Origin of the sequence: Rahnella sp. ATs2, from assembly GCF_051851855.1 — a bacterium.
Lineage (GTDB): Bacteria > Pseudomonadota > Gammaproteobacteria > Enterobacterales > Enterobacteriaceae > Rahnella > Rahnella variigena.
Genome location: NZ_JBLYPL010000008.1, coordinates 230,051 through 270,737 on the forward strand (window position 1 = coordinate 230,051; position 40,687 = coordinate 270,737).

Annotated in this window: 30 protein-coding genes, 1 tRNA gene and 2 pseudogenes (1 of these 33 only partly in view); 13 read left to right on the plus strand and 20 right to left on the minus strand. The window is 53.2% G+C overall.

All coding sequences use genetic code 11. From position 1 onward, the window contains the following. Nucleotides 1-233: the 3' portion of a flavodoxin-dependent (E)-4-hydroxy-3-methylbut-2-enyl-diphosphate synthase gene (ispG, locus tag ACJY2G_RS10790; protein ID WP_439291705.1), read on the plus strand. It extends 889 nt beyond the left edge of the window; 233 of the gene's 1,122 nt are visible here — the last part of the coding sequence; its start codon lies off the left edge, out of view; it ends in the stop codon at nt 231-233. A gap of 172 nt (nt 234-405) precedes the next feature. On the opposite strand, the gene ACJY2G_RS10795 is transcribed toward ispG, so the two are convergent. Next, complete coding sequence (locus tag ACJY2G_RS10795; protein ID WP_439291706.1) at nt 406-1,593, minus strand: M20 peptidase aminoacylase family protein; 1,188 nt, start codon at nt 1,591-1,593, stop codon at nt 406-408. A gap of 229 nt (nt 1,594-1,822) precedes the next feature. On the opposite strand from ACJY2G_RS10795, the gene ACJY2G_RS10800 reads away from it, so the two are divergent. The 4 genes from ACJY2G_RS10800 to ACJY2G_RS10815 all read left to right on the plus strand — a co-directional run bounded on the left by ACJY2G_RS10800 (nt 1,823) and on the right by ACJY2G_RS10815 (nt 6,475). Further along, entirely contained in the window at nt 1,823-2,809 is a 987-nt protein-coding gene (locus tag ACJY2G_RS10800; RefSeq protein ID WP_439291707.1) for an MsnO8 family LLM class oxidoreductase, read from the plus strand. Nucleotides 2,810-2,818: 9 nt separating this feature from the next. After that, a complete protein-coding gene (locus ACJY2G_RS10805) occupies nt 2,819-4,174 on the plus strand; it encodes an LLM class flavin-dependent oxidoreductase (protein WP_439291708.1) in 1,356 nt (451 codons plus the stop codon). Between the two features lie 154 nt (nt 4,175-4,328). Then, complete coding sequence (gene acuI, locus ACJY2G_RS10810; protein ID WP_430319681.1) at nt 4,329-5,306, plus strand: acrylyl-CoA reductase (NADPH); 978 nt, start codon at nt 4,329-4,331, stop codon at nt 5,304-5,306. A 197-nt stretch (nt 5,307-5,503) separates the two neighbouring features. Further along, on the plus strand, nt 5,504-6,475 hold the full coding sequence (locus ACJY2G_RS10815; RefSeq protein ID WP_120163458.1) for a chemotaxis protein: 972 nt from the start codon (nt 5,504-5,506) through the stop codon (nt 6,473-6,475). A gap of 62 nt (nt 6,476-6,537) precedes the next feature. On the opposite strand, the gene ACJY2G_RS10820 is transcribed toward ACJY2G_RS10815, so the two are convergent. The 10 genes from ACJY2G_RS10820 to ACJY2G_RS10865 form a co-directional block, all read right to left on the minus strand. Continuing rightward, nucleotides 6,538-6,951 (minus strand): hypothetical protein, encoded by a 414-nt coding sequence (locus ACJY2G_RS10820; protein WP_120163457.1) that lies wholly within the window; start codon nt 6,949-6,951, stop codon nt 6,538-6,540. Nucleotides 6,952-7,192: 241 nt separating this feature from the next. Further along, nucleotides 7,193-8,614 (minus strand): hypothetical protein, encoded by a 1,422-nt coding sequence (locus tag ACJY2G_RS10825; RefSeq protein WP_439291709.1) that lies wholly within the window; start codon nt 8,612-8,614, stop codon nt 7,193-7,195. Beyond that, nucleotides 8,598-10,520: a hypothetical protein gene (locus tag ACJY2G_RS10830; protein WP_439291710.1), complete on the minus strand. Its 1,923-nt coding sequence runs from the start codon at nt 10,518-10,520 to the stop codon at nt 8,598-8,600. The genes ACJY2G_RS10825 and ACJY2G_RS10830 overlap by 17 nt, the downstream gene beginning before the upstream one ends. 10 nt (nt 10,521-10,530) lie before the next feature. After that, nucleotides 10,531-12,192, minus strand: coding sequence for a hypothetical protein (locus ACJY2G_RS10835; protein ID WP_439291711.1), 1,662 nt, complete (start codon nt 12,190-12,192; stop codon nt 10,531-10,533). A 9-nt stretch (nt 12,193-12,201) separates the two neighbouring features. Beyond that, entirely contained in the window at nt 12,202-14,037 is a 1,836-nt protein-coding gene (locus ACJY2G_RS10840) for a hypothetical protein (RefSeq protein WP_439291712.1), read from the minus strand. Nucleotides 14,038-14,104: 67 nt separating this feature from the next. Continuing rightward, a complete protein-coding gene (locus ACJY2G_RS10845; protein ID WP_439291713.1) occupies nt 14,105-16,255 on the minus strand; it encodes a hypothetical protein in 2,151 nt (716 codons plus the stop codon). A gap of 21 nt (nt 16,256-16,276) precedes the next feature. Continuing rightward, entirely contained in the window at nt 16,277-17,716 is a 1,440-nt protein-coding gene (locus tag ACJY2G_RS10850) for a hypothetical protein (protein ID WP_430319676.1), read from the minus strand. Next, complete coding sequence (locus ACJY2G_RS10855) at nt 17,713-19,506, minus strand: hypothetical protein (RefSeq protein ID WP_439291714.1); 1,794 nt, start codon at nt 19,504-19,506, stop codon at nt 17,713-17,715. Before ACJY2G_RS10855 ends, ACJY2G_RS10850 begins: the two co-directional genes overlap by 4 nt. Further along, on the minus strand, nt 19,466-20,938 hold the full coding sequence (locus tag ACJY2G_RS10860) for a hypothetical protein (protein ID WP_439291715.1): 1,473 nt from the start codon (nt 20,936-20,938) through the stop codon (nt 19,466-19,468). Before ACJY2G_RS10860 ends, ACJY2G_RS10855 begins: the two co-directional genes overlap by 41 nt. 996 nt (nt 20,939-21,934) lie before the next feature. After that, nucleotides 21,935-22,432, minus strand: a complete 498-nt coding sequence (locus tag ACJY2G_RS10865) for a hypothetical protein (RefSeq protein WP_439291716.1) — start codon at nt 22,430-22,432, stop codon at nt 21,935-21,937. A gap of 210 nt (nt 22,433-22,642) precedes the next feature. Between ACJY2G_RS10865 and ACJY2G_RS10870 the strand changes: the two genes are divergently transcribed. After that, the gene (locus ACJY2G_RS10870; RefSeq protein WP_430319673.1) at nt 22,643-23,176 is read left to right on the plus strand and encodes a hypothetical protein; all 534 of its coding nucleotides are present in this window, start codon (nt 22,643-22,645) and stop codon (nt 23,174-23,176) included. A 297-nt stretch (nt 23,177-23,473) separates the two neighbouring features. On the opposite strand, the gene ACJY2G_RS10875 is transcribed toward ACJY2G_RS10870, so the two are convergent. Beyond that, nucleotides 23,474-23,549 (minus strand) — tRNA-Asn (locus ACJY2G_RS10875). A gap of 264 nt (nt 23,550-23,813) precedes the next feature. Between ACJY2G_RS10875 and ACJY2G_RS10880 the strand changes: the two genes are divergently transcribed. Together ACJY2G_RS10880 and katG are read left to right on the plus strand one after the other, a co-directional pair. Continuing rightward, entirely contained in the window at nt 23,814-24,839 is a 1,026-nt protein-coding gene (locus ACJY2G_RS10880; protein ID WP_132963940.1) for an LLM class flavin-dependent oxidoreductase, read from the plus strand. Between the two features lie 263 nt (nt 24,840-25,102). Next, nucleotides 25,103-27,313: a catalase/peroxidase HPI gene (gene katG, locus ACJY2G_RS10885; RefSeq protein ID WP_439291717.1), complete on the plus strand. Its 2,211-nt coding sequence runs from the start codon at nt 25,103-25,105 to the stop codon at nt 27,311-27,313. A 70-nt stretch (nt 27,314-27,383) separates the two neighbouring features. Here the strand turns inward: katG and ACJY2G_RS10890 are convergent, their stop codons facing one another. The 8 genes and pseudogenes from ACJY2G_RS10890 to ACJY2G_RS10925 form a co-directional block, all read right to left on the minus strand. Further along, nucleotides 27,384-28,796 (minus strand): FAD-binding oxidoreductase, encoded by a 1,413-nt coding sequence (locus ACJY2G_RS10890; protein ID WP_430319671.1) that lies wholly within the window; start codon nt 28,794-28,796, stop codon nt 27,384-27,386. A 26-nt stretch (nt 28,797-28,822) separates the two neighbouring features. Beyond that, a complete protein-coding gene (locus tag ACJY2G_RS10895; RefSeq protein WP_120163446.1) occupies nt 28,823-29,638 on the minus strand; it encodes an ABC transporter permease in 816 nt (271 codons plus the stop codon). Nucleotides 29,639-29,642: 4 nt separating this feature from the next. Continuing rightward, nucleotides 29,643-30,470: an ABC transporter ATP-binding protein gene (locus ACJY2G_RS10900; RefSeq protein WP_120163445.1), complete on the minus strand. Its 828-nt coding sequence runs from the start codon at nt 30,468-30,470 to the stop codon at nt 29,643-29,645. After that, on the minus strand, nt 30,467-31,381 hold the full coding sequence (locus tag ACJY2G_RS10905; protein WP_369964407.1) for an ABC transporter substrate-binding protein: 915 nt from the start codon (nt 31,379-31,381) through the stop codon (nt 30,467-30,469). Before ACJY2G_RS10905 ends, ACJY2G_RS10900 begins: the two co-directional genes overlap by 4 nt. Before the next feature lie 82 nt (nt 31,382-31,463). Then, nucleotides 31,464-32,345, minus strand: coding sequence for a creatininase family protein (locus ACJY2G_RS10910; RefSeq protein ID WP_430319670.1), 882 nt, complete (start codon nt 32,343-32,345; stop codon nt 31,464-31,466). Between the two features lie 21 nt (nt 32,346-32,366). Next, nucleotides 32,367-32,837 carry a RidA family protein gene (locus tag ACJY2G_RS10915; protein ID WP_112289235.1) on the minus strand — a complete coding sequence of 157 codons (471 nt, stop codon included), beginning with the start codon at nt 32,835-32,837 and terminating at the stop codon, nt 32,367-32,369. Then, nucleotides 32,827-34,107 (minus strand): annotated as a pseudogene (locus tag ACJY2G_RS10920) (cytosine deaminase). The gene ACJY2G_RS10915 and the pseudogene ACJY2G_RS10920 overlap by 11 nt, the downstream one beginning before the upstream one ends. 20 nt (nt 34,108-34,127) lie before the next feature. Beyond that, a pseudogene (locus ACJY2G_RS10925) lies at nt 34,128-35,102 on the minus strand (PDR/VanB family oxidoreductase). Nucleotides 35,103-35,315: 213 nt separating this feature from the next. On the opposite strand from ACJY2G_RS10925, the gene ACJY2G_RS10930 reads away from it, so the two are divergent. The 5 genes from ACJY2G_RS10930 (at nt 35,316) to ACJY2G_RS10950 (ending at nt 40,670) form a co-directional block, all read left to right on the plus strand. After that, a complete protein-coding gene (locus ACJY2G_RS10930; protein WP_120163440.1) occupies nt 35,316-36,239 on the plus strand; it encodes a LysR family transcriptional regulator in 924 nt (307 codons plus the stop codon). Between the two features lie 261 nt (nt 36,240-36,500). Continuing rightward, complete coding sequence (locus tag ACJY2G_RS10935) at nt 36,501-37,490, plus strand: ABC transporter substrate-binding protein (protein ID WP_430319666.1); 990 nt, start codon at nt 36,501-36,503, stop codon at nt 37,488-37,490. Nucleotides 37,491-37,501: 11 nt separating this feature from the next. Then, nucleotides 37,502-38,929, plus strand: a complete 1,428-nt coding sequence (locus ACJY2G_RS10940; RefSeq protein WP_439291718.1) for an amidohydrolase family protein — start codon at nt 37,502-37,504, stop codon at nt 38,927-38,929. Nucleotides 38,930-38,956: 27 nt separating this feature from the next. Continuing rightward, nucleotides 38,957-39,961 (plus strand): isopenicillin N synthase family dioxygenase, encoded by a 1,005-nt coding sequence (locus ACJY2G_RS10945; RefSeq protein WP_430319664.1) that lies wholly within the window; start codon nt 38,957-38,959, stop codon nt 39,959-39,961. 169 nt (nt 39,962-40,130) lie between these two features. After that, the gene (locus ACJY2G_RS10950; RefSeq protein ID WP_112289242.1) at nt 40,131-40,670 is read left to right on the plus strand and encodes a DUF2058 domain-containing protein; all 540 of its coding nucleotides are present in this window, start codon (nt 40,131-40,133) and stop codon (nt 40,668-40,670) included. Nucleotides 40,671-40,687 lie beyond the last annotated feature (17 nt).

Below are 40,687 nucleotides of genomic sequence, written 5' to 3' on the forward strand. Positions count from 1 at the left end.
CCCTGCCGATGGATGTGTCAATTATTGGGTGTGTCGTGAATGGTCCGGGTGAAGCATTGGTATCAACCTTAGGCGTTGCCGGAGGTCATAATAAAAGCAGTTTTTATGAAGCAGGCGTACGTCAGAAAGAACGTTTTGACAACGATAAAATAATTGACCAGCTTGAAAGTAAAATACGTGCCAAAGTCGCGATGATGAATCATAAAAATAATATTGATATGGTGAATGGATAATCCCAATAAAATTCGCAATGTTAATATTTAGATAACAATTATTTTACCGACGGGCAGTCCTGTTACTGACAAATTTATAAATATTACAGATTTCATTTAAGCCTTTCTCTTAAGTCAAAGAGGTAAACGCCCGGAATAGGCGGGCGTATCTTCGCCAATATACGAACAGACTTTATTTTTCCCTGGTTAATTCATCCAGTGCTTTTTCAGCCAGTTGCTGGAAATATTCTGCCGCCGGATAAATAGCCGATTCGTCGGGATTAAATTGCGGATGATGCAAACCGAAATCACTGGCCGAGCCGATGCTGACAAACGCACCCGGTACGTGATGCAGGTAAAACGCAAAATCCTCACCGCCCATTTGTGCCTGCGCGACTTCGGTTTTATAGCCAAATTCATCCGCTGCTTTCAGGCTGAACTCGGCCCAGCGCGGCGTATTGACTACTGCCGGTGGCCCGCCAAACCAGTGCAATTCGGCTTTTGCGCCCAGCGCGTCTGCGACACCCGCGATGACTTTGCGGATGCGCTGCGGAATTTGCTCACGGATTTCGCTGTTGTGCGTGCGAACCGTGCCTTCGAGTTCTACGGTTTGTGGTAACACGTTCCAGGTATTGCCGCCTTCAATGCGGGTGACGCTGACCACTGCGGCTTCCTGCGCGCTGACATTGCGGCTGACCACCGTTTGCAATGCGGTCACGATGTGGCTGGCGGTGACGATACTGTCGACGCCTTCTTCCGGATGCGCGGCGTGCGCGCCTTTGCCGGTCACGGTTATCTGGAAGCGGTCAACATTGGCGTAGAACGCGCCGCCCTTGGTGGAGAAGGTGCCGACCGGCAATTCCGGCGCATTGTGCAGACCGAAAATAGCATCCACATTTTCCAGCGCACCGGCTTTAATCAGCTGCGACGCGCCGCCGAACCGTTCTTCCGCTGGCTGGAAAAACAACCGCACGCGGCCCGGCAGCTGGTCTTCACGTGCTTTAAGCAGATGGGCAGCACCCAGAATAACCGAGGTATGGAAATCGTGTCCGCAGGCGTGCATCACGCCGGGTTGTTGCGAACTGAACGGCACGCCGGACGTTTCTTCAATCGGCAGGGCATCAATGTCACCGCGAAGCGCCACCACCGGACCGTGTTCAGGTCCAATTTCCGCCACCACGCCGGTTTTCAACCCGAGGGATAAAATGCGGATCCCGGCTGCATTCAGCCATTGGGTGATTTTTTGCGTGGTAACAAACTCCTGATTGGATAATTCCGGATGCTGATGTAATTCACGGCGCCAGGCGATGAGTTGTTCTTCTAATCCTGATGGATTGTCTGCTGCGATGTTTTTCGTGTCTTCGGCAAGTGAAATGCTCATGGCGAAATAACCTTATTGTCTGAAAATGATTGTTACCCAAATGTAGCGGTTCATTTCATGCTAGCCAGAGCGAGGGAAATAACTAAATACTCAGTCGCTATAATTTATAGTCATTTTGCACACACGATTGCATAGCAAATTACTGACTATAGAAACGTGTTTTTATTATTTAGCTTTGGTCGTATTTCATGGAACTCTTTTTGTCACAATGAATAAAAGGGATGCCCAGGTGAATTACCGACTGAGTTTATTAGATCAAAGCCCGATCAACGACGGGCAGACAGCGGCGCAGGCACTGGAAGCGACGCTCACTTTCGCGCAAAAAGCCGAAGCGCTGGGTTATCACCGCCTGTGGGTTTCTGAGCATCACGACACCGAAAGGCTGGCAGGCAGCTCGCCGGAAGTGCTGATTGCCTGGCTGCTGGCGCGTACATCCCGGCTGCGGATCGGTTCAGGCGGCGTGATGCTGCAACATTACAGCCCGTATAAAGTGGCCGAGAATTTCCATTTGCTGGCCTCGCTGGCGCCGGATCGCGTAGATATCGGCATCGGCAAAGCGCCCGGCGGATTGCCGCTTTCTACCAAAGCCCTGCGCGGTCATACACCGGCAGATTCCGCGCCCGGATTTCCCGCGCAGTTACAGCAACTGACGCATTATCTGACTCATCTTGATGACCATCTGGCTGGCACGGAAGCCCGTGCGTTGCCGCGTCCGCCCGTCAGTCCGCAGCGATTTCTGCTGGGTGCCAGCCCGGAAAGCGCGCGGCTGGCCGCATCGCTCGGCTGGAATTTTGTGTTCGCCGGTTTTATCAATACCTCGGAACAGGTGATGACGGAATCCGTGCTGGCCTTTCACGAATATTCTGCCGGACAAGGGCAGGCGCTGGTCAGTCTGGCGGTGCTGGCAGCAGAAACCCGCGAACGGGCGGAAGCGCTGGTGGCTGAGCAACATAATTTTCGGGTCACGGTGGGCGACCGGCACGTCACGGTGGGCACCCGCGAACAGGCGGAGGCCTTTGTGCAACAGGCGGGCGCAACGCACTACCAGATTGAGCAACAGAAGCTCAGCGTGTTGCACGGCACGCCCGGCGATATCCATCAGCAACTGCGCGATATTCAGCGCCGTCTTTGCGTGAATGAATTTGTGATCCACACCCCACTGACAGATGCCGCGGTGCGTCTGAAGTCCATCGAATTGCTGGCGGGCCAGCATTAAGGAGTTTTCATGAGCCATTCAAGTCATTCAGGCAATTCAAAAAGTATAAAGCTGGGTCTGATGCTGCACGGTGCGGGCGGACATATGAATTCGTGGCGACATGAAAAAGCGCCTGCCGATGCCAGTGTGAATTTTCCGTACTTCCGTGATTTAGCCTTGCGCGCTGAAGCCGCCGGATTTGATTTTCTGTTTGTCGCCGACGGTCTGCACATCAACGAAAAATCGCTGCCGCACTTTCTGAACCGTTTCGAGCCGGTGGCACTGCTTTCTGCACTGGCATCAGCCACGCACAGCATTGGTCTGGCAGGCACCATTTCAACGTCTTACAGCGACCCGTTCACCGTGGCGCGTCAGCTGGCGTCCATCGACAATATCAGTCAGGGACGTGCGGGCTGGAATGTGGTGACATCACCGCTGGCCGGTTCCGCAAAAAATTTCGGCAAAGATCATCCTGAACACGCGCTGCGTTATCAGATTGCGGAAGAATATATCAATGTGGTGCAGGGGTTGTGGGATTCGTGGGAAGACGGCGCGTTTGTGCGTGACCGTGAAAGCGGCGTGTTTTTTGATGCGGCGAAGCTGCACAAACTGAATCATCAGGGACAGTTCTTCTCGGTGGAAGGGCCGCTGAATATTCAGCGCTCGCCACAGGGACAGCCTTTGATTTTCCAGGCCGGTGCGTCTGATGCCGGTATCGCGCTGGCAGGCAAATCTGCCGATGCGGTATTCACTAACGCCCGCACGCTGGAAGAAGCGCAGGAATACGCCGCGAAATTGCAGGTGCAGGTCGCGAAAAATGGTCGTCATCCGGTCGGGATTTTCCCCGGCATCAGCCCGATAGTCGGTAAAACCGAAGAAGAGGCCGAGGCAAAATATCAGTATCTGCTTTCCCTGCTTTCGCTCGATGACGCGCTGGCGTATCTCGGGCGCTTCTTCGACCATCATGATTTCAGCCAGTATCCGCCGGACGGTCCGTTCCCGGAACTGGGTGATTTAGGACAAAACACCTTCCGTTCGACCACTGACAGCATCAAGAAACTGGCGCGGGAAGAGAACCTCACGCTGCGTGAAATCGCCTATCAGACCACGCTGCCGCGCGGTGAATTCTTCGGTACGCCGGAACAGGTGGCTGACCGCCTGATCCGCTGGGTGGAAGAGGGCGGTGCCAGCGGCTTTATCATCAGCGGACCGGTGCTGACGGAAGCGCTGGACGATATCACCCGGCTGGTTCTGCCGGTGCTGGCGGCGCGGGGTTACTGGCATCCGTCAGAGGCGCAAACCCTGCGCGAGCGGCTGGACATTCCGTTTAAAATCAACCGTTACAGCGTGCAGGAAACCCGCCGCGAGACAGTGAACGAAAAATAGTTACAACATACTAATGCTTTTATGTGAGCCCGCTCCGGTAGCCCCGAGCGGGCTTTTTGCTTTGCAGGGGATCGGCGGGGGTTGTCTCACAGAAAAAAGGGGCGTAGGTTTCGACAAAACCATAAGAAATCTTTGAACTGATAAAGGAAATGAAATGAAAGCATTGGTTCTCGAACAACAAGACAAAGCCACTCTGGCCGAAGTGAAAGACATCGCTCTGCCGGAAATGGCCGCGGGCGACGTGCTGGTGGATATCAGCTGGTCAGGGCTCAATTACAAAGATGCGCTGGCGATCACCGGCAAAGGCAAAATCATCCGCCAGTTCCCGATGGTGCCGGGCATTGATTTCACCGGCCATGTAAAACGCAGTAACGATCCACGATATTCGGCGGGACAAGCGGTGATCCTCACCGGCTGGGGCGTGGGCGAAAACCACTGGGGCGGACTGGCAGAACAGGCCTGCGTCAAAGGTGACTGGCTGGTCGCACTGCCGGAAACGCTGCCTGCACGCAATGCAATGATCATCGGCACCGCCGGTTTCACCGCCATGTTATGCGTGATGGCGCTTGAAGACGCAGGCGTGACGCCGGAAAGCGGCACCGTGCTGGTGACCGGTGCCAGCGGTGGCGTCGGCAGTACCGCCGTGGCACTGCTGCATACCCTCGGTTACACTGTCACGGCCGTGACCGGACGTGGATCCACGCATGATTACCTGCGCAAACTGGGTGCCAGCGAAATTCTGTCCCGCGATGATTTCGCCGAAACCCGTCCGCTGGAAAAACAGCTGTGGGCCGGTGCCATCGATACTGTAGGTGACAAAGTGCTGGCTAAAGTGCTGGCACAAACCAATTACGGCGGCTGCGTGGCGGCCTGCGGTCTGGCGGGGGGCTTTGGTCTTCCAACCACTGTGATGCCGTTTATTCTGCGTAACGTGCGTTTACAGGGCGTGGATTCCGTTTCTGTGCCCGCTGAACACCGTGCGGCAGTGTGGGAACGTCTGGCGAGTACGCTGCCGGAAAGCTTCTATCAGCAGGCCGCGACGGAGATTACGCTGGAGCAGGCACCGGCGTATGCCGAAGATTTTCTGAATAATAAAATTCAGGGCAGAACGCTGGTGAAAATCGGCGGTTAACCCTGTTCAGCCCCGGCATTTTCACGATGCCGGGGTGTTTTCCCCGCTCAATTTTCCCGCCGCGCTAAAGAATTTCCTCAAACCAGCCGATAAATACAACGTCCCTTGAGACAAAAAGAGAACGGAATTCCTTATTTTCCGAACGACGCACAGCGCAAACACCGATAAAAACGAATAACGACAGGCATGGGGAAAGTATGGATAATTTTCAGAAAGAAATTGATGAGAGAACTAATCTCACTTCATCAAACCGGTTTGAGCTTTTGCTGTTCCGTCTTGGAACCTCGCCGGAAGACGAACAATCTGAACTCTTTGGTATCAACGTCTTTAAATTGCGCGAAATCGTGCCGATGCCGGCATTGACCAAAGCCGCAGGCATGTCATCGCCGATGATGGGCATGGCGAATATTCGCGGTGAAATTATCCCGGTGATTGATTTGCCCGCGGTGGTCGGCTGCGTGCCGAAAACCGGGCTGAACATTTTGCTGGTCACGGAATATGCCCGCAGCACGCAGGCGTTTGCTGTGGAATCCGTGGACGATATCGTGCGTCTCGAATGGAGTCAGGTGCTGGCTGCCGAATCCGGCGTCAAGAGCCGCAACATCACCAGTATCGCGCGTCTGGATAGCGATAAATCCAGCACCCGTCTGGCGCTGGTACTCGACGTTGAGCAGATCCTGCATGACATCATTCCGAACAGCAATATCGACATGGACAAGAAGAAAACCAGCGCGTTCAAACTGAAACCGGGCACGGTGGCGATTGTCGCGGAAGACTCGAAAGTCGCACGTCAGATGCTGGAAAAAGGCCTGAACATGATGGAGATCCCGGCACAGATGCACGTGACCGGTCTCGAGGCCTGGAATAAAATCCGCAAACTGGCGGAAGAATGCAAAGCAGAAGGGCTGCCAATCGCCGATAAAATTTCCTTCGTTCTTACCGATCTGGAAATGCCGGAAATGGACGGTTTTACGCTGACGCTCAATATCAAGCGTGACGAGTTCCTGAAAAATATTCCGGTGATCATCCACTCCTCATTATCCGGCAGCGCCAACGAAGATCACGTGCGCAAAGTCGGTGCCGACGGCTACGTGGCTAAATTCGAAATTAACGAGCTGGAAGCGGCGATCCATAAAGCGCTGGATGCGAAGAAGATTGCGCACGTTTGATTTTATGAAAAATTGATTTATAAAAACCCCGCCTTTTTTTGTGCGGGGTTTTTATTATTGACTTAATTCAGCGCAAACATTTGCCATGCACCTTTAATATTCTTCAGTTCAATATTACTGATCAGACAGTGGTTAGGGCTATTTGGCAGCGGATCGGTGGAGACGGTGGCATTTTTATTCACCAGTGTGGATGCGTTTGTTCCACCAGCCTGTTTCAGGCCGACCGGATGACCGGGATCTGTGGCAATTAAGGCTTCGACTTTGGCCTTATCAACGCCGGAAACGGTTTTCGTACAGAGTGCTGAAACGTTTTGTAATCTACCCGGATAACCATCCTGAGTGGCGTAATTCGCATCCGTATTGGCGGCACCGTAACGGACAACCAGCGCGCCTTTTGGCACATCATTCACTTTCGCAAAACCTTGTGCGGATACCAACATACCTGCGGCAATAACGAACATATATTTGTGTTTCATCAGAACCTCGATAACAGAGTGTTTTTGTGATGACGATGCAGAATGTCTGCATTGTCATTTCTCATAAAATGGATACAGACAGATTACAAAACTGAATATTCTCTGAACGTTAAACGTTAGGTAACAGGGTTACCGTCGTGAGTTTTACGTCAGCTTTTTCGCATAGGCATGACTCCTGAGCAGGTTGTTATTAACCGGATTTTTGAATGTCTTTATTTACCGGCGTTTATATCGGATAAATTCACGGAACATAAATAATCTCAAAAGTTGAGGTTTGGTTATTAAGGTCCGTTTTACTGCCGTCGACGTAGCGGATTTGCAAATCGTATTTATAAACCGTCTTTTTATCCGGATGAAGAATGAGGTCAATAACCGGGACTTTCACCGTGACGTCATGGTCCGGACTGGCTTCATTTAACTCAAAGGTCTGGTTGCTGATATTGACCAGCATACGGGCGATAGGTCGGGGTCCGGATGAACTGTAAGCTTTCGGATCACTTTTAAAGGTCAGCGTATTGGAGATATCTACCGGTGCCGACTGGGTAATAAAATCGAGCGGTTTATCTTTGTATTTGTCGTCTAACGCAATTTTCATCGGCAGTTTGTCAGGATTAAATCCCGTGAACTGAACCTCTACTTCCCCTTTGAGTAACAGGCTTTGCTGAGATTTAGAAAACAACGCGTCCCAGATCGTCACAAACTGACTGACGGGCAGGGTGAATGAATCGGCAATCCCGCTTTGCAGGTTGATCAGCGCATTTTTCTCCTCCGTCTTGCCTGCGGGCAGTTCAAGCTGCAACGCCAGTGTATCGGCGTTGGCAAACGGCACCAGTTTGCCGTCTGACTGTTTTTGCAAAAACTGGTCCCTGGCATTGGCGATGCGATCCTGATTAACCTTCGGCAGTAAAAAATAATCCAGCGACACGGTAACCTGATCCAGGCTGGTGGCGTTTTCCGGTGCTGAGAAAGAAAACGACAGCATGGGTTTAAGGTCAGTGCCAAGCCCCACCTCGAAGGTATCGGGCAGATAGTACAGGTAACTTTTCAGGACATAATCCTGATAATAGTTGTACGCCACGTTGTGATAAACCAGCGGCAGGAGCGTCAGTTGCAAGCGCGCGGGCGGCGGCAGAATACCCTGATAAATATACGGATAGTAGTTTTGTGCAAAGTAGAAAACTTTAGGGTCGGTAATGGTATTGATAATGCTGTGATCGGTGGTGATGGCAATCACCAGCGTGGTCTGCGCATCAAAATCCGACAGGGCGCGCAACAGGGCATCACGTTGTGATAACTCATTCAGCTCCAGTTCTGCCTCATAGGTATTGTCCGTTCCGGCCTTAAGCACTTTATCGAAGATCATCTCTTCGGGATTACCGAAGGTGCTGTAGCTCAGCACAACGTAGGGGATTTGAGGTACCTGGCGACTCAGCGTGAAATTCAGCATCATCTTCCAGCTTGTGCCGTCGGTGCTGGTGGCAATCTCGTAGCGTGTTTCTCCTGAAACGACTTCTGTGCAGACTTTGGCGGCCAGATCGTCTGCCTGCACGGCCTGTACCGCCCGGTAGCGTAAGTGCTTTTCGCTGATATCCGGAAATTGTTCGCGGGCGTTTTGCAGGATAATTTGGTTCAGCGTCACCAGGTTATTAAGAAATATATTCATCTTTTTCCTCAGCATATTCGGTTTGAGCCAGCGATCTGAAGTGGTTCAGATTGGGTGACGTCCACAGGTATCGCCCGTCGTGCCGGCGGTAAAGCGGGCTTTCCGGCTGACCGGCAGGTAATTGCCAGCGGGCCAGTGCATTGATCACCGGCGTGAGCTGCGGAACGCCGGCTTGTCTGGCGTAGATCAAGGTGGCGTGCCATTCGCCGGGATGGGCGTAATAAGGCGTCAGCAAACTGAGCCTGTCGAAGTCATCACCGCTCCATTGCACCGCCTGACGCAGCATGTTGACAATGCGCGTGCAGGCAGGCGGCATGACACCGCCGTCGTCCGCCAACGTATGCAGCAAAATCAGCGCATTAGTGTTAACGCAGCAATCAAGCTGCCTGATGTCGTTGTCATCCTGCATCCAGGTATAAAAACTCTGACACTCCGCCCACTGGTGCTGTCCGGCCCTCAGACGGGGATCAACCTGTCGCACCTGATAACCGTTCATCTGCGCCAGCGTTTGCCTGACCTGCATCCGCGAGATTCGACCAAACTTATAAAGCAGCTCGGTGATGATGGCCGTGTCATCAATATCGGCGCATATTTTCTGGTTCTTCATCCATTGGGGATGAGCGTCCGGCGGCCAGAAACTGAAGTGAGACGGACGGATTTCGCAGGCAGTTAAAAAATCGAGCGCCTTTTCGATACACGCTGCCGTCTGCGGGGTGTATGCCAGCGTGCGTAATACCTGCGCCGTGACAAACGCATTTTCGTCCTGATGCCAGCGCCCGTCGGGGGTTCTGACATGTGACGCAAAGGCACCGCTGGCGCACTGTTGCGCCAGCAGCGTCTTCAGACCGGGACTGCCGGGTTGCGCGGTGGAAGAGGTCGGTTTTAACGGCAGGACGTTAAAACGCGAATTCTGCGGGCTGAAGGTGCAACTGAGTCCGCTGCGGTGTTGCCTGTCCACCGAAAAACCCACTACGTTGAACTGCACGGGAATTTCTCCGGTCATCACCTGCTGCAATAAAGGCAGGGTGTGATCGTTTTGCCGCAGCAACGCCTGTACGCCGGGAAATACCCGCGAGTTGTCACCAAAGAAACTCGCGGCCATCACAAACAGCGTCACGCTTTCCGGCGCGCCATCCTGACCGCAGGACAGACTAAAACCGTAGGTGGTTGGCGGAAAAGTCTGTCCGTTCAGGGTTTGTGCCAGTGCCTTTTCCAGTAAGGACGTCAGCGCCGGTAACAGGGATCCGCATTCGAAAAAACGCATCACGGAGGCAATATCCGCGTGGGTGATGCGCGCGCTGTGCCACTGAAAATAATACTCACGCGGCGCATCAGCCTGCTGGGGGTAATAGCCGACCATCAGTAATGACAAACCTGCCCGCCGGCAGGCAGCGGCAGAAACCTTTTCCACCGCGCCGGGCAAGCTGACTTGATCCAATGCGTCGCCATGCACTTCCGAATACACCTTGGTTTTCACACCGTCAGGAGAATATTTTCGCCCCAGCCAGGAGCCAAACCGCAACGGCTGCGTGCTGCGGCTTTGTATTTCCTCCATCGCGGCAAAACAGGCTTCAACGTTATCCTGCGGCGAACCGGCAACGATATGCTGCACATGCCGGGAGAAAGCCGCCATCCGGCGGTTTTCGGTAAAGCGCGGCAGAAAAGGATCCAGCGTACAGGCCAGCGCCTGCGGTTTTGAGGTCGCGACCGTGAATTCCAGCGGGCAGCCGTTATAGGCCAGCAGGCTGGTATTGAATGCCGCAGACAAGCCACCGGAGGTCAGCCGCGCCTGACTAAAACGGGCGATCTCCGGTGCCAGCGTTGCCCGCAAATGAGGCGCCGCCCTGCAAAGCGCATCCACCAGGGCGTTCCATGCCACCGGGAGTACGGTATTGAGTTCGGTCATCGTCAGCCGCCTACGCCACAGCCGGAATAACGATGCCAGCCGGGTTCTCACTGCCTTCGAGCGTCGAGGTTTTACCGCCGACCAGGAAGTACGTAATCTTGTAATTAACCAGCCAGGGCTTCTCGGTCAGGCAGCGGTATCTGAAGGTCTGCGGGTCTTTTTTATCCTCGCTGAAGGTGTACTTTTTGCTTTTTTTGCTCTGCTTGTCGTCGAGATAGGTCAGTTCGACGATCACCTGATTACAGTTTTCCCACGAGAACTTCTTGTCGAGTAAAATGGAGATTTCGTTGAATGTCAGCACGGCGGCAGGATCGAGGTTCAGCAAGGTTGAAGCCGATTGCGATTTTGGCTGGTAACTGCTGCTTCCTTCCCAGCCGGAGGTGGCGGCGGATTTGAAGACAAACTCACTCTGGATATCAAACAATTCGTTGACGTTGCTGCTGCGGGAAATGTGTTCGTTCCAGGTGCCGTCATCGGCGGTGAACGCCGGAGCGGTGTAAACCTGTTTGTTGTAGCCGATTTTGAAGGTTGCTGCTTTAATGCCGTATTCATCAAAGCCGTCCGGTCCCAGCACGGTGAAATCAATTTTCTGGAAGAACGGATCGTTGACGTTGACTTCAATAAAGTAGGGCGCCTCTTTTTTGGCGTGCAGGATATCGCTGCCAATAAAATTTTGGGGCACGGCTGACTGGCTGATGGCTTTCGATGAGATGTAGTTAAAGTTCAGTGCTTTGGTTTCTTCGATGCGCACCATTTTTATCTCCAGCGAGCCGCTGGGGAACAGGCCACCTTTACCGCCTTCTTCTCCGTCTTCTTTCTTATCGCTGGCGATCAGAGAATCCAGAATGGAAGAACTGGCGGATTTTGCCTGGGTATTGCTGTCATCGTTAAGGCTGAGCGAGGCAGTGAAGAAGCTTTTGAGGATCTCTTCTTTGACGAACTGTAGCGCCCATTCCTTTTCCTTTTCCGCCTGATCACCCGGCATACTTTCGGTGATTTTGATCACCAGTTTCTGATCCTGCTGCAACTTCTTGATGACGCTGTCAAAACCGAGCCAGAAACTGGCAGGCGTTTCTACCGGGATCGGAATGTTAGCGCCAAATTTAAGATCGAATTCTTTGTAAAGGCTTTCAAATTTGGCTTCCACTTCCACCTTTAAAGCAGGCGTGATGCCGGTAAAACTCAGGTTGTAGGCTACCGCCGCCGGTGCCTGCGCCTGATTAAAGGCGGCTTCCAGAATGACTGCCTGTTCCGGTGTCAGTTTGGCGCTGAAGATGGCGCTGTTCTTGCCAAACAGGCTGGGACTTTGGGCGCTGATCAGCTCGCCATTGGTGCCTTCTGCGCCCAGAACAAAGAAATTCACCGTGCCTTTATCGAAAGGAACCTGAGCCTTGCGGGGGTTCACCGGCTTAACCTTGAGCTTGCTGAGATACTCTTTAAATGCGCTGTCGAGCACATCTTCTTCAATGGACGTATCCACTTCAAAATTGATGTATCCGCCTTGCTGACCGCTGCCGTCACCGGTGTACTTGATCAATGAAAAGACCGGCTTTTTATCATTCTGCGCGATGTGAATGTCACCGGGTAAATACCAGAACTGTGAGTCATCAGAATCATCGGCAAAGAAGGTAATGTTATTGATGGTTTGGGTTCTTTCTCTGAGTAATAACATGGCGTTTCCTTAATTGAGGTTGGCGATATCGATACTGTCTTGAACGGTGGTGGTCTGGATGTGCTCGGGTTTGTCTTTACCTTGTCCCGGCTGGTAAATGAACCAGATATCGAGATCGACGCTGAGTCGTGCAGGGTCGGGCTGATCTGCGCTAAAACACTGAGCGGCGGCGTCGGATTCGGTAAATTTAAAAACTTGTTGCAGGGTGGCGTTGCTGTCAGTTGCCGACCAGGCATAACTGGCCGAGACGATCACTTCCCCGACCTCCTGCCAGTCGAGGGTGGCGGAAAGCATTAACACCCGCTGGTGATACAGGCTGGAGAACAGGGAAACAGTCTGGCTGGTCGGCTCATTCATCTCCGCCGGTATGTGAGGAGAATTGACGGCGCTGCTGTAATCCTTGATGACCTCAAACAGATACAAATCGGGATTGGGCAGCGTGACCGGATAATGCACCGGCGGCGAACCGGCGGTTATCTGAAAACTTTTCGAGACGACGGAGGCAGGCAGCAGCATATGACGACAGCGCAGGGTCACCAGCACGGACTGATACCAGTTCCAGTCAAACTGGCTGGCTGCCGCGATGAGAAAATCATAGCGGGCATAGACTGAATCCAGGTCGAGGTAAATATCGTCCAGTTCGGTGTACAGATTGCCGGAGCTGACTGAATTCACACCGCCGAATGGCTGATTAAAATAGACGGTAAAATCGTACCCGACCGGCCAGAGCATTTTCCCGGTTTTGGGGTCGAGAATGCTCGGTGCCTTGAAATGCTTTGGCTGCACATCGCAGCTGCGAAAAGTAAATTGCTGAATATTTTCGCCATAACGCAGGCGCGCCATTACCAGCTGAACATTGCTGTCCAGTTCGGGCGTCAGTAAGCTGATTTGCACCTTACGGCTGGCAAAGAAATCATCCTGCAGATCACTCTGGCTGATCACCCGACCAGGCTGATAGTCGGTGCCTTTGACCAGTTCACCGAACAACGCCTGCGGATAAAGTGAGCGTTGCACTACTGTGGTTTCGCTCAGCTTGCCGCTTAAACGACGTTGCTCAATGTCTTTAACCGACACCCGTTGCAGGTAAAAACCCGCGCGGGGCTGGGTTTGCGCAGGCACATCGGCAAACACCGGGGTGAAAAATTCACTCAGCAGGATCTGCGTCAGTTCAGCACCCGCCTGGGCGATATGCCCGTCGGGATCGGTTTCCCTGACTTTGATGGTCACCACTTTTTCGCTGATCAGACGCGACGAGGTTTTCTCGATATCGACTGAAAAAACCAGCAGGCTGAAGCCGAACGATTCCTGCAGGAATTCATAAACCTTGTCCCAGCTTGCCTCCAGTTCAAAGCTGGCAGGGGGCAACTGTTGCAGATAATCGATTTTGTAACTGACGGCGACCGGTGTCGCTTCCGGCGTTTCCATCAGCTTCGCCAGCAGGGCGATATCGGTTTGCTCAGACAATCTGGCCAGCAGATAACAATTTTGCTGGTCGTTTAACGCCGTCTTGCTGGTCTGCCCGCTTATAAAGCCGGGAATATCCAGCGTGGCACTGCACGAAATCGCCTGTAACGGTAACAGAATGGCATCGTGCGGGATGTCCGGGCTGGCATCCGCCGCCGCGCGCGCGGCCTCCGGACTGCTGGACAACAGGGTCTGCAATGACAAGGTGGCATAGTAAACGGTGGCCGGTTCGCGGCTGTTCCTGAAGATCTGTAGCTGAACGGCGGGCTGATTGTCGTGCGTCACTTTGATGCACGGCGCAGCGGCGCAGTAAAAATACAGAGCGCTGTCCGGGTCGGCACGGATAAAACAAATGTTTTGCACTACGATCTGGCTGTTCATAGCGACAATCCTGCGTTGCGAAAGTAAAGGCAGGGCAAAGACTCCTTGCCCTGCGTTTTTCAGAGCATCAGAAACTCACCACCACGATTGAGGTGGTATTCGACACCGTCTTGTCGATGGTTTTCTCTTCGCCCTGATCGCCGTAATACAGGGTCGAGGTATAGGTTATCTCCGGCTCATTACCACTTTCTGCCTGCATGAGATCGAAGGTCAGGGACTGGGTCAGCGACTTGCTGTCAAATTCGGTCACCACCAGGCTTTGCGTTTCGCTGAAGTCCCATTTCGGGTATTTGACCGTCATTTCAAAGGTGATCAGCGACACCTCCTTCTGCGTATATTTGAAGATGATGGTGTACTTCTGCTGTTTCGGCAGGGCGTTAGCGATCAGGATCTGGTTGCCATGTATCAGCCCGTACCCCGGTAACTGCGGACTGGTCTCAACCCCGGTGGGAATGTAAGTCAGGCTGTCGCCATCGATGGCATAGTAGTCGGCGGAGTAATAAATGGGTTTTTCCACGGCGGTGCCGATCGGATAAATGAAAGGCTTAGGTGGCACGCTTGCGCTGATCACCTGGCTGCTGGTTTTAAGTTCGACGCCTTTATCGGGATCGGAATATTGGGTTTTAACCACCACCTGACTGAAGACTTTCCATCCCTGCGGATCGAGCAGAGTGGAAATGTCGGCAAACACTACGCCGCATTGGGCGGTATTGATGGTGATAATCAGATCCCGGTCGCTCTGGATCTCGCCAGAATGATAGGGCTTGGCCTGTAACCCGCTGAAATTGACGGTATAGGAGTATTTAAAGGCGCGACCCAGTTCAGGCTTGATATACCATTTGCCGGTTTTTTTCGGATCCATATCTTTAGGGCTAAACTGCAGGGTGCTTTGATTGTCTTTGTCGTAGATGGCGGTCACGACAATATTGGCAATGTTATAGGTGGACAAATCCTGGGTGACAAAGAATTCAGGCTGTATGTATTGATAGAAAGGATCGTTAAGGTCGTACTCTTTGAAATATTCTTTCAGATTGTCTTCACCCACGATGGACTGAATAGACGGCAACTGGGTCTGCGGCGCAATAGCAAACGACACGACCGAGTTTTCGTCATAAACGCGGGTAAAGCTTTTGGTCTGGCTCAGGCTTTCCTGGAATTTCCCAAAGTTGCCTGCGTCATTAAGCATATCCAGACTCATGTCCAGCCCGGTCTGACTGCTCAGGATTTGCTCAACCTGCTTCTGTCCCCACGCCGTCAGGCCTTCTTTCCATTTAATGTACTGATCGGGTGTCATGCCCATTTCTGCTGCGGTCAGCCCGACCTGGACATCAATTTTGATCGCGCCTTTTTCGATGTATTCCCGCTCAATCTTTTTCTCATCCGCCGACCACGTATGGTAAGAAATAGTTTGCGTGACGGACTTGGTGATCTCGCTGTCGTAGCTGACCGTGACTTTGGCGGCGGGCAGGGAGGCATCCAGATTGAAGTTAAAACGAACGCCCACGCTGGAGTTCTTATCCGTGCCGGTCAGCACATTTTCAAACAGGGTGGCGCCTTCGCCGGTCAGCGTCAGGCCGAATACGGTGCGGTTATCGCCCAGACCGGATGGCGATAACGGGGTCGGGATCTGACGATAGAATTTCTCATTATCATCAAGAATTAATGTGGCCTGCGCCGAGGTATACGATGGCTGTAACAGATTAATTTTTTGCGCTTCTTCCGGCAACAACTCCGGCAGGAACTGATCATTGCCTTTGCTGCTGTCGTACAGCGAGACAAACTTGCTGGCCTGCTCAGCATTCAGACCGGTATTTTTCAGCGCCGTGTCCATAGCCGCTTTCTTGGTCTGGTTTTCAGGATCCGCCACCGAGGCCTGTTCAGCTTTCACATAGGTGACAATCAGCGTCGATTTCGCCGTCAGCTGGCCCTGAATATTGCCGTACAGTTCCGCGCGGATTTTGATTTGCAGGTCTTCGGAAGGCAGCGGCAACATCACGGTAAACTGGGTGTAACCGCCTTGCATATCTTCGCCGCGATACTTGTAAAACATAAAGCTGGGGCTTTTGTCATCCCTGGCGACAAATACCGGAATTTCTGGCACCACGTAATACGTGTTCTTGTCGAGGCTGTCGCCGTAACAGGTACAGACATACTCAGTTTCGCCCAGATACTTATCAGTAGGGATTTTGATCGACTGCTGCAAAGCGGTAGTTAACATAGGGTGTTCCTCTTGTTTATATCACTTGTTGTATTGCAGTTTGACGGGGCTGACGGTGGCCTTCAGGCGGCCAGAGTCGTAGGTTTTGGGAAACAATGTATTTTTCAAATCTCCGATCCAGCTGTACTCAATTTCGCCGTTCAGACCGGCAAAATGCGTGTTGATCCACCAGTTGGCCTGCCACTGCGATTGACCGGAAAAGGCGAGGTTAAAAGATTGTCGTTTTGCCACACCGGCAGGCTGATACGTGGCCGTGCCTTTGATTGATTTGAAGTCTTTTTTCAGGGATTCGGCTTCAAACAGGACGCTGTAAAAACCCAGTTCCTGCGGCGTAAGCGCGATATCGTCCTGCCAGCGAAGCTGCGTCTCGTAATCGCTGTAGTCAGAAAATTTCACCCTGAGCGTGATTGTGCTGATGTCCGATTTGGTTTTAAGCGTGACCGGTGTGAAGTTGGGCCACGGCATCGGCGTCTGCTCATCCCCGTAATACAAATCAACTGACATGATGTTGAAGCCGGACGGGTTGAAACCGAGGCTGACGTGACATTCGCGGGTAACCACCGGTTTGTCCGGGCGGCTGGGTTCAGGCAATGGCGTCGGGGTAAAACTGATGATGTTACCGGCGGGTAACTTGCCCAGCAGCTCAGCGATATCCTGTTGTTGTGCCAGAACATATTGTTGCGGCACGCTGTTGCTGTAACTGACGTCGTAGCTGATGTGGTTGGGGATCTCATCCACGGAATGGATATTACGCAGCGTATTACAGACCAGCAGGGAGGCCGTATTGACCAGCGAATTTCTCACCAGCGCCTGTGTCTGTTCCGACGGGGTATTATCAAACTGCTCCGGCATGGTGATCACCCCGGCATCAATTTGCTGATTTAGCAGCAGCGCCACAGCATCCGGCTGGCGCGCATTTTGATTGAACGCCAGTGTTAAAAATGCCACCCAGTCTGTTTCCAGCCTGGCCGCCGCACGACTGCTGACACTGAACTGGCTGCGGGGCAGCAGATACACCCGGTTTTTGTCCCCTTTGATCGCACTCTCCAGTTGTGCGCTTTCTGCATGGGTCAGCGCCATACGGGATTCCTCGAACTCAACGTCATAGCTGTCCGTTTCAGGCTGCCGGATAAAGCGCAAAAACAGCGGCTGGCTGACATCGACCTGTATCAGGTTTATTTCACCCGGCGACGGGATGAAATGCGCCCTGATATAGGCTTCCAGCGCCGCGGTATCGACGGGCTGATTCGGCGCGATAAAAGTTGCCATTCCGCCGCCGGGGCTGGTCAGTAAATGCAGTGCGCTGATTTGCCCTGCGGGCGTGTCCTGTACAACCTGCGGGATAAAACTGCCATATGTGTAGTCCTGCGGTGGCCGCGTCTGGTCGTGAAAGGCAAAGGCCCGTCCAAGCAGGAAGAAGTTCTGCAACATGTGTTGCGGGTTGTTCGCGTCAGTGTTCATTTTTCACCTTTATAATCAATTGTCTGATCGCCGGTCACCACAGCCGACCACGGGCCTCCTTCGCTTCTGTAGCGATATCCGCAGGCAAAAACAGAGGTGACCGTCCACTTGTAGTCGAATGTGTTTTGCTGATGAGTGAAGCTCCGGGGCGTGATGTGTATTGGAATTTGCGGTTCAAATTCGAATGTTGCCGCGATTATGCCTTCCGGCAAATTGACCGTTATCCGCGCCTGTTGTGCTCCGAACTGCGGGAAACTGTAGGCTCCGATAGTGGTGGTTAGCGTCACCGGCGCGGGTAGCGGGACCACGCCGGATCCTGATAACTCGCGGGCTTCCACGTCGGCAAAGGTATTGCCGATAACCGGATAGCTGAAAACGGGCGTTTTTGCGGTTAACGCGAAGTCTTGCGACCAGCCGTCAGAATGACAGGTTCCGTGAAGCGTACTTTGCAGGGCAAAGCCTTCATCGAGGCTGATAGTCAAAAACTGACACGGCAATGCAGCGGGATCGAGCACCAGGAAAGCGTCATTGCAGGGCAGTGCATCACTCTCCCGCCGGTGCCATTTTCCTCCCTGCGAATAGTTAACGCGGATTTGGTAGAAAAAGGGGCTCGCAGCCAGCGAACTGGTAAAAAAGCTAAACGACAAACGGCTCTGATCCGGCGTCAGTATCTGGGTCTGGGTCTGTTTCTGCCGATAAATATCACCCGCCGGTAAGGTGAGCTGAATATCCACAGAGACACTGCTGTCCAGCCCGGTCGGGGCGGTATAGAAAACGTCGATCGCCCGTTTGCCTTCCGGTAATGGTGGCGTGGTGGAACGGTGGATAATGGTATCCGGCGCAGTTTTTGCGATTTGTTGCGCAGCGGCAAAGGGATCGAGCAAAAAGGATAACGGACGCAGGGCAAGCATTTCGGTATCAAGGTTGAATATCACCCGCCCGCTTTGCGGCTGGGCTTGCAGGCAGATCATGGCCGTATTGTTATTCGCCGGACCCGCACAGGGTGAACCGGTTTGCTCGTATAGCCGGTCAAGGAATGCCTGACAGAAAAGACGGATCGCGGCGGGATCGTTATCTGGCAGCGCGGGGCTGACAGTCAGCGGCAGCAGGCGGATATTCTGGTACAGATATTGGGTCAGCTGGTCGTAGCTGAACTCGACCTGACTGCCGTCAGCCGTGGGTTTGCCCGGCACATCGCGGGTTAACGTCAGCATCAGCGCATGGGGATCAAATTCGACGGAATAAGGCAGTCGCGGAGACACGCCCTGAACAAAGCCGTCCACCCGCGCATTAAATCCGACCGTTTTATCCAGCAGGGTATTTTCGATCAGCTGAGTACTGTCTGAATTCAGCAAAATAATAAACTGGATGTATTGTGCCGAATACCAGGTCGCATCAAAGCTCTGTTCCCGCAGGGCACTGTGATATTCAACCGGCACGTCAAACCCCAGGCTGCCCGCGACCAGTGGCAGAATATTCACCGCTTTATCCGGGTGCTGTTGCTTAAATTCTGCCAGGCTTTCTCCGCTGGCATACTGAAGTTCAGTGGTGAAATTCAGCCAGCCATAAATACTGTCTGCACTGCTGCTGCGGACAATATCCAGAGAGAAGGGCAACGGGTCAGCCGCCTGAATACCGAGAGATTCAGGATAAAGGTAATAAGCATCATTCTGCAGATAACTGCCGATAAATCGCTGCGTGGCGGTCGTTATCATATTTTGAAAGTCCGGATATCCCTGATACATGATATTACTCACCCGTTGCGTTGAGATGGTTTTGATAATCTTCATGCCATTCTTCGGGGAGCTGGCTCAGGATATTCACGGGTTGCTGATGATATTTATCTTCATGCAATCTTTGCATCTGGATATCACCGACTAAAATTTGATTGGCATAAAGGGTATTTTCATCTGTCTTTTCAGCCGACAGTTGCAGGTTATATACCGTCGCTTCATCACTTTGCGGTTGAATATCTGTTATTTCTGCTTCACCCTGAGCGGTAAAGAGTTTATCCGCTAATGTCAGTTCACGGGCAATAACAATGCCCGCAGGCGTGATAAATGGATGGCCGGGACTGGTAATAACGTTGAGTGTATTATTATTCCGATCCCGAGCAGAGATTTTAATACAATGCTGTTCCTGACCGGTGGTGATGTTTTCTACCCTCAGCGACCCGTTATTTATTGTTCTGACGCTGTCGCCGGTCCTGATCGCTGAGATCACTTTCTCACTGCCGTCATGCATCATTATTTTGGTGTTTTCGTGCAGGCAGCCGTAAACGATTTTCATCGGCTTAATAGTCACGGTATTTAAAAATAGTTGGCCGGGAACAATGTTTTTGGGCGCGTTGGTGATAAATGCCGCGATGCTTTTTCCTGAAACATTAAGAATGAGCTTGAAAACATAATAAACCATTTCGCCGGAATCAAAGTTGACCTTATTAAACTTTAACCAGTTTAGATCCCAGTTGATTTTGTTACCGGCAACGGAAGAGTTTTTAGCATCGAAGAAATCAAAGCCTGCGTAGGGCAGGATCGGGTCACCGCCTGCACGGGTGCGTATCAGATAAATACTGCTCATTCCGTTGACCGGCTTGCCGCCGCTGACATCGATATCCCCGCCGTAGGTGATGTAGCCTTTAATCGGGACGCTGACGATGCCGTCCCATGAACTGGTTTGCCGGTAATCGCAGTCAGGCTCGTCGCGCGTTAAGCAGATTTTAATTTCGTTGGGATTTTTAATCGTTCGCGGGGAGTCATTGAATATTTCTTTCGGGTAACTCTGGGTAGTAATGATTTCCGCGCCGTAAAAAGTCTGATTATTAATGGTTTGCGCGAAAGTATAAATTACCGTCACCGGGGAACCGGCCACACCCGGATATACGCCGTCTGCGCTGATCACGCAGTCTGACGCGTTAACGAAGTTCTGGGTATATTTCACCGCACCGGTATTGCTGGCCTCGCCGTCAAATAATCCCAGCGTTTGTGTCACATTGGTGGCAGAAACGGGGAGTGAGCCAACGGCATCGGTACGGTAGTTTTTACCGTCCACAGTATCAACGCGCACAATGCTGTATACCGGCCTGACGGTGTCAGTGGCTGCCTGGCTCAGCAGGCCGGCACTGCGTTTAAGTCGTTTGGTTTCCTGCCAGCATTGCGTAAATTGGGGGGAGCGGCCCGATGTCAAACCGGAAAGTTTTAGCTGGATATCATAAAAATTCACCAACTCAGTGTTGCCGGGTTCAATAATAAAAACCCCTTTATTTCCATACTGGTTGATAACGTTTTTAATAATACTTTTTTCATCTGCTGTATAAGTTTGTGTAGTCATATCATCGGCACCCAATAAAATTCAGACATAAGGCTGCGCAAATGGCATTGAGAAAAAATGCCATCAGGATCCATACAATGATTGAATCATTGTTAAGTTAGTTTGTTGAATAAACAGAAACCAAACTTTTTCAGCCTGATATTGGGAGCAGGGTGTCACAGTGGTTGCCATAAATAACTTCGGGCAATAGTCTGCGAGACCTTAATATTTCAAAGGGGCAAAGTGGAATGATTATTATCAGCGACATGTCCTGACATGCAGGCACGCCTTTTTTAAAAAACACAGTCAAATGTTCATATGAGTATGTGTTCCATAATGAGAGCTAATTATTGTTTTCGCTGCGCGTCATTGCTGACTTAATCAACAATAGCAACAAAGCAAAGAAGATCAATCAACCCATAAAAAAATATTAAGAATTATCTGGCAGCGAAAAAAGAGGAGATGTGCAGTGCTGCAAGTGGCAAGTCAATGAAATCTCAATGGGTTATGTCGCAGGGTGTCGTGTTTTTCTCACCAGCATCAGTCAGTGTGATGTTTTTAATTAATTGAAATTAATGATTAAAAATATTTTTTCGCCATTACTGAAAATGACATTTCTTATGGAGAGAACGGACGAGTGACTGACCGAATTCAAGCAGCCGACAGGCAGGTTTGTAGCGGGGGTGACGACGATTCAGACTCTCAATGCCAGGATTTCAGTCGGAAATGGCTAGATACATAAGATTGTGTAATGTTTATAAGGGCATGAAATCCGGGCAGGACAATTGCTTGGCGTGTGGCTTGTATCTCAGCTTCTAAGAATTCAATAAATGCACTTACTTTTGAAGTAAGTGCAGAGGGTAGGAACCAAATAAACCAGGGGGTGGTGAGGGGGCTACGCCATATCCGCTACTCCGGCTGCATTTTCCTGTTCCATCCAAATGTGTCGGCGCAGGGGGCTAACCATTGACGGATTTTGGAATTGCATGACAGCGCCTCGGGTTCGAGCAAGCGCGCTCCGAAATTGGCATGCCGGAGGAAGTGCGTATCCAGGCATTGCTCAAGTTGCCCAACCAGCAGGGGAAAATCCATGAGACTGTATAGCCGAGGCCATTTGATCAATTTTTGATAGCGCAGTTGTGCCGACTCGATGCGCAAGTCATCATTCGGGCGCCACTGAATGTTGAACAGATTGTCATGACGCGATAGATCGACCAACCAGTTCCCGTTAGATGGGATGCGCAACTCCAGTTTCATGCTTTCAGGCCGCAACTTGTTGCGCTTGTAAAACCAGTGCTCAGGTGGTTCGTTGGTCAGGTCGACGGAACACCCGCTATATGACACCTCGGCGACACCGAACCTTGCAAACCATTCGGCGACTTCGGGGTGGGTAGAATGGTCGAACATATTTTGCATGCTCCTTAGAAAGCGTCATATAGCACAACAGATTATCGCTCACAGTAGCCCAATAACATCCTTTTGGGCGGGTATGTGGCAGGAGCGGACATTGGCTTGAAGCATCATTTTCTGTGATGCTCGCCAAGAGTCGCGGAGCTATAAAAAAACACTCTAGTCGGTATAATCTCTTTCATGTTTTTCTTTTCGGTATCTCACACCATGAGCATGTCAGCATTACAGCCGCAGATAGTTAAAGCAATGAAACCAAAACATGGAAAGGATTGGATGTTAGTCCGTGGAGACACGGTTTTCGTCCGCTTTTTAGCTCAAAATGATGATGGTAATTCTTTTGAAGTGCAGACACCAACGAGGCCCGAAGAGAGAATTCGCATAGGGGGGGGTTTGACTATCGGATACAAGCTGCCAGTAAACCAGAAGCTCCTTTTTTCGGTCGCTGAGACGTTAGCCCAAGAAAATCATCTTCAACCTGAGAATAAAGTAGACCGCTTTCAGAATAAGTGCATCTCCATGTTTTCCATTACTATAGATCACGGCAAAACTATACAAGATGAGGTCAACGAGGAATGGGTCACTCGCTTCTTTGAGCTCTTCGATGCTCATGGGATTTCGACGAATATTGTCGAACCTGGCATGGTCGATATTTATTCTGACCTTTGTGTTGAGGATGGCGAAGACGTTTATCTGAGTGATGGTATGTACATGCGCCCGAACGGGACAATTTACGAACGTTGATAATGGAGGTGCGAAAGCATAAATCAATTCCCGGTTGATAGCCGGGCTATCACTTAACCATATCCGACAATTAGTCCAAGTAGCCCCCACTTCTTCAGGCGACTTTTCCTACTCATGACCACTCTATGATTTAGTTCGCCGCCACGCTCTGGACTTATTTCATCTGCTTTCAGACGATCTGCTATCTCCTTCTCTATTCATACATAGTCAACGACCGCCCCTCGCTCATAACCGCCGTTCCAAAAAGCCAAACACAAAAAGCCCGCCTAAGTTTCCTTAGGCGGGCTTCTCTAAATTTGGCTCCTCTGACTGGACTCGAACCAGTGACATACGGATTAACAGTCCGCCGTTCTACCGACTGAACTACAGAGGAATCGTGTGAACGGGGCGCATAATAACGGGGGATGAAGTCGGGAGCAACGGTTTTTTTACTTCTGCGTTTCGATGGGAGAGTTTTTGTTCAGGTTACTAAAAAATAAGCAAAAATGACCCATGTCCTTCAAATAAACTGAACCGCTTTGTTAAACAACTGATATTTATTCTCATCCTGAGGCGCGTAAAGTAAACGTATCATTGCGCCAGTCCTCAAACGAGCGGGCTGGCACATCGCTTTGCGCACTTTGAGGATGCATTTACGATGAAAAATATTGGGTTTTTATCATTTGGTCACTGGACACCGTCGCCTCAGTCAGGCACCCGCTCGGCGGCGGATGCGTTGCTGCAATCTATCGATCTGGCTGTCGCAGCCGAAGAACTGGGCGCGGACGGCGCGTATTTCCGCGTGCATCATTTTGCCCGTCAGCTCGCTTCACCGTTCCCGCTGCTGGCGGCGGTCGGCGCGAAGACCAGCAAGATTGAGATCGGCACCGGCGTTATCGATATGCGTTACGAAAATCCGCTGTATATGGCGGAAAGCGCCAGCGCGGCGGATCTGATCTCCGGCGGGCGTTTACAGCTGGGTATCAGCCGTGGTTCGCCGGAACAGGTGATCGACGGCTGGCGCTATTTTGGCTATCAACCGGCAGAAGGGGAGACGGAAGCGGATATGGCGCGGCGTCACACCGAAGTGCTGCTGGATGCGCTGCGTGGCGAAGGTTTTGCGAAACCGAATCCGCAACCGATGTTTCCAAATCCACCGGGAATGTTGCGTCTGGAACCGCATTCTGAAGGCTTGCGGGATCGTATCTGGTGGGGCGCGGGTTCGAACGCCACTGCCGTATGGGCGGCGAAACTGGGGATGAATCTGCAAAGCTCGACGCTGAAAGATGACGAAACCGGCGAGCCATTCCATATTCAGCAGGCGAAACAAATTCGCGCCTATCGCGAAGCCTGGGCCGAAGCGGGACACACGCGTACGCCACGGGTATCGGTCAGTCGCAGCATTTTTGCCCTGATGGATGACCGCGACCGTGCTTATTTCGGCGGCAGCAGTAATGACGGCGATAAGGTCGGTTTCCTCGACGAGAAAACCCGGGCAATTTTCGGACGCAGCTACGCGGCTTCTCCTGAGTTTTTGATCGAACAGCTCAAAAAGGATGAAGCGATTGCCGAAGCCGATACGTTATTGCTCACCGTGCCGAATCAGCTCGGCGTGGATTACAACGTGCATGTGATTGAATCGATTCTCAAACACGTTGCGCCTGCGATGGGCTGGCGTGAGTAACCGCTGAAGAAAGTTTTAAGAAAACAAAAGCCCGCCTTTGGAAACTCAGGCGGGCTTTTTTCATTTTGCGACACTCGCAAAGAAGCCCCGGCGATTAAGTGGCTATTCTATAATCAGAGCAAAAAACATTTTGGTGATTAAACACGCAAAAATCGCACATAAGTCCTAAGGCAAAGTCTATCAAATACATAGGGTGATTCAGATGTGAGTTGTTTAAAACCGCGTATAGAGTAGCAATGAGACTACATAACAGGAGTGTGAGCATGAGCAGTTCTATTGATGAAGAAGCAAACGACGCAAAGCCAATTGTTGAAGCAGACAGAGAAGCCAGTGCCGGTAAATGTCCTTTCCATGAAGGAAACACCAATAAAGCCTCTGGCGGCGGGACCAATAATCGTGACTGGTGGCCTAACCAGCTCAGGGTTGACCTGCTGAACCAGCACTCAAATCGCTCAAACCCGTTGGGCGAAACTTTCGATTACCGCAAAGAATTCGCAAAACTGGATTATTCCGCATTAAAAGCCGACCTCAAAGGCGTGCTCACTGCGTCGCAGCCCTGGTGGCCGGCGGACTGGGGCAGTTATATCGGTCTGTTCATTCGTCTTGCATGGCACAGCGCCGGAACTTATCGCTCTGTTGACGGGCGCGGCGGTTCAGGTCGCGGCCAGCAACGTTTCGCGCCACTCAACTCCTGGCCGGATAACGTGAGTCTGGATAAAGCACGCCGTCTGTTATGGCCGGTGAAACAAAAATACGGTCAGAAAATCTCCTGGGCAGATTTGTATATTCTGGCGGGTAACGTGGCGCTGGAAAACTCCGGTTTCCGCACCTTCGGTTTTGGTGCCGGGCGTGAAGACGTCTGGGAACCGGATCAGGACATTAACTGGGGCGACGAAACCACCTGGCTGGAACATCGTCATCCTGAGGAACTGGCGAAATCACCGCTGGGCGCTACGGAAATGGGGCTGATTTACGTCAACCCGGAAGGCCCGAACCACAGTGGTGATCCGGCTTCCGCTGCGCCGGCCATTCGTGCCACGTTCGGCAATATGGGCATGAACGATGAAGAGATCGTCGCGCTGATTGCCGGTGGTCACACACTCGGTAAAACGCACGGCGCAGGCCCTGCCGATCAGGTGGGTGTTGACCCTGAAACCGCACCGATTGAATCACAAGGTCTGGGCTGGAAAAGCAGCCACGGCAGCGGCGTCGGCGCGGATGCCATCACCTCTGGTCTGGAAGTCATCTGGTCGCAGACTCCGACGCAGTGGAGCAATTACTTCTTCGAGAACCTGTTCAAATACGAGTGGGTGCAGACCCGCAGTCCGGCCGGTGCGATTCAGTTCGAAGCCGCCGATGCGCCGGATATTATTCCTGATCCGTTCGATACGTCGAAAAAACGCAAACCGACCATGCTGGTGACTGACCTGACGCTGCGTTTTGACCCGGAGTTCGAGAAGATTTCCCGCCGTTTCCACGGCGATCCGCAGGCCTTTAACGAAGCCTTTGCCCGCGCATGGTACAAACTGACCCACCGCGATATGGGACCAAAAGCCCGTTATATCGGACCGGAAGTGCCGAAAGAAGATCTCATCTGGCAGGATCCGTTGCCGGTTCCGGTGTATCACCCGACAGGTGCGGATATCGCGCAACTGAAAGAGAAAATTGCCGCGTCGGATCTGAGCGTCAGTGAACTGGTGTCAGTGGCGTGGGCGTCGGCGTCAACCTTCCGTGGCGGCGACAAACGCGGAGGCGCGAACGGTGCGCGTCTGGCGCTGCGTCCGCAAAGAGACTGGGACGTGAATGCCGTTGCAGCCCGCGTGCTGCCGGCTCTGGAATCTATCCAGCAGTCCGTGCAGAAAGTGTCACTGGCGGATGTGATCGTGCTGGCCGGTGTGGTCGGCGTTGAAAAGGCGGCGAAAGCGGCTGGCGTTGATATCGAAGTGCCATTTACGCCAGGTCGTGTGGATGCGCGTCAGGATCAGACGGATGTTGAGTCGTTCGAATTGCTGAAACCAAAAGCCGACGGTTTCCGAAACTACCGCGGTGAATCAGCCAATACCTCGACGGAGAATCTGCTGATCGACAAGGCGCAGCAACTGACCCTGACCGTGCCGGAATTAACGGTGCTGGTGGGCGGATTACGTGCGCTGGGGGCTAACTACGACGGCAGTAATCTGGGCGTGTTCTCGGAAAACACCGGTGAACTGAACACCGATTTCTTCGCGAATCTGCTGGATATGCGTACCGAATGGAAACCGACGGATAGCACCGGCGAACGTTTCGAAGGCCGTGATCGTGTCAGCGGAGAAGTCAGATTCGCCGCCACGCGTGCCGATCTGGTGTTTGGCTCGAATGCCATATTACGTGCCAACGCTGAGGTTTATGCCAGCAATGACGCCAAAGAGAAGTTCGTGAAAGACTTTGTCGCGGCGTGGACCAAAGTGATGAATCTGGACAGATTCGAGCTTTGATCTGAACTATGCTCTGAACACATCGTTTGAAAGCAAAAAGCCCGCTTAATGTTGTTAAGCGGGCTTTTTTTCATTCATTCATACATTCATTCAATAAAAGAGGATTGCTATCTAATATCAGGGTGTCGCGGACATCCCAGCCACGGAGCTTACCGGGGTTGAGTAACCCACTGGGATCAAGGCACTTTTTAACCGAAACGACGTCAGGTTTAATTTCGCCCTGTTTGCCATCTTCAATTTGATAAACATGCGGGTTATTTATTTTTACGTCATTATCACGGAAGATTGTCATTATTTCGTTCAATCTTTCTTCGGTGGAATAACGTACTAATTGTAAACCACTGGCGGTTATATTTCCGTCATTGTCGCGCAGGAACTCAATATGCGAAATAACTTCATCGCCAAATAAATTCGCCATATCGATAATCTGCTGGCGATAGTTCGTGTAATTAAACGCCGTCTGTAAATAGGTCAGGGTGCTGTCGATTTTCAGCGCGTGCAAGGTGGTGTGGTTCCAGCAATATTCCATCAGCGACGCATTGGCCTCGCGCGCTTCTACGGCTGACTGCCGCACGGCACTGTGGCCGCGGTATTTTTCCAGCAGAGAGGCGCAAAAACCTTCGCTTTCCTGCGCAATCACGCTGATCACCGCGTGCTGGCTGGTCTGATAATGTCCGTTCAGATGGCTGAAGTATGACGGGATCGGCGCGGCGAACAGCGCCAGCTGGCGTTTGACCAGCCCCGGCGAACGGGCAAAGGCGTTGGCGTAATCCAGGGCATCGGTAAAATCATCGAAAACGTCCAGCCGTTCAATCCACTGATGAACCGGTGCCAGCGCCAGTTCAACCTCGAGCACGATGCCGTTGCTGCCGTAAGCGTGATGCAGCAGCAGCGCCTGCGGGGCAGGAACATGCAAAATGCGCGGTTCGGCTTCCATGGTCATGACTTTAACGCTGAGCACATTGCCCGGCGCGCCGAGCGGGCCGTAGTTGATTGAGCCGATACCGCCAAAACCGCCGCCGTACAAGCCGCCGAGGCTGGCGAGCCGGTAAGTGGAGGGCATACAGCGCAGCTCCCAGCCTGCCGGACGGGTCAGGGTTTCAATCTCTGCCAGCCGGATCCCCGCCTGAGCCCGCACCACGCCGTCAGCCAGTTCGCAAACCTGATTAAAGCCGGTCATATCCACCAGAATGCCGCCTTCCAGCGGCACCAGCTGGCCGTAGTTGCCGGTCGCGCCACCGCGCAAAATCAGCGGTAACTGGTGCTGAACGCAGGCTTTCACCAGCAAAATCAGCTCTTCTTCACTGCGCGGCCTGACCACCGCATCGGCCTGTTTATCTTCCAGCTGCTGTTTGAGAACGGGACTGAACCAGTGAAAATCGCGCGAAAGGCGTTTGACCTTTGTCGCCTGCAAAGTCCAGTCGAGATCGGGAAGCGCCTGCTGAATCAGGGCAAGCGCGTGCTGACGTTGTTCACTGTTCATATTCTTCCTGCCTGAATTAAATGAGATTAATGAGATTGCACGGCTTCGCTTTCATGCCACGCGCTGAGGACGCGTTTCGAAATCCACGACATCACGCCAAACAGGGCGATACCGGTGAGTGAAATGAGCAGAAGCGCGGCAAACATCAGCGGAATGTCCAGCTGATATCCCGCCTGCAATATCTGATAGGCCAGACCGGTGTTATTGCCGCCGGTGCCCGCCACGAATTCAGCCACTACGGCACCGATCAGCGACAAGCCGCTGGAAATGCGCAGCGCGCCGAAAAAATACGGCAGGGCAGAAGGAATGCGTAAACGGATAAGAATTTGCAGGCGGCTGGCGTGGTTCAGCTGGAAATAACTCAGCAGGCCCGGTGATACGCTGCGCAGTCCCTGCGTGGTATTTGAAATAATCGGGAACACCGCCATCAGTGTCGAACACACCACCAGCGACAGCGTGGTGTCCTTGACCCAGATGATGATCAGCGGCGCGATGGCCACGATCGGCGTCACCTGCAAAAACACGATGTACGGGAACAGTGCGGTTTCCACAAAACGGTTCTGCACCAGCACGAAAGCCACTAACGAACCGATGACGATCGAGAGCAAAAACGAGATCAGGGTGATTTTCAGCGTAAACAGCAGCGACATCATCAGCGAACCCAGATTGGTCCACAGGCTTTGCAGCATCACCACCGGTGAAGGCACCAGAAACTGGGGGATTTTGAAATAGCTCACCCAACCCTGCCACAGTAAAATCACCACCACGGCGACCACCGCCGGATACAGCACTTTGCGAAACGTGGGGTTGTTGATCCACGGAGAAGCTTTTTGAGTTTGCATACCGTTACTCCATACCCGATTGGCTGGCTTGCAGCAGGCTGTCTTGTAACTGCTTCGCATAGCGTGAAAACGCCGGACTGACGCGGAAATCTTCGCTGCGCGGGAAGGGTTCGGTAATGGCGATATCTTCCACCACGCGCCCCGGACGGGCAGCCATCATGATCACCCGCTGCGAAAGAAACACCGCTTCGTGGATCGAGTGGGTGACGAACACCACCGTCAGCCCCTGTTCCCGCCACAGGCGCAGCAGATCGCTGTCGAGCTTGTTGCGGGTGATTTCATCCAGCGCGCCAAAGGGTTCATCCATCAGCAGCAGTTTCGGACGCGTCACCAGCCCGCGGGCAATCGACACGCGCATCTGCATACCGCCCGACAATTCGCGTGGCAGGACGCTGGCAAATTTACCCAGACCGACCAGTTCCAGCGCCTCACTGACGCGGGTGTTGGCTTCGGCGCGGGGAACACCGGCGAGATCCAGCGGCAGGCGCACGTTATTTTGCACATTGCTCCACGGCATCAGCGTGGCTTCCTGAAACACGAACGACAGCGGCACCTGTGTTTTTTCCCGGCTGTCGCGCCGCCACAGCACCAGCTTGCCGTCGCTGGGTTCCGTCAGCCCGGCGACCATCTTCAGCAGTGTACTTTTGCCACATCCCGACGGGCCGAGCAGGGTGACGAATTCGCCCTGATTGATGGTCAGATTGACCGGCAAAAGAGCGCGCGTGCCGTTGCTGTAAATTTTCTCCGCCGACAGCACTTCGATAGCCGGAACCGGCGGAGGATTGGCTGAGCGGACATCGCTCATCACGGTCAGTTTGGGGGCTGAATTCATGGCATTACCTTCGCGTCTTTGATCATGTCCAGGGTATAAGTCTGCTCAAACGGCACTTTATCCGCGTCGATCAGTTTGTTTTTCACCAGCATGTCCCAGGTCTTTTTCAGACGTGGTTCTGTGATGATGCCGATACCGCTGGTTTGCGCGTCGCCGCCGGTCACCAGCTCATACTTCTTCATCTGCGCGATACCGAAGGCAATCTGGTCGGCTCCCATACGCGGGTTGGCCTGGGTAATTAGCTGGTTGCCCGCGGTCGGATCCTGCAAATATTCTTTCCAGCCCTGCATCGAGGCTTTCACGAAAGCCGCCACCGCAGCCGGACGTTTTTTAACGGTATCCGCCATGCAGATAATCGAGTTGCCGTACGGCGGATAACCCCAGTCGCTGAGCATGTAGACGTAGAACGGTTTGCCGCCTTTTTCGATCGAGAAAGGCTCGGAGGTGACATACCCCTGTTGCACCAGATTATTGTCCGCCAGGAAGGGCTGCACGCTGAAGGTGTAAGGGCGGATTTTGGCGCTTCCCAGCCCCAGTTCACTCTTCGCCCACGGCCAGAAAGAGGTATAAGCCTCGGTCGCCAGCAGGAAGGTTTTGTCTTTCAGCGCCTGACCTTTCTCCACTTTGTCATGGCTGATAAACACCGTCGGCGAATGCTGGAACACTGTTGCCACAGTGACCGCATGTACGCCTGCCTGCCAGGTTTCCAGCGCCTGACCGTTGTCGCCGAGCGTACAGTCAGCCTGTCCGGCGGCCATCAGTTGCATCACGTTAACCTGCGGGCCGCCCATTTTGATGCTGACATCCAGCCCGGCAGTTTTGTACAACCCTTTGGCCTGTGCCTCGTAAAAACCGCCATGCTCCGCCTGCGCGTACCAGTTGGTCAGAAAGGTAAATTTCTCTTCCGCCATGCCGGAGGTGGAAACCCCGGCCAGCAGCACGGCCAGCAGGCTGTAAGTGAAGGGACGCTGTGTTTTCATCGTGAGAATTCCTTTATTCAGAGGCCAGAGAAGACGAAGGAGGAGTGAAGCTGGTTTGCACAAAGCCGTTCCAGTGGTGTTTTCCCCAGGTAGGCTCACTGCGTGCTTTCCATTGCATGTGATGGATTTCGGTGATCGCCTGCGCCCAGCTTGCCGCCAGCGAATCAAGGATTGCATGACCCTGTTCAGCGGTCGCGCCGGTCGGGTCGCCGATCACGCCACTCGGACCAAAATCATAGGAAGCCCAGGCGGCGGCAGGACGGCCTGATGACAGCGTCGGGCATGGGAACTCCGGCGGATAATTAGCGACCGCGTGTTCGATGTGGACACATTCCGGTGCCAGCGCCAGCATCACCGCTGTTTCGCTGTGACCGGCGTGCATCGCCATTTTTTGCTCCAGCGGACTCAGGAACTGGTTTTCGACATTCGGCACGCGGAACACGTCGTGCGGGATCATGATCATGTCGCCGTGACGCAGGCGCATTTCCCGCGAGGCCATTTGCAGCACCTGCGGTTGTCCGCCGTGACCGTTAATCATCAGCAGCTTGCGGAATCCCGCGCGGTACAGCGATTCGGCAATTTCTAAAATCGTCTGCAACAGCGTGTCGCCGGTTAAGGTCAGCGTACCGGGGAAATTCAGGTGTTCGTCAGATTTTCCGTAGGTGATCGGAGGAATGGCGTAAGCCGGAATATCTTTTGCCAGCCGCGCCAGCGCGTGACCCGCCACACCGGAGGAGATCACGCTGTCCACCGAACACGGCAGATGCGGCCCGTGTTGCTCAATCGCGCCGGTCGGCAGGACGATCACCGTATTGGCTTTATCAGGCAGGGCAGCGATGGCCGTCCAGCTCAGAAAAGGGAGAAAACGATTTGCAGGAATATAGCCGTTAATCATGCTGTGCCTCGTGGTCTGACATTATTGGGTTGAGCGGGATTGCGGTAACCACGCAGTGGCTTCGACTTCAATCAGCACCCCGGCATCTGGCAGCATTTCACTGACCTGCACCACGGTGGAAACCGGCGGTTGTCCGGGATAAAAAAGTTTTCTGACCCGGCTGTAATACGGGAAGTGATCGAGATTGCGAAAATACTGCACCAGTTTGATCACATCGCTCATTTGCCCGCCCGCGTCTTCAATGGTGTGGCGGATGCTTTCCAGCACATACCAGCTTTGGGCGAGGATCGGCCCCTGTTTGGCATCGGTGGAGAATTCGCCGGTTTCGCCCAGCAGCAGCCGCGCTTCGGCGGGGATATCCTGAAAACCACGCACGATTGTTGCTGTCTGCGGGTTGACGGGAATGATGCCGGAGAGAAAAACGAAATCACCGGCGCGACGCCATGCTGCATATCTGGCGAGCGGTTTGCCCGCTCCCGCTTCAAGACTCATGGGATAACTCCTGATTCCAGGTGCGTTGGTGGGTCAGCCTGCCGTGGCGGATAACCAGGCGGGCTGCGCTGTGTTAAGGCCAGGTCAGGCTGTCGCTGCCCGGAAAGAGAACCAGACTGGCATCACTGCCGGGAGAAAGCGGCAGTCCGCCCTGATCATCACCGGTCAGGGCGGCGACATCGCAAATAAGCCGTGACTGCTGATCAAAAACGTCATCCAGCTGAAGCGCGAACAGGGCGCAGGTCAGCGTATCCAGCGGGTCATAACTGCCCGCCGGACAAAAAGCGTCCTGCACGTTATCGCAGCCGAGCAGCAGCGGAACGCCCGCCGTCTGCGCTTCTTTCAGCAGGGTGATGCCGCGCTGGCGCGGCGTGCGGCCGGTGACGGCATCCTGTAACAGCAGGTTGGTCATCGGCAGCGCAATCAGGGTGACGCGCTGCGCCGCCAGCAAACTCAGAATCTCCTGCGCCTGTTGTTCACTGCCCGAAGCCAGCGCACAGCCGTGGCTGCAACAGATGTGGCTGCTGAAATCAGTTTGTGACAGGTAATCAGCCAGCCAGCTCAGGCCGTGCGCCACCGGCGAAAGCTCTTCGTCGATATGCAAATCCAGATTCAGTTTCCAGCGTGAGGCACTTTGCATCAGATTGCGCATCGCCGCCGGATCCCAGTTTGAGGAGTGGATAAATCCACCGAGCAGACAATGCTTTCCGCTTTCTGCGACTGCGCGGGCAATGCGGTCAGCCGCACCGGCGTCGGCGAAAAAGCTCAGCGGTGCCAGTGCCACCCGTTCCAGTGTGACGCCCGTGTGCGGCATCTCGCCCAGCTCCAGCCAGGCCAGCGGCGGAGCCACGTCGAACCAGTCAATGTGGGTGCGTAAACGGGTCACACCATTCGCGGCTGCCCACGCCAGACCCTTGCGGGCACGCTGACGCAAATCATCCGCCGTCCAGTGCTGACGATCCTGATGCAGGGTTTCAATTGCCGCCAGCAGACCGGGTGTCGACGGGCGGCTGCGGGCAATGGTGAAGGTTTTATCGAGATGTGCGTGGGGTTCAATCAGCCCCGGCAGCGCCAGTGTGCCGTGCGCGTTCCACAAATCATTTTGATCTGGCTGACAAGGCGTCACGGATGCAATTTTGCCTGCGTCAAAACGCAGATCTGCCGTAACCGGTTCGCGAGCCTGTAAAGGCCATCCGGCGGGAAGCAGCCACGCGGGCAGACGAACGTTAGCAATGCCGTTCAGCGGTGTGGCGGAATCAGGTAGGTTCATTGTGTCGCTCCGCGTTGACATTACAGGTCGAGAACCAGAACGGGACTTTTGGATCGCGAACAGCACAGCGTTATTTGCGTGTTCTCCGCTTTCTCTTCATCTGTCAGCACGCAGTCGCGGTGATCGGGAATACCGTCGATCACGTCAGTAATACAGGAACCGCAAATACCCTGTTCGCACGACAGCATAATATCGACTCTGGCGCTTAATAAGACTTCAGCAATGCTCTGTTTCGGGCCGACTAAATAACGTTGCCCGGTGGAGTTAAGCTGGATATGAAATGCCTGATTTTCTGCATCCTTATCAATATTCGCATTACTGAACCGCTCGAAAGATAATTGATTTTCCTGCCAGTGATGGGTGCGCATAATGTCTTCAAGGCGCTGAATAAATCCGTCCGGGCCACAGGCCACTACCCGCGTATTCTCATCCGGCTGACATAAACTCAGCGGCGTGTTATGGCGCAGGGAATCGTTTGCGCTGCTGTCATGTATAAAGACATTTTTCGCTAAGGCGGGCGCAGTTAAGCGCAGCAGAAACGCGATGTGTTCACTGTCTGAAACAAAGTAATGCAGTTCAAATTCAATCTGTTGATTTGCAATATATTCCGCCATTGCCAGCAGCGGCGTGATGCCGATACCACCGGCAAAGAAGAGATATTTACCGGCGTCGGACAAAGGGAAATGATTGCGCGGTGCCGAAATGGTCAGGCTGTCGCCGGGGCGAAAATGATGATGAATAAAGTGCGAGCCGCCGGTGGAGTCTTCCGCCAGTTTCACGCAGATTTCGTAATACTCCCCGTTGCCGTTTTCACCGCAAAGAGAATATTACCGCGGACCGAGTTCCGGAATAAAAACGTCAATGTGTGCGCCGGGAGAATAAGGCGGAAATAGATTTCCTTCCTGCGAAATAAGCTGCAAGGAAATATTTCCCGCACCATTTAACTTCACAGTTTTAATTATGACAGGAATTAATCCGGCATCTTTCATCGTCATTTACCGTATTTTCTCTGATGAATCATTCATAAAAGGGGGCATCGATCCGTTCACCGCATAACCCGCTGTCTTAAGTACATTACTGCGCAGAGCCGGGCTGTTAAGCGGTGAAACGATTGTTCCCGTTGCATTGAAAGCTACGTTATTGTTATAAAACTGTTGCGTCCAGCGCTTTGATTCGCACATCCCGTTGCATAAAAGAGAGCACTCCCTATGTTCGCATTCTCCCGATTTTTGCTGTACTTCACCGAGGTTGCCCGTCAGGGATCGTTTCGTAAGGCGTCCGAAACCCTGCATGTTGCCGCATCGTCAATTGACCGGCAGATATTGCGGGTTGAAAAGGAACTGGCGATGCCGCTGTTTGAACGTCATCCCACAGGTTTACGGCTGACGGCGGCGGGGGAGCTGTTGCTGCATTCTGCCAATAACTGGAAAAAGGATTTTTCGCGTGTTCTGGAACAGCTCGACGATCTGCGCGGGTTGCGGCGCGGGCACGTACGGATTGCCACCATTGATGCCATCAACCGGCAATTTTTCTCGTCGATGCTCAAAAAAGTGCACGTCGATTATCCGAATATTTCGTTCACGCTGACCACTATGAATAACGTGGATATTCAGCAGGCGCTGATGTCCGGCGATGCTGACTTCGGACTGATGCTGAATCCGCAAAGTTCCCGTGAGTTGCAGGTGCGCGCTTTCGCCGAAATTGAGCTGGGCATTGTGGTGCCCAAAGGGCATCCGCTGGGCGACAGAAGCGGCGTGCGTTTCAATCAGTGCATGGAATATCCGTTTATCCTGCCCGCCGCACCGCTGATGCTGGCCGAACCGGTGCAGGCGCTGATGAATATCAACGGTGACAGGGTTCGCGAAGTCGCGGTGTCCAATAACATCCACATGATCCGTTCGCTGATTAAAGAGAAAATGGGCATCGGCATTCTGTGCTGGCTCGATATCATGGATGAAGTGGAAAGCGACGAGTTGCAGTTTATTCCGCTGACCGATCCGCAATTAAAAACCTTCACGCTGTCCCTGTGCGTTGCCCCTTCACGGCAGCTTTCTCTTGCCGCTTCGATGATGCTCAAACAACTGGAGATGTTATTCAGCCAGATCCAAACGGCGGGGCGTGAACGGCACTGATTGCACGCTTTTGGTGCCTCACGCTCTGTGATGAATCAAAGGTTGCAGGGCGTGAGACGTAATTATCCCGACAAGGCGCAGGGAAAGCGCATCTGCGAAGTTGGCATCGTTTTTGTATAGTTAGAAGTGAGTAGAAGCGGTCAGTGCAGGCAACTGCGCGGGACATTGCTCAGCAACCATTTCGCGGTTCATTTTGAGCCGGTCAGGGGGGCTGAGCCGCGTTTGCTTATCCTCCCTCCGGCGATGATTAGGAGAGGAGCAATGAAGTCAATTTCCCGCATTCCCCTGTCTTGCTGCGTGCTGAGCACGCTGATTGCTGGTGCTTTCTCACTGTCGGCGCAGGCCGATGAGAAAATCGCGCTGCTGACTTCCTGGTACGCGCAGGCTGAACAGGGCGGCTATTATCAGGCGCTGGCGACGGGCATTTACAAACGTTACGGGCTGGATGTCAGCATTCAGTCCGGTGGCCCGCAGATTAACGGCATGCAGTTGCTGTTATCCAAACGCGCTGACGTGATTATCGGTTATGACCTTCAGTTGCTCGAATCGGTGCAGCGCGGTTTTCAGGCCAAAGCCATCGCGGCTCCCTTCCAGTTCGACCCGCAGGGATTACTGACCCACGCCTCCGTGACGTCGCTCGACGGCCTGAAAGACAAAACTATTCTCGTTTCCAGCTCCGGGCAATCGACCTGGTGGCCGTGGCTTAAAGCGCGCTATCAGCTCAGCGATTCTCAGGTTCGCCCGTACACCTTCAATATTCAGCCTTTTGTCGCGGACGATAACGTGGCGCAGCAGGCGTACGTCAGCTCTGAAGTGTTTCAGGCGCAAAAGGCAGGTGTGAAATCCAATTTCTTCCTGTTCTCTGAGCACGGCTATCCGCCTTATGGCGGCATTCTGATCACCCGTCCTGATCTTATCAGCAGCCGCAAAGAGGCAATGGCGAAATTTGTGCAGGCATCAATGGAAGGCTGGGTGAGTTATCTGCAAAACCCGTCAGCCGGTAACGCGCTGATCAAAAAGGATAACCCGAAGATGACTGACGACCTGCTGGCCTGGGGCGTTCAGCAAATCAAAGAGCATCACCTGATTGACGGCGGCGATGCGGCGACGCAGGGCTGGGGCACCATGACCGAAGCGCGCTGGCAGAAAACCCGCGATTTCATGGTCAACGCCAAACTGCTAAACGCAGATACCGACTGGAAGCAGGCGTATACCACCGAATTTGTTGAGCACATGCAGGTTAAACCATGAGGAGCGTTGCGATGTCATCTGACTCTTTACTGATTAAAAATGCTCACGCCATTCTGACCGGGCTTCCGGGCGACGCAGCGCGTCACGCCGGGCCGGATATTCGTGTGCGTCATGGCGTGATTGAGGCGATGGGCTCCCTGACGGCATTGCCGGACGAACGGCTGGTTGATGCCCGCGACTGCGTGGTGTATCCGGCGTGGGTCAACACTCACCATCATCTGTTTCAGTCATTACTGAAAGGCGAACCTCAGGGGCTGAACAAAAGCCTGACCGCGTGGTTAAGCGCCACACCTTATCGCTTTCGCGCCACGTTCGATGAATCCACATTCCGTCTCGCGGTACGTATCGGCCTGACAGAGTTGCTGCGTTCCGGTTGCGCGACGGTGGCGGATCATAATTACCTTTACTGGCCGGATATGCCGTTTGATACCTCGGAAATTCTGTTCAGCGAAGGGGAAGCGCTGGGAATGCGCATTGTCTTATGCCGTGGTGGCGCAACGCACGGGCGGGCGATTGAGAAAGATTTACCGCAGGCGCTGCGACCGGAAAATTTCGATGATTACATGGCCGACATGGAACGGCTGGTGGGGCGTTATCACGATCCGAAACCGACGTCGCTGCGCCGCGTGGTCATGGCACCGACTACCTTGCTGCATTCTGCGCCCGGCGCGCAGTTGCGCGAAATGGCCAAACTGGCGCGCAGTTTAGGGATCCGCCTGCACAGCCATCTGTCGGAAACGGTGGATTATCTCGATGCAGCGCGTGACAGATTCGACATGACGCCGGTGCAGTTTTGCGCCGAACACGACTGGCTGGGGGACGACGTCTGGTTTGCGCATCTGGTTAAGTTACTGCCGCAGGAGATCGCCATGCTGGGACAGACCCGCACCGGCATTGCGCACTGTCCGCAAAGCAACGGACGTCTGGGCAGCGGCATCGCCGACCTGCTGGCGCTGGAACAGGCGGGCGTGCCGGTTTCGCTGGGCGTAGACGGCGCGGCATCCAACGAAGCCGCCGACATGCAAAGTGAAACGCATGCCGCGTGGCTGTTACAGCGCGCCCGGAAAGGCATGCTGGCGACACCGCGCTATGACGGCGGCACTTTTGAGGGCGGCGGCGATGCGGCATCCATCGAAGATGTGGTTCGCTGGGGCAGCGCGGGCGGGGCGCAGATCCTCGGTCTGCAACAGAGCGGCACCGTGCAGGCCGGCATGCTGGCGGATATCGCCATTTACCGGCTCGACGACCCGCGTTATTTCGGCCTGCACGACATGGCAATCGGCCCGGTGGCCTGTGGCGGTCGCGCCTCACTGAAGGCACTGATGATCAATGGCCGCGTGATCGTCGAAAACGATGTCATCCCCGGTCTGGATCTGGACGCCATGCGCCATGACGCGATGTCTGCTGTCCGTACCCTGCAACAGCGCGCTGCGCGCTAACCCCATTGATTAAGAAGGATAAGAATAATGACGCAATCAACTCACACACCGTCAGCTCAAAAAGCAGGTTATGTATTACAGGAACTGGAAAAAGAAGCCGGAATGGGCGCGATGGGCGAAGAGACGTTTGCCCGTGAAGTCCGTTGCATAGACCTGTCAGATTTCGAAAACCGTAAAAGTGAGATCGCCGATGAACTGTGGAAAGCAGCCGTTGAAATCGGCTTCTTCCAGGTGAGCAATCACGGCATCGCACTGAGCGATATCCGTCAGGCATTCAGCATGACGGAAGATTTCTTCTCGCTGCCCGACGCGGTAAAAGCGCAGTATCCGCTGGCGCGTAACGCTGGCTGGGAGAATAAATCACAGGTGCGGCCGTCAACCAAAACGCCGGATCAGAAAGAGTCCTATCAGATCACCCGCCCGCTGATGGACAAGCTGTGGCCAGGCGAACAGGAACTGCCGGCGTTCAAAGACACGATGCTGAGTTTTGAATCGCAATGCTGGCAACTGGGCATGAAATTGCTTTCCTGTTTCGCACTAAAACTGGGCTTCCCGGAGCACTTTTTCGAGCAGGCGCACAATCCGGACGAGCAAACCTACCAGAGTACGCTGCGTATGCTGCACTACTATGCCACCGAACAGTCGGAGCAGGGCATGTGGCGCGCCGGTGCGCATACGGATTTCGACTGCCTGACGCTGCTTTTCCAGCGTCCCGGTCAGGGCGGATTGCAGGTTTGTCCGGGCAAAGACAGCGAAAGCCAGCAATGGACCAGCATCGAGCCGCGCGAAGAGGTGATCACCTGCAACATCGGCGACATGCTGATGCGCTGGAGCGACGATCAGTTACCATCAAACTTCCATCGCGTCAGAAGCCCGCTGCCCGGTGAATATCAGGGCGCGCGCTACAGCCTGGCATTTTTCTGTCAGGCCAATAAAGACGTCGAAATTCTGGGGCCGCAGGCGAAGTATCCGGCCATCAGTGCCGAAGACTATCTGCAACAGCGCATTCAGGCGAACTTCGCTAAGGGATAAGCAGAACCGGTAAGCCCAAGCCCGCTGAAGTTTTCTGAGGCGGGCTTTTTTATCGGGCACAATTCGATGACTAAGAACCGGTCACTCAGCATTCAGGTTCTCCGGCCTGTATAGGCTTAAAAATTACGGTTATAATCGCTGAAATTTTTCAACGGATTTAGAAACAACGATGTCAAAACTCACCTTACAAGAACAGTTGCTGAAAGCGGGATTAGTCAGCAGCAAAAAGATGGACAAAGTGCAGAGAACGGCAAAAAAGTCACGCGTTCAGGCACGTGAAGCCCGTGCGGCTGTGGAAGAAAATAAAAAAGCGCAGCTTGAGCGTGATAAACAGCTGAGCGAAGAACAGAAGCAGGCGGCGCTGTCTAAAGAGTATAAAGCTCAGGTAAAACAGCTGATTGAAATGAATAAAATCGTCATTTCGAAAGGCAATATCGATTTCAACTTTACCGACGACAAACTGATCAAACGCATCGCCGTGGATAAAACCACTCAGGCGCAGCTGATCAGCGGTCGTCTCGCTATTGCGCGTCTGGTTTCTGAAAAGAGCGGCGAGAGCGAATACGCCATTATCCCTGCCAGCGTAGCGGATAAAATCGCGCAGCGTGATGCCAACAGCATTGTATTAAACAGCGCACTGAGTCAGGAAGAGCAGGACGAAGATGATCCGTATGCAGATTTCAAAGTGCCAGATGATTTGATGTGGTAAAACCAAAAGCCCGTTTA

Coding starts and splice junctions, on each gene's coding strand:
- ACJY2G_RS10795 (WP_439291706.1), bottom strand. CDS start 1,593: ATGAGCATTTCACTTGCCGAAGACACGAAAAACATCGCAGCAGACAAT.
- ACJY2G_RS10805 (WP_439291708.1), top strand. CDS start 2,819: ATGAGCCATTCAAGTCATTCAGGCAATTCAAAAAGTATAAAGCTGGGT.
- acuI (WP_430319681.1), top strand. CDS start 4,329: ATGAAAGCATTGGTTCTCGAACAACAAGACAAAGCCACTCTGGCCGAA.
- ACJY2G_RS10815 (WP_120163458.1), top strand. CDS start 5,504: ATGGATAATTTTCAGAAAGAAATTGATGAGAGAACTAATCTCACTTCA.
- ACJY2G_RS10820 (WP_120163457.1), bottom strand. CDS start 6,951: ATGAAACACAAATATATGTTCGTTATTGCCGCAGGTATGTTGGTATCC.
- ACJY2G_RS10825 (WP_439291709.1), bottom strand. CDS start 8,614: ATGAATATATTTCTTAATAACCTGGTGACGCTGAACCAAATTATCCTG.
- ACJY2G_RS10830 (WP_439291710.1), bottom strand. CDS start 10,520: ATGACCGAACTCAATACCGTACTCCCGGTGGCATGGAACGCCCTGGTG.
- ACJY2G_RS10835 (WP_439291711.1), bottom strand. CDS start 12,192: ATGTTATTACTCAGAGAAAGAACCCAAACCATCAATAACATTACCTTC.
- ACJY2G_RS10840 (WP_439291712.1), bottom strand. CDS start 14,037: ATGAACAGCCAGATCGTAGTGCAAAACATTTGTTTTATCCGTGCCGAC.
- ACJY2G_RS10845 (WP_439291713.1), bottom strand. CDS start 16,255: ATGTTAACTACCGCTTTGCAGCAGTCGATCAAAATCCCTACTGATAAG.
- ACJY2G_RS10850 (WP_430319676.1), bottom strand. CDS start 17,716: ATGAACACTGACGCGAACAACCCGCAACACATGTTGCAGAACTTCTTC.
- ACJY2G_RS10855 (WP_439291714.1), bottom strand. CDS start 19,506: ATGAAGATTATCAAAACCATCTCAACGCAACGGGTGAGTAATATCATG.
- ACJY2G_RS10865 (WP_439291716.1), bottom strand. CDS start 22,432: ATGTTCGACCATTCTACCCACCCCGAAGTCGCCGAATGGTTTGCAAGG.
- ACJY2G_RS10870 (WP_430319673.1), top strand. CDS start 22,643: ATGAGCATGTCAGCATTACAGCCGCAGATAGTTAAAGCAATGAAACCA.
- ACJY2G_RS10880 (WP_132963940.1), top strand. CDS start 23,814: ATGAAAAATATTGGGTTTTTATCATTTGGTCACTGGACACCGTCGCCT.
- katG (WP_439291717.1), top strand. CDS start 25,103: ATGAGCAGTTCTATTGATGAAGAAGCAAACGACGCAAAGCCAATTGTT.
- ACJY2G_RS10890 (WP_430319671.1), bottom strand. CDS start 28,796: ATGAACAGTGAACAACGTCAGCACGCGCTTGCCCTGATTCAGCAGGCG.
- ACJY2G_RS10895 (WP_120163446.1), bottom strand. CDS start 29,638: ATGCAAACTCAAAAAGCTTCTCCGTGGATCAACAACCCCACGTTTCGC.
- ACJY2G_RS10900 (WP_120163445.1), bottom strand. CDS start 30,470: ATGAATTCAGCCCCCAAACTGACCGTGATGAGCGATGTCCGCTCAGCC.
- ACJY2G_RS10905 (WP_369964407.1), bottom strand. CDS start 31,381: ATGGCGGAAGAGAAATTTACCTTTCTGACCAACTGGTACGCGCAGGCG.
- ACJY2G_RS10910 (WP_430319670.1), bottom strand. CDS start 32,345: ATGATTAACGGCTATATTCCTGCAAATCGTTTTCTCCCTTTTCTGAGC.
- ACJY2G_RS10915 (WP_112289235.1), bottom strand. CDS start 32,837: ATGAGTCTTGAAGCGGGAGCGGGCAAACCGCTCGCCAGATATGCAGCA.
- ACJY2G_RS10930 (WP_120163440.1), top strand. CDS start 35,316: ATGTTCGCATTCTCCCGATTTTTGCTGTACTTCACCGAGGTTGCCCGT.
- ACJY2G_RS10935 (WP_430319666.1), top strand. CDS start 36,501: ATGAAGTCAATTTCCCGCATTCCCCTGTCTTGCTGCGTGCTGAGCACG.
- ACJY2G_RS10940 (WP_439291718.1), top strand. CDS start 37,502: ATGTCATCTGACTCTTTACTGATTAAAAATGCTCACGCCATTCTGACC.
- ACJY2G_RS10945 (WP_430319664.1), top strand. CDS start 38,957: ATGACGCAATCAACTCACACACCGTCAGCTCAAAAAGCAGGTTATGTA.
- ACJY2G_RS10950 (WP_112289242.1), top strand. CDS start 40,131: ATGTCAAAACTCACCTTACAAGAACAGTTGCTGAAAGCGGGATTAGTC.